This window comes from Streptomyces sp. NPDC101234, from assembly GCF_044767525.1.
GTDB lineage: Bacteria > Actinomycetota > Actinomycetes > Streptomycetales > Streptomycetaceae > Streptomyces > Streptomyces sasae.
In genome coordinates this window covers 1-54,750 of record NZ_JBIWOA010000006.1, presented here as the reverse complement: position 1 = coordinate 54,750, position 54,750 = coordinate 1, and the positions used below count along the sequence as shown (strand labels likewise).

The 54,750-nt window shown below is 71.3% G+C and carries 56 protein-coding genes and 1 tRNA gene (1 of these 57 only partly in view); 31 read left to right on the top strand and 26 right to left on the bottom strand.

Annotated elements, in window-relative coordinates:
* Positions 1-1,345 carry the 5' portion of an ABC transporter permease gene (locus ACIRR9_RS13010; protein ID WP_403750628.1) on the bottom strand. It extends 1,184 nt beyond the left edge of the window, so the window shows 1,345 of its 2,529 coding nt (coding positions 1-1,345); it begins with the start codon at positions 1,343-1,345; its stop codon lies off the left edge, out of view.
* On the bottom strand, positions 1,345-2,118 hold the full coding sequence (locus ACIRR9_RS13005) for an ABC transporter ATP-binding protein (RefSeq protein ID WP_365341116.1): 774 nt from the start codon (positions 2,116-2,118) through the stop codon (positions 1,345-1,347). The genes ACIRR9_RS13010 and ACIRR9_RS13005 overlap by 1 nt, the downstream gene beginning before the upstream one ends.
* Before the next feature lie 409 nt (positions 2,119-2,527).
* Here ACIRR9_RS13005 and ACIRR9_RS13000 point away from each other — a divergent pair.
* Positions 2,528-2,610: transfer RNA gene (locus ACIRR9_RS13000), tRNA-Leu, on the top strand.
* 40 nt (positions 2,611-2,650) lie between these two features.
* Here the strand turns inward: ACIRR9_RS13000 and ACIRR9_RS12995 are convergent.
* Together ACIRR9_RS12995 and ACIRR9_RS12990 are read right to left on the bottom strand one after the other, a co-directional pair.
* Positions 2,651-2,878, bottom strand: coding sequence for a hypothetical protein (locus ACIRR9_RS12995; protein WP_384559925.1), 228 nt, complete (start codon positions 2,876-2,878; stop codon positions 2,651-2,653).
* A 178-nt stretch (positions 2,879-3,056) separates the two neighbouring features.
* On the bottom strand, positions 3,057-3,455 hold the full coding sequence (locus tag ACIRR9_RS12990) for a transcriptional regulator (RefSeq protein ID WP_384559923.1): 399 nt from the start codon (positions 3,453-3,455) through the stop codon (positions 3,057-3,059).
* Positions 3,456-3,686: 231 nt separating this feature from the next.
* On the opposite strand from ACIRR9_RS12990, the gene ACIRR9_RS12985 reads away from it, so the two are divergent.
* The 6 genes from ACIRR9_RS12985 to ACIRR9_RS12960 all read left to right on the top strand — a co-directional run bounded on the left by ACIRR9_RS12985 (position 3,687) and on the right by ACIRR9_RS12960 (position 9,462).
* Positions 3,687-3,902, top strand: coding sequence for a hypothetical protein (locus ACIRR9_RS12985; protein WP_185149294.1), 216 nt, complete (start codon positions 3,687-3,689; stop codon positions 3,900-3,902).
* Positions 3,903-3,980: 78 nt separating this feature from the next.
* Positions 3,981-4,199, top strand: coding sequence for a hypothetical protein (locus ACIRR9_RS12980; RefSeq protein ID WP_365341110.1), 219 nt, complete (start codon positions 3,981-3,983; stop codon positions 4,197-4,199).
* Between the two features lie 89 nt (positions 4,200-4,288).
* A complete protein-coding gene (locus ACIRR9_RS12975; protein ID WP_403750624.1) occupies positions 4,289-6,196 on the top strand; it encodes a hypothetical protein in 1,908 nt (635 codons plus the stop codon).
* Between the two features lie 93 nt (positions 6,197-6,289).
* Complete coding sequence (locus tag ACIRR9_RS12970; protein WP_365341106.1) at positions 6,290-6,958, top strand: hypothetical protein; 669 nt, start codon at positions 6,290-6,292, stop codon at positions 6,956-6,958.
* A gap of 232 nt (positions 6,959-7,190) precedes the next feature.
* Positions 7,191-8,369: a 4-hydroxybenzoate 3-monooxygenase gene (locus tag ACIRR9_RS12965; protein WP_403750622.1), complete on the top strand. Its 1,179-nt coding sequence runs from the start codon at positions 7,191-7,193 to the stop codon at positions 8,367-8,369.
* Positions 8,370-8,604: 235 nt separating this feature from the next.
* Positions 8,605-9,462 (top strand): Bax inhibitor-1/YccA family protein, encoded by an 858-nt coding sequence (locus ACIRR9_RS12960; RefSeq protein ID WP_403750620.1) that lies wholly within the window; start codon positions 8,605-8,607, stop codon positions 9,460-9,462.
* 70 nt (positions 9,463-9,532) lie between these two features.
* On the opposite strand, the gene ACIRR9_RS12955 is transcribed toward ACIRR9_RS12960, so the two are convergent.
* Entirely contained in the window at positions 9,533-9,763 is a 231-nt protein-coding gene (locus ACIRR9_RS12955; protein ID WP_355716349.1) for a DUF4287 domain-containing protein, read from the bottom strand.
* 137 nt (positions 9,764-9,900) lie between these two features.
* On the opposite strand from ACIRR9_RS12955, the gene ACIRR9_RS12950 reads away from it, so the two are divergent.
* Positions 9,901-10,212, top strand: coding sequence for a hypothetical protein (locus tag ACIRR9_RS12950; protein ID WP_403750618.1), 312 nt, complete (start codon positions 9,901-9,903; stop codon positions 10,210-10,212).
* A gap of 135 nt (positions 10,213-10,347) precedes the next feature.
* On the opposite strand, the gene ACIRR9_RS12945 is transcribed toward ACIRR9_RS12950, so the two are convergent.
* The 3 genes from ACIRR9_RS12945 to ACIRR9_RS12935 all read right to left on the bottom strand — a co-directional run bounded on the left by ACIRR9_RS12945 (position 10,348) and on the right by ACIRR9_RS12935 (position 13,977).
* Positions 10,348-11,130 (bottom strand): hypothetical protein, encoded by a 783-nt coding sequence (locus tag ACIRR9_RS12945; RefSeq protein WP_384559910.1) that lies wholly within the window; start codon positions 11,128-11,130, stop codon positions 10,348-10,350.
* 294 nt (positions 11,131-11,424) lie between these two features.
* A complete protein-coding gene (locus ACIRR9_RS12940; RefSeq protein ID WP_403750616.1) occupies positions 11,425-12,645 on the bottom strand; it encodes an acetyl-CoA C-acetyltransferase in 1,221 nt (406 codons plus the stop codon).
* Positions 12,646-12,912: 267 nt separating this feature from the next.
* A complete protein-coding gene (locus tag ACIRR9_RS12935) occupies positions 12,913-13,977 on the bottom strand; it encodes an SGNH/GDSL hydrolase family protein (RefSeq protein WP_403750614.1) in 1,065 nt (354 codons plus the stop codon).
* 149 nt (positions 13,978-14,126) lie between these two features.
* On the opposite strand from ACIRR9_RS12935, the gene ACIRR9_RS12930 reads away from it, so the two are divergent.
* A complete protein-coding gene (locus ACIRR9_RS12930; RefSeq protein WP_384559904.1) occupies positions 14,127-15,518 on the top strand; it encodes a cystathionine beta-synthase in 1,392 nt (463 codons plus the stop codon).
* A 333-nt stretch (positions 15,519-15,851) separates the two neighbouring features.
* On the opposite strand, the gene ACIRR9_RS12925 is transcribed toward ACIRR9_RS12930, so the two are convergent.
* From ACIRR9_RS12925 to ACIRR9_RS12900, 6 genes are all read right to left on the bottom strand, one after another.
* A complete protein-coding gene (locus ACIRR9_RS12925; RefSeq protein WP_403750612.1) occupies positions 15,852-16,265 on the bottom strand; it encodes a hypothetical protein in 414 nt (137 codons plus the stop codon).
* Between the two features lie 72 nt (positions 16,266-16,337).
* Complete coding sequence (locus ACIRR9_RS12920; RefSeq protein WP_403750610.1) at positions 16,338-16,961, bottom strand: carbonic anhydrase; 624 nt, start codon at positions 16,959-16,961, stop codon at positions 16,338-16,340.
* A gap of 129 nt (positions 16,962-17,090) precedes the next feature.
* Complete coding sequence (locus tag ACIRR9_RS12915; RefSeq protein WP_403750608.1) at positions 17,091-18,020, bottom strand: ABC transporter substrate-binding protein; 930 nt, start codon at positions 18,018-18,020, stop codon at positions 17,091-17,093.
* An 11-nt stretch (positions 18,021-18,031) separates the two neighbouring features.
* Positions 18,032-18,694 (bottom strand): ABC transporter permease, encoded by a 663-nt coding sequence (locus ACIRR9_RS12910; protein WP_365341087.1) that lies wholly within the window; start codon positions 18,692-18,694, stop codon positions 18,032-18,034.
* 1 nt (position 18,695) lies between these two features.
* The gene (locus ACIRR9_RS12905) at positions 18,696-19,337 is read right to left on the bottom strand and encodes an ABC transporter permease (protein ID WP_365341085.1); all 642 of its coding nucleotides are present in this window, start codon (positions 19,335-19,337) and stop codon (positions 18,696-18,698) included.
* Complete coding sequence (locus ACIRR9_RS12900; RefSeq protein WP_403750606.1) at positions 19,334-20,371, bottom strand: ABC transporter ATP-binding protein; 1,038 nt, start codon at positions 20,369-20,371, stop codon at positions 19,334-19,336. The genes ACIRR9_RS12905 and ACIRR9_RS12900 overlap by 4 nt, the downstream gene beginning before the upstream one ends.
* Before the next feature lie 141 nt (positions 20,372-20,512).
* Here ACIRR9_RS12900 and ACIRR9_RS12895 point away from each other — a divergent pair, with 141 nt between their 5' ends.
* From ACIRR9_RS12895 to ACIRR9_RS12885, 3 genes are all read left to right on the top strand, one after another.
* The gene (locus tag ACIRR9_RS12895) at positions 20,513-22,021 is read left to right on the top strand and encodes an aromatic amino acid ammonia-lyase (protein WP_316769924.1); all 1,509 of its coding nucleotides are present in this window, start codon (positions 20,513-20,515) and stop codon (positions 22,019-22,021) included.
* A complete protein-coding gene (locus ACIRR9_RS12890) occupies positions 22,018-22,860 on the top strand; it encodes a MurR/RpiR family transcriptional regulator (RefSeq protein ID WP_123976469.1) in 843 nt (280 codons plus the stop codon). The genes ACIRR9_RS12895 and ACIRR9_RS12890 overlap by 4 nt, the downstream gene beginning before the upstream one ends.
* Before the next feature lie 82 nt (positions 22,861-22,942).
* Positions 22,943-23,545, top strand: a complete 603-nt coding sequence (locus ACIRR9_RS12885; protein ID WP_403750603.1) for a hypothetical protein — start codon at positions 22,943-22,945, stop codon at positions 23,543-23,545.
* A 31-nt stretch (positions 23,546-23,576) separates the two neighbouring features.
* Here the strand turns inward: ACIRR9_RS12885 and ACIRR9_RS12880 are convergent, their stop codons facing one another.
* The 5 genes from ACIRR9_RS12880 to ACIRR9_RS12860 all read right to left on the bottom strand — a co-directional run bounded on the left by ACIRR9_RS12880 (position 23,577) and on the right by ACIRR9_RS12860 (position 27,274).
* Positions 23,577-23,951 (bottom strand): hypothetical protein, encoded by a 375-nt coding sequence (locus ACIRR9_RS12880; protein WP_365341077.1) that lies wholly within the window; start codon positions 23,949-23,951, stop codon positions 23,577-23,579.
* 28 nt (positions 23,952-23,979) lie between these two features.
* The gene (locus ACIRR9_RS12875) at positions 23,980-24,483 is read right to left on the bottom strand and encodes a roadblock/LC7 domain-containing protein (protein WP_384559888.1); all 504 of its coding nucleotides are present in this window, start codon (positions 24,481-24,483) and stop codon (positions 23,980-23,982) included.
* A gap of 31 nt (positions 24,484-24,514) precedes the next feature.
* Entirely contained in the window at positions 24,515-25,306 is a 792-nt protein-coding gene (locus ACIRR9_RS12870) for a transcriptional regulator (RefSeq protein WP_403750601.1), read from the bottom strand.
* Positions 25,303-25,692 (bottom strand): hypothetical protein, encoded by a 390-nt coding sequence (locus ACIRR9_RS12865; protein WP_123976474.1) that lies wholly within the window; start codon positions 25,690-25,692, stop codon positions 25,303-25,305. The genes ACIRR9_RS12870 and ACIRR9_RS12865 overlap by 4 nt, the downstream gene beginning before the upstream one ends.
* 172 nt (positions 25,693-25,864) lie before the next feature.
* On the bottom strand, positions 25,865-27,274 hold the full coding sequence (locus tag ACIRR9_RS12860) for a diaminopimelate decarboxylase (RefSeq protein ID WP_403750599.1): 1,410 nt from the start codon (positions 27,272-27,274) through the stop codon (positions 25,865-25,867).
* A gap of 139 nt (positions 27,275-27,413) precedes the next feature.
* On the opposite strand from ACIRR9_RS12860, the gene hutU reads away from it, so the two are divergent.
* The 5 genes from hutU (at position 27,414) to ACIRR9_RS12835 (ending at position 33,869) form a co-directional block, all read left to right on the top strand.
* The gene (gene hutU, locus ACIRR9_RS12855) at positions 27,414-29,078 is read left to right on the top strand and encodes a urocanate hydratase (RefSeq protein WP_403750597.1); all 1,665 of its coding nucleotides are present in this window, start codon (positions 27,414-27,416) and stop codon (positions 29,076-29,078) included.
* Between the two features lie 263 nt (positions 29,079-29,341).
* Positions 29,342-30,544 carry an allantoate amidohydrolase gene (locus tag ACIRR9_RS12850; protein WP_403750595.1) on the top strand — a complete coding sequence of 401 codons (1,203 nt, stop codon included), beginning with the start codon at positions 29,342-29,344 and terminating at the stop codon, positions 30,542-30,544.
* Positions 30,535-31,881 (top strand): formimidoylglutamate deiminase, encoded by a 1,347-nt coding sequence (locus ACIRR9_RS12845; protein ID WP_403751168.1) that lies wholly within the window; start codon positions 30,535-30,537, stop codon positions 31,879-31,881. The genes ACIRR9_RS12850 and ACIRR9_RS12845 overlap by 10 nt, the downstream gene beginning before the upstream one ends.
* Positions 31,882-31,901: 20 nt before the next feature.
* Positions 31,902-33,077 carry an imidazolonepropionase gene (hutI, locus tag ACIRR9_RS12840; protein ID WP_403750593.1) on the top strand — a complete coding sequence of 392 codons (1,176 nt, stop codon included), beginning with the start codon at positions 31,902-31,904 and terminating at the stop codon, positions 33,075-33,077.
* Positions 33,078-33,497: 420 nt separating this feature from the next.
* Positions 33,498-33,869, top strand: a complete 372-nt coding sequence (locus ACIRR9_RS12835; RefSeq protein WP_403750592.1) for a hypothetical protein — start codon at positions 33,498-33,500, stop codon at positions 33,867-33,869.
* A gap of 22 nt (positions 33,870-33,891) precedes the next feature.
* On the opposite strand, the gene ACIRR9_RS12830 is transcribed toward ACIRR9_RS12835, so the two are convergent.
* Positions 33,892-35,379: a ricin-type beta-trefoil lectin domain protein gene (locus tag ACIRR9_RS12830; protein ID WP_403750590.1), complete on the bottom strand. Its 1,488-nt coding sequence runs from the start codon at positions 35,377-35,379 to the stop codon at positions 33,892-33,894.
* Between the two features lie 147 nt (positions 35,380-35,526).
* Positions 35,527-36,420 (bottom strand): RNA polymerase sigma factor SigF, encoded by an 894-nt coding sequence (locus ACIRR9_RS12825; protein WP_403750588.1) that lies wholly within the window; start codon positions 36,418-36,420, stop codon positions 35,527-35,529.
* A gap of 306 nt (positions 36,421-36,726) precedes the next feature.
* Between ACIRR9_RS12825 and ACIRR9_RS12820 the strand changes: the two genes are divergently transcribed.
* From ACIRR9_RS12820 to ACIRR9_RS12795, 6 genes are all read left to right on the top strand, one after another.
* A complete protein-coding gene (locus ACIRR9_RS12820; RefSeq protein WP_316769952.1) occupies positions 36,727-37,116 on the top strand; it encodes an STAS domain-containing protein in 390 nt (129 codons plus the stop codon).
* 181 nt (positions 37,117-37,297) lie between these two features.
* Positions 37,298-37,828 carry an ATP-binding protein gene (locus ACIRR9_RS12815; protein ID WP_403750586.1) on the top strand — a complete coding sequence of 177 codons (531 nt, stop codon included), beginning with the start codon at positions 37,298-37,300 and terminating at the stop codon, positions 37,826-37,828.
* 191 nt (positions 37,829-38,019) lie between these two features.
* Positions 38,020-38,712: an LPXTG cell wall anchor domain-containing protein gene (locus ACIRR9_RS12810; RefSeq protein ID WP_403750584.1), complete on the top strand. Its 693-nt coding sequence runs from the start codon at positions 38,020-38,022 to the stop codon at positions 38,710-38,712.
* Between the two features lie 29 nt (positions 38,713-38,741).
* A complete protein-coding gene (locus ACIRR9_RS12805) occupies positions 38,742-39,611 on the top strand; it encodes a hypothetical protein (protein ID WP_403750582.1) in 870 nt (289 codons plus the stop codon).
* 29 nt (positions 39,612-39,640) lie between these two features.
* On the top strand, positions 39,641-40,681 hold the full coding sequence (locus tag ACIRR9_RS12800; protein ID WP_403751166.1) for a hypothetical protein: 1,041 nt from the start codon (positions 39,641-39,643) through the stop codon (positions 40,679-40,681).
* A complete protein-coding gene (locus ACIRR9_RS12795) occupies positions 40,678-41,991 on the top strand; it encodes a hypothetical protein (RefSeq protein WP_403750580.1) in 1,314 nt (437 codons plus the stop codon). Before ACIRR9_RS12800 ends, ACIRR9_RS12795 begins: the two co-directional genes overlap by 4 nt.
* 109 nt (positions 41,992-42,100) lie before the next feature.
* Here the strand turns inward: ACIRR9_RS12795 and ACIRR9_RS12790 are convergent, their stop codons facing one another.
* On the bottom strand, positions 42,101-43,597 hold the full coding sequence (locus ACIRR9_RS12790; RefSeq protein ID WP_365341049.1) for an oligopeptide:H+ symporter: 1,497 nt from the start codon (positions 43,595-43,597) through the stop codon (positions 42,101-42,103).
* 492 nt (positions 43,598-44,089) lie between these two features.
* Between ACIRR9_RS12790 and ACIRR9_RS12785 the strand changes: the two genes are divergently transcribed.
* Both ACIRR9_RS12785 and ACIRR9_RS12780 read left to right on the top strand, forming a co-directional pair.
* Positions 44,090-44,767: a response regulator transcription factor gene (locus ACIRR9_RS12785; protein ID WP_058928367.1), complete on the top strand. Its 678-nt coding sequence runs from the start codon at positions 44,090-44,092 to the stop codon at positions 44,765-44,767.
* Between the two features lie 155 nt (positions 44,768-44,922).
* Positions 44,923-46,194, top strand: coding sequence for an ATP-binding protein (locus ACIRR9_RS12780; protein ID WP_403254580.1), 1,272 nt, complete (start codon positions 44,923-44,925; stop codon positions 46,192-46,194).
* A 52-nt stretch (positions 46,195-46,246) separates the two neighbouring features.
* On the opposite strand, the gene ACIRR9_RS12775 is transcribed toward ACIRR9_RS12780, so the two are convergent.
* Positions 46,247-46,750 carry a GtrA family protein gene (locus ACIRR9_RS12775; RefSeq protein WP_365341045.1) on the bottom strand — a complete coding sequence of 168 codons (504 nt, stop codon included), beginning with the start codon at positions 46,748-46,750 and terminating at the stop codon, positions 46,247-46,249.
* A 208-nt stretch (positions 46,751-46,958) separates the two neighbouring features.
* Between ACIRR9_RS12775 and ACIRR9_RS12770 the strand changes: the two genes are divergently transcribed.
* From ACIRR9_RS12770 to ACIRR9_RS12755, 4 genes are all read left to right on the top strand, one after another.
* Complete coding sequence (locus tag ACIRR9_RS12770) at positions 46,959-48,098, top strand: 5-(carboxyamino)imidazole ribonucleotide synthase (protein WP_403750577.1); 1,140 nt, start codon at positions 46,959-46,961, stop codon at positions 48,096-48,098.
* Between the two features lie 77 nt (positions 48,099-48,175).
* A complete protein-coding gene (purE, locus tag ACIRR9_RS12765; RefSeq protein WP_403751164.1) occupies positions 48,176-48,679 on the top strand; it encodes a 5-(carboxyamino)imidazole ribonucleotide mutase in 504 nt (167 codons plus the stop codon).
* 21 nt (positions 48,680-48,700) lie between these two features.
* A complete protein-coding gene (locus ACIRR9_RS12760) occupies positions 48,701-49,891 on the top strand; it encodes a dipeptidase (RefSeq protein WP_403750575.1) in 1,191 nt (396 codons plus the stop codon).
* Positions 49,892-50,053: 162 nt separating this feature from the next.
* Positions 50,054-51,151: a dipeptidase gene (locus tag ACIRR9_RS12755; protein ID WP_403750573.1), complete on the top strand. Its 1,098-nt coding sequence runs from the start codon at positions 50,054-50,056 to the stop codon at positions 51,149-51,151.
* A gap of 23 nt (positions 51,152-51,174) precedes the next feature.
* Here the strand turns inward: ACIRR9_RS12755 and ACIRR9_RS12750 are convergent, their stop codons facing one another.
* Together ACIRR9_RS12750 and ACIRR9_RS12745 are read right to left on the bottom strand one after the other, a co-directional pair.
* Entirely contained in the window at positions 51,175-51,564 is a 390-nt protein-coding gene (locus tag ACIRR9_RS12750; RefSeq protein WP_403750572.1) for a VOC family protein, read from the bottom strand.
* 14 nt (positions 51,565-51,578) lie between these two features.
* Positions 51,579-51,938, bottom strand: a complete 360-nt coding sequence (locus ACIRR9_RS12745; RefSeq protein WP_403750571.1) for a VOC family protein — start codon at positions 51,936-51,938, stop codon at positions 51,579-51,581.
* 114 nt (positions 51,939-52,052) lie between these two features.
* Between ACIRR9_RS12745 and ACIRR9_RS12740 the strand changes: the two genes are divergently transcribed.
* Positions 52,053-52,559, top strand: a complete 507-nt coding sequence (locus tag ACIRR9_RS12740; RefSeq protein ID WP_403750569.1) for a CGNR zinc finger domain-containing protein — start codon at positions 52,053-52,055, stop codon at positions 52,557-52,559.
* A 250-nt stretch (positions 52,560-52,809) separates the two neighbouring features.
* Here ACIRR9_RS12740 and ACIRR9_RS12735 read toward each other — a convergent pair whose 3' ends face one another.
* On the bottom strand, positions 52,810-54,153 hold the full coding sequence (locus ACIRR9_RS12735; RefSeq protein ID WP_403750567.1) for a UDP-glucose dehydrogenase family protein: 1,344 nt from the start codon (positions 54,151-54,153) through the stop codon (positions 52,810-52,812).
* A 177-nt stretch (positions 54,154-54,330) separates the two neighbouring features.
* Between ACIRR9_RS12735 and ACIRR9_RS12730 the strand changes: the two genes are divergently transcribed.
* The coding region (locus ACIRR9_RS12730; protein WP_403750565.1) for an acyl-CoA dehydrogenase family protein at positions 54,331-54,750 on the top strand (420 nt) is incomplete at its 3' end.

Below are 54,750 nucleotides of genomic sequence, written 5' to 3'. Positions count from 1 at the left end.
CGATGATGAGGAGGACCGCGCCCAGACCCATCGGGGCCTGGCCGTCGCTGCCGCTCATCGTCGTCGCCGCCAGGATCACCGCCACGCCCGCCGCCGAGAACAGGGCGCCGATCGTGTTGCGCAGCACCAGCGACTTGGTGGTCGGCGCCGAGTGCAGCGCGCTCATCGCGGCGACCGGCGGGATCTTCGCGGCCCGGCGGCCGGGCAGCCAGGCGGCCAGCATGGTGATGACCACGCCGACGGCGAGCGCGGCGGCGACCGTGCCGGGGGTGACGACCAGCGGACCGTCCGGGACGGACGCGCCGAACGAGCCCATCAGCGCGCGCAGTCCGGCGCCGATGCCGATACCGGCGGCCAGGCCGGTCACCCCGGCCACCGCGCCGACCACGAACGCCTCGATCAGCACCGAGCGGGTGACCTGGCGGCGGGAGGCGCCCACCGCCCGCAGCAGCGCCAGCTCCTTGGTGCGCTGGGCGACCAGCATGGTGAAGGTGTTGGCGATGATGAACGTACCGACGAACAGGGCGATGCCGGCGAAGACCAGCAGGCCCTGACGCAGGCCGCTCATGCCGTCGGCGATCTGCTTGGCCTGGTCGTCGGCGAGCTTCTTGCCGGTGGTGGTCTCGACGAGCTTCTGCGGAAGCGCCTGGTCCAGCTGGGACTTGAGGGCGGCCTGGCCGGTGCCGGACCTCGCGGTCACGTCGATCTCGTCGTACGCGCCCTTCTTGCCGAACAGCTGCTGCGCGGTCGCCGTGTCGAACAGGGCGAGGCTGCCGCCGGCCGTGACGTTGCCGTCGTCGGTGGTGAAGATGCCGGCGATGGTCGGGGTGAGGACCGGGCCGTTCACCGAGATGCGCACGGTGTCGCCGACCTTGTAGCCGGCCCGCTCGGCGGTCTTGGAGTCGATGAGCACCTGGTCGGCGCCGCTGGGCGCGTGGCCGCTGACGAGCGGGTAGCGGGCGTCCTTGGTGCCCCAGTAGTTGCCGCCCGCGGACTGCCAGCCGCCGCCGATCAGCTTGCCGTGCTTGTCGGCGATGGCGGTGAAGCCGGAGACGACCCCGGTGGCGGAGGCGGCCCCGGGGACCTTCCCGGCCTTGTCGAGCACGGCCTGGGTGAGGTCGGGCACCTTGCCGACCTGGTCGCCCTTGGAGTCCTGGTACTTGGCCTGTACGGCGACGTCGACGCCCTTGAAGCCCTTGGCGGAGCTGTTCTGGTAGGCGTCCGAGATGGTGTTGGTGAAGACCAGGGTGCCGGAGACGAACGCGACGCCGAGCATGACGGCGAGCACGGTCATCAGCAGCCGGGCCTTGTGCGCGAGTACGTTGCGCAGGGCGGTGCGGAACATCAGCTGGTGCGGCCCTTCGCGTCGAACTGCTTCATGAAGTCGAGGACCGTCTCGGCCGTCGGCCGGTACATCTCGTCGACGATCCGGCCGTCCGCGAGGAAGACCACGCGGTCCGCGTACGAGGCGGCCACCGGGTCGTGGGTGACCATGACGACGGTCTGGCCCAGCTCACGCACCGAGTTGCGCAGGAAGCCCAGCACCTCGGCGCCGGAGCGGGAGTCCAGGTTTCCGGTCGGCTCGTCGCCGAAGATGATCTCCGGCCGGGAGGCGAGCGCGCGGGCGACGGCGACGCGCTGCTGCTGGCCGCCGGAGAGCTGCGAGGGACGGTGGCTGAGCCGGTCCTTGAGGCCGACCATCTGGATCACGCTGTCCAGCCACTGGTTGTCCGGTTTCCGCCCCGCGATGTCCATCGGGAGGGTGATGTTCTCCAGTGCGGTCAGCGTCGGCAGCAGGTTGAACGCCTGGAAGATGAACCCGATCTTGTCCCGGCGGAGCTTGGTCAGCTGGCGGTCCTTCAGGGAGCCCAGCTCGGTGTCACCGATCCGCACGGAACCCGAGGAGAAGGTGTCGAGGCCGGCCACGCAGTGCATCAGCGTGGACTTGCCGGAGCCGGACGGCCCCATGATCGCGGTGAACTCGGCCTGCCGGAACTCGACGGTGACCCGGTCCAGGGCGACCACCTGGGTCTCGCCCTGGCCGTAGATCTTCGAGAGGTCCGTGGCGCGAGCGGCCACGGAGGTGGTCCGCCGGTCGGCGATGGGTGTGGTGGACACGGAAGAGGCTCCTGTCGGGACGGCGTTGTTCGTACGGCCGGACCATCGTCTCCGGCGCACCGGCCCGTGTAGTCAGCCGCAGTTCCCGTTCCGGAGGCCGACCAAGGGGGGACCGGAGGGGGCCGAGGTCATACCTGGGGATGACGGCGGACCCTGAGACTCCGATGGGAAGCGCTTGCTCCGAATCGTCGAGAACAGGTGGAGCCCCCTTGTTCGGACGGTGAAATTCCGTCATTCCGCGTACGCGCGCACCCACCGCGCGTAACGCTATTGGCAAGTGCGGATGGCTCGTTCCAGGGGCTGATGCTCCCTCAGACGTCAATAAAATAAGACAACATGGGGGACCCGTCCGCTGTTCGGGGGACGCCTCCCCGATAGGCTCGGGAACTCGTAGCGGAGCCCATGGCCTGCCCGGATGGTGGAATGCAGACACGGCGAGCTTAAACCTCGCTGCCCCTCGCGGGCGTACCGGTTCAAGTCCGGTTCCGGGCACTTCCCGCGCCTTCGCGCGCCTCCTCGGAGGCGCGTCGGCTCATCCCTCGTAGACCGTCAGGACGGCGCCGTCGACCTCGACGCGCCGGCCCGCGCGCATTCCGTTGCGGCGCAGGGCGCCCAGGCACTCCTCGAAGAGGATCAGTTCCTCGGCGTCCAGGATCGCGGCGGCCAGGTCCAGGAGTTCGGTGACCGAGGCGTCGGTGAGCACCTCGGGCAGTTCCCCGGACAGCAGGACGACGGACTCGCCGTCAGGGCCTCGGACCACTGCCGTTGCGGGTCCGCCGTGCACGAACAACACATCTTCCCCCTGAGAGCCCGTGGTCGAGCGGCTCTCGCGTTCCCGGGCAGGACGAGAGACTAGCCCTGGATCTTCCCGCTTTCGTGCGGAGTCGGATTCTTTTTCCGACTTGGCGGAAGAACGTCCGGGAGTGGACCGATGGCGGTCACTTCTCCCGGGAGGACCTGGGGGCGCGGTCCAGCAGGGACTCGACCAGTGCGGCGACATGCCGGCGGTCGTCGGACGACAGCTTCTGGACGCTCGCGATGAGCAGCGCGACCTCGGGGTCGGCGGCCGCGCCGTCCGGTTCCGCGTCCGGCGAGGTGTCGTACACGTGGATCCCGCAGGCCTCGGCGGCGGCGCGGCGCACCGCCTCCAGCGGGAGCTCCAGCCCCTTGGCCAGGCCTTCCAGGGTCGTCGTCTGGGGCATGCGGACCAGGCGCTCGGTGGTGGCGAGGTGGTGGACGGTGGAGCGGGGGACGGAGCCGCGGCGCGCCACGTCACCGTAGGACCAGCCCTTGCGGTCGAGGTGCTCGCGGATCAACTGCTGCAGTGCGTTGGCCACTGACCCGTCACTTCCTGCTCGCCGCCGGCGGAGTCCGCCATGTCGCGGCCGATTCTACGGTCGGGTCGGCGATCGGCCGAGAGGGTGATTTTCCGAAGGGGTTGCGCGAGGGGTCTCCGAGCCCGTAGTGTCCAATCTCGTTGGACAGCACGTCCGACCAGATTGGACAGAGTCCGGGGGGAACCTGACTCGTTCCGATCGGAAATGTCTATCCCTGAGGGGGAAAAGATCATGATGGACGCCCATGAGCTCGAGGCCGAGTCCGCGGAGCTGCTGCCGGGTCGTGAGGCCCTGGGCAAGCTGAAGTTCGGCTTCGGCAAGACGGTCAACGTCACCAAGCACGTCGCGAACATCAGCGCCCACAACGAGTCCGCCGCCCTGAACGACCACTCCTCGTGGTCGGTGGCCGACTCCGGCGCCGCCCAGACCATCAGCGTCACCCAGTAACACCGTCCCGGCGCACGGCGCCGGGACCCTCGCGACCGACCTCACTCTCACCGCACACGCAACGAAAGGACATCCGTCATGAGCATGGACATGAACGAGCTGGAGAACGAGTCCGCCGAGCTGCTCCCGGGCCGCGAGGCCCTGGGCAAGCTGAAGTTCAGCTTCGGCAAGACGGTCAACGTCACCAAGCACATCGCCAACATCGACGCGACCAACCAGTCCGCCGCGCTGAACGACCACTCGGCCTGGTCGTCCGCCGAGTCGGCCGCCGCGCAGACGATCAGCGTCACCCAGTAGTCCCCGCGAGCGCCACCGCCGTCGCCCCGGCGGTGGCGCTCTTGGGCATCGGGGGGGAACTTCATGGGGGATCCGGGGGGAGACCACATATGACGGTGCTCGGAGACGGGACCGCCGCGCTGTACGACACGGGCCCGGTGCCCGGACCCGGCGGCTGGCCGGTGACCTACGAGCAGGTGGCGACGGGCAACCTGCCGGTGGTGGAGGCGCCGTCGCCGGTCCCGAGACTCAGCGCGGGACTGCGGCTGCACGGCGAGTACCAGGGGTCGGGTTTCACCGAGCCCAAGTACATCGCCCGTCGGGGGGACGGGCAGGTCGTACAGCTGTCCAGGCTGCTGTACCTGGTGGCGTCGTCGGTCGACGGCGTCCGCGATGCCGAGGCCATCGCCCACCGGGTCAGCGCCCGCTTCGGCCGCGAGGTCAGCGGGGAGAACATCCGCTTCCTCGTCGAGAAGAAGCTGGAACCGCTGGGGGTGACGGTCCCGGAGGGCCAGGAGGACGACGAGGTCGACGCCCCGCGCTCCGACCTGCTGCTCGCCCTCAAGGGCCACCGGGTCATCTTCAACGAGCGGCGCACGATGAAGATCGCGCGTTCGCTGGCATGGCTGCACCGGCCGGCCGTGGTCGCGCTGGTGCTGGGCTCGGCCATAGCCATGGACGTCTGGCTGTTCGGGTTCTTCGGGGCGATCGAGCCCGTCCTGCAGGTACTCGACCAGCCGGTCCTGATCCTCGTCGTCTTCGTGCTCACCGTGGCCTCCCTCGTCTTCCACGAGTTCGGTCACGCCTCCGCGTGCAGATACGGAGGAGCCCGGCCCGGCTGTATCGGGTGCGGGCTCTTCCTCATCTGGCCCTCGATGTACACCGACGTCACCGACGTCTACCGGATCGGGCGGGGCGGCCGGCTCCGCACCGACCTGGGCGGCGTCTACTTCAACGTCGTCTTCATGCTGGCCATGGCGGGCGCCTACTTCGCCACCGGCGCGCAGTTCTTCCTGGCCACGGTCTACCTCGGGCACTTCGAGATCCTGGAACAGCTGATGCCGGCCGTACGGCTGGACGGCTACTACATCCTCGGCGACCTGGCCGGGGTCCCGGACCTGTACGGCAAGATCAAACCGATCCTGCTGAGCCTGGTGCCGGGGGCGAAGGGGGACACGGCCCGGCAGGAGGTCGCCGGGCTGAAGAAGTCGGCCCGCGCGATCGTCGCCACCTGGACGCTGACGATGGTCCCGCTGATCATCGGCGAGCTCGGCTACGCCATGTGGAACCTGCCCCGGATCCTCACCACGATGACCCGCTCGCTGACCGAGCAGCTCATGGGCACCGGTTCGGCGTTCATGGACGGGAAGATCGTCGAGGGCCTGGTCGGGACCATCGGCTCCGTGATGCTGCTGTGCCCGATGGCCGGTGTGGTCTATCTGTCCGTGAAGATCGGCGGGCGGATCTTCCGGGCCGCCAAGCGGTCGACGGACGGCCGGCCCGCGCTCCGGCTCGTGGTCTGCGCGCTCGCCCTGGCCGCGCTCACCGGGCTCAGCTACGCCTGGGTGTCCGGGGTGACCCCGAAGCCGCTGCCCAAGCAGCCGCCGATCGCACCGATCCTCCAGCCGGGGGTGCCGACCGAGGAACCGCCGACACGGCAGGCCTCGACCCCGGAGGGACCGACGGGCTCAGGCTCCCCGTCGGACACGGTGTCCGGTGTGCCGGCCGCCTCGCCCGGGGCGAGCGCCGGGCCCTCGGCCGAGTCGACGTCGCGCGGGGCGTCCGCCTCCGCGTCGCCGTCCGCCTCCGTGTCGGGCCGCCCCGGCCGGGAGGCCACGTCACCGGCGCCCACCGGCGGGGGAACGGTCACCGGCCCGACGGCCTCGTCGTCGGCGAGCGTCCCGGTGACCCCGACGCCCACACCGTCGGAGAGCGTGCCGGTGTCCACGACGCCCTCCAGCCCGTCCTCGCCGCCGGTCAGCGAGTCGCCGGCCAGCCCGGCACCGGCCACGTCCTGACGAGCGGCACCGGGCCGCCGCCGTACCAGCCGTACCGCGGCGGCCCATGGTCACCGAACCATCCATCGCAGCAGCACAGCACAGGAGCACTTCATGAGCATTCACCGAAAACCACGCACTCCGAGCCCGCTCACCCGACGGGCCCTCGGGCTCGGCCTGTTCGCCGCCGGGGTCGCCGGGGCGGCCGCGGTACCGGCACAGGCGGCCACCCTCGCGCCGCACGCCGCGTTCGCCTCCGACCACGTCTTCAGCCACGCGGACCGGGGTCACCACACCCAGACCAGTGACTCGTTCACGATCCGTCAGTTCGGCACGGTCAACGCCGCCACCGCGCGCAACCAGGCCAACGCGGTCGGGGCCGGCTGCTCGGCCGACGACCACTGCCGGTCGGTCGCGCTGTCCTTCCAGATCGTCACGATCGGCGGGGAGCACACGCACCTGAACGCGGTGAACCTCAGCGACGCCGCCAACAAGGAGTGCACGGGCTGCCAGACCCTGGCCGGCGCCTACCAGTTCGTGGTCTCGACGCCGACCGCGCTGAGCTTCGACAGCGCGACCCGCGGCAAGCTCGACGACATCCACCGCCGGCTCGACGCGCTGACCCGCTCCACCCTGCCCGCCGCCGAGCTGCGCTCGAAGGTCGACGGGCTGGCCGGCGAGGTCACCGCAGTCCTCCACGACGCGGTCGCGAACGCCCCCAAGGGCGACCCGAAGACCGACGTCACCCTGCACCGCCACCTGGACGGCTGGCCGGGCCACTGACCCCGAGCATCGTCGTCCCGTGATCCGGCCGCCCGGCCCACGACCGCCTCCGGCGGGCCGGGCGGCCGGTCACGTGCGCGCCGCGGACATCGGCGTGTCCTCGGGTGTGTCCATTGACATGGGGTACGACCGGACGGAGACTCGGAGGAAATCGGTGAAGTAAATTTCACCAGACGAACATCGGCTCGCGCGGACACCGGATCACGCGAACATCAGTGGAAGGGAACGACCGATGCGCACCACCGTCGGCATCATCGGAGCCGGACCCGCCGGGCTCCTCCTCGCGCGGCTGCTGCACAACGCGGGCATCGACTCGGTCGTCCTGGAGAGCCGCGACCGCAGCTACGTCGAACACCGCCAGCGCGCCGGGATCCTGGAGCAGGGCACGGTGGACGTGCTGCGGGCGGCCGGCGCCGGGGAGCGCATGGACCGCGAGGGCCTGCGCCACGACGGCATCGAACTGCGCTTCGCGAAGCAGCGCCACCGCGTGGACTTCCCCGGCCTGACCGGCGGCCGGTCCGTGATGGTCTACGCCCAGACCGAGGTCTGCAAGGACCTCATCGCCCTCCAGCTCAAGGAGGGCGGCCCGCTGTTCTTCGAGGCGGAGGCGCTGGAGGTCGAGGGCGCCGAGAGCGAGCGGCCACGCGTGCGGTTCCGGCACGAGGGCCGGGAGGACGTCCTGGAGTGCGAGTACGTCGTCGGCTGCGACGGCTTCTGGGGAGTGGCCCGCAAGGCGTTCCCCGCCGGACTCTCCCGGGTCTTCGAGCGGACGTACCCCTACGCCTGGCTGGGCATCCTCGCCGATGTCGCCCCCTCCCACGACGAACTGGTCTACGCCCGCCACGACCGCGGCTTCGCCCTGCTCTCCATGCGCTCCCCGTCCGTCTCCCGCCTCTACCTCCAGGTGCCGGCCGGCACCCACGCCGAGGCGTGGCGCGACGAGGAGATCTGGGACGAGCTGGAGCGGCGCTTCGAGACCGACGACGACTGGCGCCTGGAGCGCGGGCCGATCACCCAGAAGTCGGTCACACCCATGCGGTCCTACGTCCACGAGCCCATGCGGCACGGCCGGGTCTTCCTCGCCGGGGACGCCGCCCACATCGTGCCGCCGACCGGCGCCAAGGGGCTGAACCTCGCCGTCGGCGACGTCGTCACCCTCGCCCGCGCCCTCGCGCACGAGAAGGAGACCGGCTCGCCCGAGCTCCTGGAGACCTACTCGGCGACCTGTCTGCGCCGGATCTGGCAGGCCGAGCGCTTCTCGTACGACATGACGACCCTGCTGCACACCGGCCCCGAGGACACCCCCTTCGACGCCCGGCTGCAGCTGGCCCGGCTCGGCCGGATCGCCTCCTCCCGGGCGGCCGAGACCGACCTGGCGGAGGCCTACACCGGGTTCCCCCTGGATGCCTGAGGGCATCTGGGGGCACCTGAGGCCATCTGAGGACATCCGGGGGATCTCTGGCCGATTCCGGTCGTGTAGCGGCTTCGTCATGGAATGAAGCCCTCCGTGGCCGGGAATCAGGGGTCCGCGTAGCGTGTTGCGCAGCACGGTGAGGGAAAGATCCTCCTCAGGTACCAGGGTCAATCTTTTGCCAATCCATTACCCTTGACGCCAAGGCCACGCACGGTGGCCATGGAGGAGTGAAATGAGGAGCAGCAACCCGGTCTTCTCGCGACGGGGGTTCAGCCGCGACAACGGCTACGCGGGCTTCAACACCGCGCCGCAGGCCGGGTACGCACAGGGCAACCCGTACGCGCAGAACCCGTACGCGAACAACCCCTACGCCCAGCAGGACCTCCAGCAGGGCGCCCCGCCGCAGGCCCCGGTCTCCACCGGCCATATGACGATGGACGACGTCATCACGCGTTCCGCGATGACGCTCGGCACCGTCGCCGTCGGCGCGGTCCTCGCCTGGGCCCTGCTGCCGGTCTCCAGCACCAGCTTCGGCCTGGCCTTCGGCTCGGCGATCGTGGCGATGGTCCTGGCGCTGATCCAGAGCTTCAAGCGCACCCCGTCGCCCGCGCTGATCCTGGGATACGCCGCCTTCGAGGGCGTCTTCCTCGGCGTCATCAGCGAGATGTACAACACGCAGTGGAGCGGCGCCCCGTTCCAGGCGGTGCTCGGCACCATGGCGGTCTCGGGTGCGACCCTGCTGGTCTACAGGGCCGGCTGGATCCGCGTCACCGCCCGCTACGCCCGCATCGGCATGTCCATCGCCATCGCCTTCGTGGTGGTCATGGCGGTCAACCTGCTGCTGGTCGCGTTCGGCGTCGCCGAGAACGGCGGTCTGCGCAGCTTCGGTCCGCTCGGTGCGATCGTCGGCATCATCGCGATCCTGCTCGGCGCGTTCTTCCTGACCCTCGACTTCAAGCAGATCGAGGACGGCATCGCGTACGGCGCCCCGAAGAACGAGGCCTGGCTGGCCGCGTTCGGCCTCACCATGACGCTGGTGTGGATCTACGTCGAGATGCTGCGCCTGGTGGCGATTTTCAGCAGGGACTGACGACGGCAAGTGAGCTGAGAAGGGCCCCGGGTCACCGCCCCGGGGCCCTTCGTCGTCTGAATGTGCGCGCCTAGAGAAGTTTGCGCGCCGCCCTCCTCAGGTCGTACTCGTGGATCAACGCCTTCGCGTGGCCGTACGCGAGGTTGTGTTCGTGGCGGAGCCAGCTGACCTTCTCCTCGAAGCGGAAGAGGGACGGGCCTTCGTCGACGGTGCGCAACCAGTCGGACACTTCACGACCGGTGCAGTGGGGGATGCGGGCGAGCATGTTGCGATGGGTCTCCTCGGAGAAGACTTGGGACATCGGCGCCTCCGGTGCGCAAAGGGGGTTGTAGCCGGTCCTTCACGTCACCGTGCCTGAGTGTTGGCGTGTTGGCAACAGTCATGACAGGACAGCCGGGTCCTGCCGGGAGAGCCGACGGGAGGCGTTACGCTCGCGGCGTGGTTGATACGACGCCTCTTACCCGTGCAGTGGAGCATTTCGCCGACAAGTTGCGGGCGGCACCGCAGAGCCGGTTGCAGAGGGGGGCCGCCGCGGAGGCGCTGGCGCTGGCCAGGCAGTTGGCGAACTGGGCGCAGACCGTCGAGGAACCGGGCGGTGAGGCGCGCGAGATGCCGGACGCGGGGATGTTCGCGGTCGCCGACCAAATCGCGGTGGCCGGGAACGACTTGGCGGTGGTGCTGGAGAGCGATGCCGAGGTCGGCGACGCGGTGCGCCTGGTGGAGGAGGCGCAGAAGAGGGCGGGGGTGTGAGGCGGCGGTGCGTTGTCGGGTGCGGGTGTGTGGGGGTTGCTCGCGCAGTTCTCCGCGCCCCTTTGGAGGCGCGGAGAACTGCGCGACCAGCCACGACGGCGGCGCACCCGACAACGCACCGGAGCGCCCCCGAAATCAGAGTGACGCTATGACCCGGTCCGCCAGGATGTAGACGTTCTCCTCGCCGCACGCGAACGTCAGTGTGTACGCGCCCGAGATCCCCGACCCGCCCAGCAGATACGGCGTCTCACCGGCGTTCAGGGCGGCAGCCAGCCGCTCCGCCGTCTCCCGGTGCCCCGGCGTCATGCACAGGGTCGTGCCGTCGGCGAAGACATAGACGTCCAGCGTGCCCAGCGGCCCCGGACGGACGTCGGAGAGTTCGACCTGCGCCTCGGCCAGCTGCTCCAGCGTCGCGACCGTGCGCTCATGGTCGTTCACCACCGGCGACTGCACCGGCACGAAGTCCGGGTGGGAGGGGTGACGCCGGCGGGCCGCGGCCAGTTCCGGGGACTCCCCGGTGAACTCGTCGGCCTCCGCGGCCGCCTCGGCCACCGGCTCCAGGCCCACGAAGTCGCCCTGCCGGGGCAGGAACAGCTCACTGTCCGCCAGGCCCAGCAGCGAAGGCGTGTCGGAGGCGTCACGCGCCTCCTGTGCGGCCCAGAAGGCCCGCGCCTCGGCCAGCTCCCGCTCCCGCTCCTCGGCCAGCGCCTCGGCGACCGCGGCGCGTATCTCCTCGGCGGCGGCGTGGCTACGAGCCGCCGGCAGAAGGGCGCGCATCGTGGCGGCCTGGTTCTGGGCAAGCTGGGTATGCAGCTCGGCGACCTGACGGCGCAGCTTCAGAACGGTGCGCAGGACAGCGACGCCCACGGCGCCCGTGGCGGCCGTGGTGAGCAGCAAGGCGATCGGCATGGCGCTCACTGACGTACTCCCGGTTCAAAGTCGACCCCCGACTTCCTACATCAGCTTGAAGGGTGGACTATCAAGCTGTCAGTGCGTAACGTCACGAAACGGACAGGACTTTGGTCCTGAGGTTTGGCCCTGTAGCCGCGCTGACCTGGGGTGATATCTCCACAGAGGGAGATAGGTCACATCCTGGGGGAGATTGGATCACAAATCGGCCCGGTGTTCGGGGTTTTCTCGAACACCGGGCCGTGGTGTCACGGTGGGTCCCGTGACGGTCACTCAGGGGTCACTCGGGGGTCCTGCGGTACCTCAGCTCAGGCGCTCGATGACCATCGCCATGCCCTGGCCGCCGCCCACGCACATCGTCTCCAGACCGAACTGCTTGTCGTGGAACTGGAGGGAGTTGATGAGCGTGCCGGTGATGCGGGCGCCGGTCATGCCGAAGGGGTGGCCGACGGCGATGGCGCCGCCGTTGACGTTCAGCTTCTCCAGCGGGATGCCGAGGTCGCGGTAGGAGGGGATCACCTGGGCGGCGAACGCCTCGTTGATCTCGACCAGGTCGATGTCGTCGATGGTCAGGCCGGCGCGGCCGAGGGCCTGCTTCGACGCCTCCACCGGGCCGAGGCCCATGATCTCGGGGGAGAGGCCGGAGACGCCGGTGGACACGATGCGGGCGAGCGGGGTGAGGCCGAGCTCGCGGGCCTTGGTGTCGGACATGATGACCACGGCCGCGGCACCGTCGTTCAGCGGGCAGCAGTTGCCGGCCGTGACCATGCCGTCGGGGCGGAAGACCGGCTTCAGACCGGAGACGCCCTCCAGGGTGACGCCGGCGCGCGGGCCGTCGTCCTTGCTGACGACCGTGCCGTCGGGCAGGGTCACCGGGGTGATCTCGCGCTCCCAGAAGCCGTTCTTGATGGCTTCCTCGGCGAGGTTCTGGGAGCGGACGCCGAACTCGTCCATGTCCTGGCGGGTGACGCCCTTGATGCGGGCCAGGTTCTCGGCGGTCTGGCCCATCGCGATGTACGGGTCGGGGATCAGACCGTCCTCGCGCGGGTCGTGCCAGCCGGCACCCTCGGACGCGGCGGTGGCGGCGGTACGGGCCTCCGCCTCCGCGAAGAGCGGGTTGTGGGTGCCCGGGAGCTCGTCGGAGCTGCCCTTGGCGTAGCGGGAGACCATCTCGACACCGGCCGAGATGAAGACGTCGCCCTCGCCGGCCTTGATGGCGTGCAGCGCCATACGGCTGGTCTGCAGCGACGAGGAACAGTAACGGGTGATCGTGCAGCCGGGCAGGTGGTCCATGCCCATCTGCACGGCGACGATCCGGCCGAGGTTGTAACCCTGCTCGCCGCCGGGGAGACCGCAGCCGAGCATCAGGTCGTCGATGTCCCGCGGGTCCAGCTCGGGGACCTTGGCGAGGGCGGCCTGGATGATCGTCGCGGTGAGGTCGTCGGGGCGCAGGTCCTTCAGGGAGCCCTTGACGGCGCGGCCGATCGGGGAGCGGGCGGTCGAGACGATGACGGCTTCGGGCATCACGGCTCCAAAAGAAAGGGGCGGCGCGTAGCGCCTCGTTGAGGGGTGGCGGTCGGGTGACGGGCGGGCGTACGGACTGGCAGGGGTGCTTGGGAAGTTACCCGTACGTATGTCATCGGTCACGGGTGTCGGGGTGTGACACTGGCCGCACTTTCTAAGCGCTTGCTTGGGTCCTTCGTCGCGCACACCTGCCGGGCACCCCGCCGGACGTCACCCTGCCTCTCACGGTGACGGCGCCAGGGGCGCCGTCACCCGCGTGTTCCGCTCCTAGCCGTCCTGGTTCGTCGTCGTGGCCCTCGACCATGTCTCTTCGGCGACCGGGACGGCCGGCAGGTCGGGCGGTTCGACGCGCTGCCGCCGGCGGCGTTTCAGGAGGGCCCACGGTCCCCGGGGCCCGGTCGGCATCGCCGCCGTGACCTCCGTGCCGGGCTCGGCCGCGGCCTCCGCCGCGGCGCGGGCGACCGGCAGGAAGCCCTCGCGGCGGGTGACGTCGGGGCGCTCCTCCTCCGCCGGCCACAGGCCCAGGGCCGCGCAGACCGTCGGCAGCACCGCCATCGCGGCCGTGGCGTAGCCCTCCGCGGACGGGTGGTAGCTGTCGGGGCCGAACAGTTCGCGCGGGTTGGCCGCGAACTCGGGGCCCAGCAGGTCGCCCAGCGACACCGTGCGGCCGCCCTGCTCCACCGTGCCGATGGTCTGGGCCGCGGCCAGCTGCCGGGACGCCCGCCGGGCCAGCCAGCGCAACGGCTGCCGTACCGGTTCGATCGTGCCCAGGTCGGGGCAGGTGCCGACCACCACCTCCGCACCCGCCGTGCGCAGCCGCCGGACCGCCGCCGAGAGATGGCGCACCGAGCGGGTGGGGGGCATCCGGCGCGTGACGTCGTTCGCACCGATCATGATCACGCAGACGTCGGGGACCGGCGCGGTCGAGCCCAGGAGCAGGGCGACCTGCCGGTCCAGGTCGTCGGACTGGGCGCCGGGCCGGGCCACGTTGCGGAGTTCCACCGGGCGTTCCGCGACGGCCGCCAGGCCGGACGCCAGCAGTGCGCCCGGCGTCTGGGCGGCCCGGTGCACGCCCTGGCCCGCCGCCGTGGAGTCGCCGAGCACCGCCAGACGCAGCGGAGGCTCACCGGAGTCGGATCCGTCGCCGTAGCGGCCGTCGGCGGTCGGCACCCGTCCGCCGCTGTTGCCGTTGCCCACCGCCGTTCTGGCCATCCGCACCTCGGCCAGCACCACCCCCACCGCGGCCGCGCCGACCAGCCCGATCCCGCCCCCGCCGTACGCCGCACCGGCCGCGATCCGCCGGGCCACCCGTGCCCTCGACATGCTCGTCATGCGTCGCCGCCACCTCCTCGTTGCCGTCCATCCACTCCTTGCCCCGTACGGACCGTCCGCCAATCTCAACGGGGAGTGAACCTCGGACGTGCCCCGTAGGCTGGCGACACCACCAAGACCATTTCTTTTGCAGGCAACCGGAGACAACGGTGCGATTCCACGACTCGATGATCAGTCTCGTCGGCAACACCCCGCTGGTGAGACTCAACAGCGTCACCCAGGGCATCCAGGCCACCGTCCTCGCCAAGGTCGAGTACTTCAACCCGGGCGGGTCCGTGAAGGACCGCATCGCGCTGCGGATGATCGAGGCCGCCGAGAAGAGCGGGGAACTGCAGCCCGGCGGCACCATTGTCGAGCCGACCAGCGGGAACACCGGGGTGGGGCTGGCGATCGTGGCCCAGCAGAAGGGGTACAAGTGCATCTTCGTGTGCCCCGACAAGGTGAGCACCGACAAGATCAACGTGCTGCGTGCGTACGGCGCGGAGGTCGTGGTCTGCCCGACGGCCGTGGACCCGGAGCACCCGGACTCGTACTACAACGTCTCCGACCGGCTGGTGCGGGAGACCCCCGGCGCCTGGAAGCCGGACCAGTACTCCAACCCGAACAACCCCCTGTCGCACTATCACTCGACCGGCCCCGAGCTGTGGGAGCAGACGGCGGGGAAGATCACCCATTTCGTGGCGGGCGTCGGCACCGGCGGCACCATCTCCGGCACCGGCCGCTACCTGAAGGACGCCAGCGACGGCCGCGTCCAGGTGGTCGGCGCCGACCCGGAGGGCTCGGTGTACTCAGGCGGCTCCGGTCGGCCGTACCTGGTCGAGGGTGTCGGTGAGGACTTCTGGCCGACCGCCTACGACCGGACGGTCGCCGACGAGATCGTCGCCGTGTCGGACAAGGACTCGTTCCAGATGACCCGGCGCCTCGCGAAGGAGGAGGGCCTGCTGGTCGGCGGCTCCTGCGGGATGGCGGTCGTGGCCGCGCTGCGGGTGGCGGAGCGGCTCGGCCCGGACGACGTGGTCGTCGTACTCCTCCCGGACAGCGGCCGCGGCTACCTCAGCAAGATCTTCAACGACGAGTGGATGGCCGACTACGGCTTCCTGGAGGACGAGGGCCCGAGCGCCCGGGTCGCCGACGTCCTCAGCGACAAGGTCGCCGGGACCATCCCCTCCCTCGTCCACATGCACCCGGACGAAACCGTCGGACAGGCCATCGAGGTGCTGCGCGAGTACGGCGTCTCGCAGATGCCCGTCGTCAAGCCGGGCGCCGGCCACCCGGACGTGATGGCCGCCGAGGTCGTCGGCTCGGTCGTCGAACGCGAGCTGCTGGACGCGCTGTTCAGCAAGCGGGCCTCCCTGGAGGACCCGCTGGAGAAGCACATGTGCGCACCGCTGCCGCAGGTCGGCTCCGGCGAGCCGGTCGAGGACCTGATGAAGGTGCTGGGCGCGGCGGACGCGGCGATCGTCCTCGTCGAGGGCAAGCCGACGGGCGTGGTCAGCCGGCAGGACCTGCTGGCGTTTCTCGCCAAGGGCGGCAAGCAGTAGCGAACCTCCGGTGAACGGCCCGTGAATCCGCGGAACTTACTGTTTCCCTATCGAAGTGGTGGACTTCGCGGAAGTGGTACGAGCGCGTCACGTCCACGCAGCACACGCTTAACACGGGTCCGGCAGATTAGTGGGTGTCGGCAGGGCGGGAGCGGCTCCCCGCCCCAGCCGGCACCGAACGTCCAAGGACCTCCGGAGCGGCTCCCGGACCTCCATGGACGCCCGGACGTGCGACCCGGCCCTGACCCGGTCCATGTCCCTCGCGGGGACCGCCGTCGTCCCGCCCCCCGGTAACGGGGGTGCGGCGGTCCCCGCGCATTACTTTTTCCGGGCTCAGTCCTCGCGGCCGCGGCCCGCGCCGCGGAACAGATCGGGGTTGAGGCGGACCGCCTGGGCCGCGTTGACGCCGACGATGCCGATCCAGGTGGCGATCAGGCCCGTCATGCCCCCGAAGGCGCCGCCGATCGACGACAGCGGGACCGCCATCACCAGCGAGGCGATCCCGAAGCCGAACCGCTCGCCCCAGGAGTCGCCGCCCTTCGCCCTGCGCGCACCCCGGGCCGCCTGCATCTGCTGCTCGGCCATGCCCCGGCGCAGCCGGCGCTCCACCGCTCCGTCGATGCGCTGGTCCAGCTTCTCCAGGAAGGAGTCGGCCAGCTCCGACTCGTACTCCGGCCCGAGTTCCCTGCGGGCGTGCAGGGTGGCGGAGAGGTCCTTCTTCAGGTCGGTGTCATGCGCGTCCGTCATGGCGTCCACGGTAGGGACCCAGGACCACCTCCGCACTGGGGCAATCCCCCGCATCCGCCTGGGGGTCCGCCCTCAGGGCAGCAGCGACACCAGCCCGCTGTCCGGGTCGAACCGCGCCGCGACCACCGACGCCTCCGCGAACGCCGAGTCCGCCCGGATCGCGTCCCGCACCCACACGGTATGGGCCCGCATGGTGTGGGCGGCCCAGTCCCCGGGCAGCGCCCTGGTCCGGCGGGCGGCCGGGGCGATCTCGTCGGCGAGGAGCTCCAGATGGCCCGGGACGGGCGCGCCGGTGCTCAGCCGGCCGAGCGTGGCGGCGACGGCCCCGCAGGGCTCGTGACCGAGCACCACGACCAGCGGGACGCGCAGTTCCGCCACGCCGTACTGGATCGAGCCGAGCACCGCCTCGTCCAGCACCTGCCCGGCCGTCCTCATGCACAGCAGGTCGCCGAGCCCCTGGTCGAAGACCAGCTCGGGGACGGCCTGGGAGTCGACACAGGCGAGGACGACGGCGAACGGGCGCTGCCGGGCGGCCCGGGTGCGGCACGGGCGGCCGGTGGCGTAGCGCCGGTTGCCCGCGAGCAGTTCGTCGAGCGCCGCGCTCGCCGAGGAGGGGGCGACGGCCGCCGAGGAGAAGGCGACGGCCGGCGCGCCGACGGCGGTGGCCGCCGGAAAGGCCGTGGGGTTGGAGGCCATGACGCTTCCTCAGGTGCTGGTGCCGGTAGAACCATCACTGTACGCGGCGGAAACGTTACGGTGCGTATTGGTTTAACGACCCTTGGCCGGATCATCGCCCGCGCGATACCCGGTCGGGCACCCGGCCGGTCAGGCCAGCCCGTGCTGCTCGGCGTACGCGTTCGCCACGTCCTCCGGGTCCTTCTTGTCGTTGTCCACCAGGCTGTTGAGCTGGGTGAGCTGCTCGGTGGTGAGGACGTTGCCGAGCTTGGCGAGGGCCTTGCGGACCGTGTCGTCGGCCTTGCGGTCGGCGATGAGGGGGACGATGTGCTGGCTGGGGATCAGGTTCTTCGGGTCGGCCAGCACCACCCAGCCGTTGGCCGCGATGTCGGTGTCGGTGGTGAAGAGGTTCGCCACGTCCACATCGCCCTTCTTCAACGCGCCCTTGACCAGCGGCCCGTCCGAGTCCAGCGACTTGAACTCCTTGAACTGGACGCCGTACACCTCCTGCAGCCCGACCGCGCCCACCCGCCGCTTCTTCACCTCGGGCGCGGCGCCGATGACCAGCTTGCCGTTCTGCGCGGCCAGGTCGGCGAGCGAGGTCAGGCCGTACTTCTGGGCGGTCGCCCGGGTGACGACGAAGCAGTCGGAGTCGGCCGCCTGCCCGTACGGCAGCACCTGGAGGCCGCTGGGCAGCGCGACCGTGAGCGCGTTCTGCATGGTGCCGGGCTCGGACGAGTTGTCCTTCGGGGCCAGGTAGTTGAGGAGGGCGCCCTGGTACTCGGGCAGCAGGTCGATGTCGCCGGCCTTGAGCGCGGGGATCACGATCTCCCGGGTGCCGAGGTTCGGGCGGACCTTCACCTTGACGCCGGCCTGCTTGAGGGCGGCGGCGTAGAGGTATCCGAGCACCTGGTTCTCGGTGAAGTTGGCGGTGCCGATGGTGATCCCGCCCTTGCTGGAGCCGCCGCCGGCGGTCGAACCGCTGCTCTCGTTCAGGGAGGTGATACCGCTGGAGCAGGCGGCGAGGGCGGGCACGGATCCGGCGGCGAGCAGGCCACCGAGGAGGGTACGACGGTTCATCTGCGGGATCCCTAGGCAGTGCGGTGGCGGAAGAGGAGGCGCTGGAGGGTGCTGAGCAGCAGATCGAGTACGACGGCCACGACCGCGACCAGCACCGCGCCGCCGAGCACCTGGACGAGGTCGCGCTGGGCGAGTCCGTCGAAGACGTAGCGGCCGAGGCCGCCGAAGGAGACGTACGCGGCGATGGTGGCGGTGGCGACGACCTGGATGAGCGCGAGGCGCAGGCCCGTCATGATCAGGGGGAGCGCCAGCGGCAACTCGACCTGGAGGAGGACCTGGTGGCCGCGCATGCCCTGGCCGCGTGCCGCGTCGCGGACGTCCGGGTCCACGGCCGTCATCCCGGCGTAGGTGTTGGTGACGATCGCCGGGACCGCGAGGGCGACCAGCGCCACGTACACCGGCAGCATCGAGAGCCCGCCCGCCAGGAAGACCAGGACCACCAGGCCGACGGTCGGCAGCGCGCGCCCGAAGGACGCCAGGTTGATGGCGAGGAAGGCGCCCTTGCCGGTGTGGCCGATCAGCAGTCCGATCGGCAGGCCGATCGCGGCGGCGATCAGGGTGGCGAGCAGCGAGTACTGGAGGTGCTCGGCGAGCCGGTGGGCGATGCCGTCCTGGCCGGCCCACTGGGAGCCGCTGGTCAGCCAGGTGCCGAGGTTCTTGATGAGTTCGAACATCTCAGGCTCGCCTCCTGCGCCACGGGGTGAGGACGTACTGGAGGGCCACCAGAGCTGCGTCCGCGACCACGGCGAGCAGGATCGTGAGGACCACGCCCACGATCACCGGGGTCGGGAAGTCGCGCTGGAAGCCGTCGGTGAAGAGCTGGCCGAGGCCGCCGTCGCCGATGTAGGTGGCGACGCTCACCAGCGAGATGGACATGACCGTGGCGATGCGGACGCCCGCGAAGATCACGGGCAGGGCGAGCGGGAACTCGACGGTGAGGAGGGTGCGCAGCGGGCGCGTCCCCATCGCCTTCGCCGCCTCCTTGGTCTTCGCCGGGACCGAGTCCAGGCCCTCGACGGTGTTCCGGAGCAGCACGACCAGGGTGTAGACGGTCAGGCCGATGACGGTGGTGGTCCGGGTCAGGCCGCTGACCGGGAGCAGCAGCACGAAGATCGCGATCGAGGGGATCGTGAAGAGCACGTTCGAGAGGCCGAGCAGGAAGCCGCGCAGCGGGCGGACCCGGTGGGCGAGCACCGCGAGCGGCAGCGAGATCAGCAGACCGAGGAAGACGGCGGTCATCGCGGCCTGGAGGTGGGAGAGGGTGAGGCTGGTGAGGTCGTCGGTGTGGTCGCCTATCCAGGACCAGTCGATGGTCATGCGGCCACCACCCGGGCCTCGGAGTGCGCCTGGCCGGCGTGGGCGTGGATGTCGTCGCGGGACGAGACGCCGGTGAGGGCGCCGGTCGCGTCGACCCGGGCTATCAGGCCGGTGGGGGAGGCGATCGACTCGTTGAGGGCCGAGAGCAGCGAGTCGCCGTCGGCCAGCGGCCGTACGGGGAGTTCGGCGTCCTTCGAGGCCCAGTGCAGCGGCCTGCGTTCGGCGTCGAGGACCAGGGTCCAGGCGTCGCCCTCGGGGGCCGGGCCCTGCGGGACCTCGGCGAGGGTCTTCAGCGAGAGCAGCTTCAGGCCGCGCTCGGCGCCGAGGAAGTCGGCCACGAAGTCGTCGGCCGGGCGGGCCAGGAGTTCGGCGGGCGGCGCGCACTGGACCAGGTACCCGCCGGTGCGGAAGACGGCGATCCGGTCGCCGAGCCGGACCGCCTCGTCGATGTCGTGCGTGACGAAGACGATGGTCTTGCTCAACTCCTTCTGGAGCCGGAGCAGTTCGTCCTGGAGCTGGGCCCGGACCACCGGGTCGACCGCGCCGAACGGCTCGTCCATCAGCAGCACGGGCGGGTCGGCGGCCAGTGCGCGGGCCACGCCGACGCGCTGCTGCTGGCCGCCGGAGAGCTGGTGCGGGTAGCGCTTGCCGGCGTCGGCGGCGAGGCCGACGGTCTCCAGGAGTTCGGCGGCGCGGGCGCGGGCCTTCTTCCGGTTCCAGCCGAGCAACAGCGGGACGGTGGCGATGTTGTCGAGGACCGTGCGGTGCGGGAAGAGGCCGGCCTGCTGGATGACGTAGCCGATGGAGCGGCGCAGTTCGGCGGCGTCCTGCTCGGTGACGTCCTTGCCGTTCACCCTGATCGTGCCGGAGGTCGGCTCGATCATCCGGTTGATCATCCGCAGGGTGGTGGTCTTGCCGCATCCGGAGGAGCCGACCAGGACGGTGACCCCGCCCTCCGGCATCTCCAGGGAGAGATCGTGGACTGCTGTCGTGCCGTTGGGGAAGCGCTTGTGGACCGTGTCGAACTGGATCATGAGATGTCCCTTGCCCGGCTGTATAACGTCATGCAGAGTTCTTGGTGTGTGAATAGCTTGTCAACGGTCTGACGTTAATCCGAGGTAACGGATGACCGGTAGGCAAGATCAAGTGTCCGAATTGATGGGAGTATGGGCGTGATGTCGTCTCGTATCGTGGACGCTCCCGGAGCTACACATTCCGGCCTGGTGGTCCTCGACGGCATCGGAACGGGCGTTGAGGACGTCGTCCGCCTCGCCGACGGCACCGCACGGCCGGTCCCCGGCACGGACGCGATGCGCCGCGCGGAGGAGTCCTGGAACGCCGCCCGGCAGATCGCGGCGACCGGCCGCGTCTACGGCCGTTCCACCGGCGTCGGCGCCAACCGCAACGAGGACGTGCCCACCGAGGCCGCCGCCGGACACGGGCTGCGGCTGCTGCGCAGTCACGCCGGCGCGATCGGCGAGGAGCTGCCCGCCCGGCAGGTGCGGGCGATGCTCGCGGTGCGCGCGAACCAGCTGCTGGCGGGCGGCGCGGGGCTCAGGCCCAGTGTCGTCACGGCCCTGTGCGAGGCGCTGGAGTCGGGCGCGTATCCGGTCGTCAACGAGTTCGGCTCGGTCGGCACCGGGGACATCGCCGCGCTGGCCCAGGTGGGGCTGGCGCTGGCGGGGGAGCACCCCTGGCGGGGCGCCGGCGCACCGGAATCCCAGCCCCTGGACAACAACGACGCCCTCGCCCTGATCAGCAGCAACGCCCTCACCCTCGGCCAGTCCGCGCTCGCCCTGCACGAGTTGCGCGGCCTGATCGAGGCCACCCAGGTCGTCGCCGCGCTCTCGCTGCTCGCCGTCGACGGCTCCCACGAGGCCTACGCCGCTCCCGTGCACGCGGCCCGCCCGCACCGGGGGAGCGTCGAGGTCGCCCGCCGGATGCGGGAGCTGATCGGCGCCGCGGACCGGCCGACCCCGCCGCTGGGCCGGATCCAGGACCCGTACGGTTTCCGCTGCCTGCCCCAGATCCACGGCCCGGCCCATGACGCGGCCGACGCCCTGGAAGGCGTGCTGGCGATCGAGATCAACGCGGCCGCCGAGAACCCCCTCATCTCGCCCGAGGACCTCGCCGCCTACCACCATGGCGGCTTCTACCAGGCCCAACTCGCCCTCGCCCTGGACCACTTCAGACTCGCCGTCACCCAGGTCGCGCGGCTGTCCACATCCCGTCTGTCCACCCTCAACGAGCCCGCCTACACGCGGCTGCGCCCCTTCCTCGCCGACCAGGAGCCCGCCTCCTCCGGCGTGATGATCCTGGAGTACGCCGCCGGAGCCGCCCTCGGCGATCTGCGCGCCTTCTCCGCGCCCGCCTCCCTGGGGCACGCTGTACTCTCCCGAGGCGTCGAGGAGCAGGCCAGTTTCGCCTCGCTCGCCGCCCGTCAAACGCTGCGCGCCTGCCGTGCGTACCGTCTGGTGGTCGGCTGCGAACTCGTCGCCGCCGTACGGGCGCTGCGCCAGCGCGAACTGAGGCCCGAACCCGGGCTCGGGGCGGGCAGGGCGCTGGAGCTCGCCGAGGCGGTGCTGGAGGCGGACCCGGCCGACCGGCCGCTCACGGACGACGTCATGGCGGCGGCCGAACTGCTCGACCGGTTCACGGACATCTGGAGGGGGAGCACGTCATGAGCGTGACCGACAGCCCTGCGACTCGCTTGCAGGCGCTCTTCGAGGGACACCGGCTCACGCCGACCCAGCGGCGCATCGCGCACAGCATGGTGCGGCGCGCCGCCGACGTGCCGTTCCTGTCCAGCGTGGAGCTGGCCGAACTGGCCGGGGTCAGCCAGCCCTCCGTCACCCGGTTCGCGGTCGCCCTCGGCTTCGACGGCTACCCGGCGCTGCGCAAGCACCTGCGCGAGGTCGTGCCCCCGGAGCAGGCGCCCGGCTCCGGGTCGTACAACGAGTACCAGCAGGCCGTCGAGGCCGAGATCGAGAACCTCCGGCACCTCGCCGAGGTGCTCGCCGACCCCCGCCCGGTGCAGCAGGCGGGGCGGCTGCTGGCCGCCTCCCGGCCGCTGCCGGTGCTCGGGCTGCGCGCCGCCGCCTCCCAGGCGTACGGCTTCGCCTACTTCGCGGCCAAGGTCCACCCGGACGTCCGGCTGCTCAACGAGGGCGGCACGATGATCCACGACCGGATCGACGCGGCCGTCCTCGCCGGCGCCTCCGCGCTGCTCTGCTTCGCGCTGCCCCGGCACCCCCGCGAGGTCGTGGACACCCTCGGCTATGCCAAGGAGGCCGGGCTGACCGTCGTGACCGTCGCCGACTCCGCGTTCGCGCCCGTGGCCAAGGTCTCCGACCTGCTGCTGCCGGCCGCCGTCGGCACCGGACTGGCCTTCGACACGGCCTGCGCGCCGATGCTGCTGGGCCGGGTGCTCCTGGAAGCGATGTGCGACGACCTGCCGGACGCGCAGGCCCGCCTGGAGGAGTTCGACGCACGGGCGGCGGTGCGGGGTCTTTTCGTCGAGTAGGCGGCTTTAAGGCTCGTCTCACGTTCGCTGGTTACCGTCCCGCCCTACGGACTGGGGCGAGACCGGCGAGGAGGCTGCGGACATGGCGCGTGGGGCAGGGGAAGGGCGTGGGGTGCAGGGGCTGGCCCGGGTGGCCGTCGTCGTACGGGCCGGGGCCGCACCCCTGTGGTGGGCCGGGGTGTTCGCGGCGGGCGTCGGGGTGCTGCCCCCGGGGATCACCGGGCGGCGGATCGGCGTCCTGGCCGGCGCCGCGCTGTTCGTCATCGGCGCCGCCGTCGTGGCGCTCACCCGTCGCAAGCGGTACACCGCGCTGCTGCGCGGTGCCGCCCGGGCCGGCAAGCACGACGTCCTCCAGGACCGGGCGGTGACCGTGCGGAACTGGCGCCGGGGCCACCGCTGGTGGCTGCTGCTGGCCTTCGCCGCCGCGCTCGGCAGCTCCTTCGCGGTGCCCGCGGCCGGCGGCATGCTGCTCGCCGGGACCGGAACCGGGCTGCGGCTGAAGGCGGCCTGGCTGGGCCGCCGGGAGCGGGCCGGGGAGCAGCTGATGTGGCTGCGCGTCGACTGGCTCGACGGGCGCGGCGGCGGCCCGGCCGGCAAGACCGTCAAGGCGTACCGCGGCACCGGCGTCGCGGCGGGCGACGCGGCCCCGGGCGGAGCCCGCCGCCGCACCGCGGCACTGGTCTGAGGCCTGGTCCGAGGCCTGGTCCGAGGTCCGGTCAGACCTCCAGCTCCTCCTCGATCTTCTTCAGCTGGTGCCGGGCCATCGCCAGGTTGGCGCGGGACTGGTCGAGCACCAGGTAGAGGAAGAGGCCGTTGCCGCCCCGGCCCTTGAGCAGCCGGATCAGGTGGTACTGGGCGGAGAGCGTGATCAGGATGTCCTCGATCTCGCCCTTGAGGCCGAGGTGCTCCATGGTGCGCATCTTGGCGCGGATCACGTCGGTGTTGCCGGCGGCGGCCACGTTCAGGTCGAAGGTCTTGCTGCCCCCCATCGTGCCCAGCGCCATGCCGCTGGTGTAGTCGACGAGCGCCACGCCGGTGGCTCCCTCGATGGAGGTGAGGCACTCTTTCAGCGCGGTTTCGGTGTTGGCCATGGTGGTCTTTCCTCTCGGACTTCCGTTTTCAACTGTCGGTTGCGGTGCGCGCGTCGGTGGTGGTGCTGGTGCGTGGCGTGCGCGTGGTTCTGGTTCGTGGGGTGGCGGCGGCGCGGGCGGGCCGCAGGGCCCGGGCGGCGGCCTCGGCCTTGTCGACCAGCTCCCCGATCCGGACGGCCGCCCTACGGCCCTCCAGGTGCAGCCGGCCGACGTTCACCCGGTCCTCGGTGAGCAGGGTGAGCACCGCGCTGCGGCCCGCGGCGTAGGTGGCGACATAGCCGTCCTCGCCGCGCACCAGCAGCTCCCTGAGCTCGCCCTTCCCGGTGGCGTCCGAGACCCGGACGGCTACGCCGAGCTCGGCCGCGGTGAGCGCGGCCAGGCCCTCCGGGTCGACCCCGGGGAGGTCATGGGCGATGACGAGGCCGTCCACGCCGGCCGCGAGGGCACCGGTGAGCTGGGGCATCCGGCTGCGTAACCGGCGCAGCTCGTCGAGGACGGCCTCTCTGTCGGAGCTGCCGGGTTCTGCCGCCATCAGCTGTCTCCTCTCGGCGGGGCGGTGCCGTTCAAAGGGCCTCCAGCGCATCCCTGAGCCTCTTCAGCAGCGCGATGTCGGGGTCGGTGACCTGGGGGAGCACGGGCGGGGCGGCCACGGTGCTCGCCGGGGCGAGAAGCCCGGCCGCCGCCAGCCGCCGGACGTCCACCAGCGTGTGGAAGGCCGGCCGGCCCAGTTCCCGGGCGATCTCCGGGGCCGTGCGGACACCGTCCACCCGGTCCAGGACCGCCCGCTGCCGGGGCGTGAGCGGCGGCGGTGCGAGGGGGTCGGCGCGGATCAGCGGGGCGCCGTCCGTCGCCGGATCGGGCCAGAGCCGGTCCAGCAGCTCACGGCGGCGCAGGGTCTCGCGTTCCATGGCGGCGACGGGGACGGAGTGCAGCGGAGCGGGGGTGGGCGGGTCGCCGTAGCGGAAGCGGCCCGGTGTACTGCTGGGCGACAGCGCGAAGTACGCGGCGTCGTAGAGCGCGTTCAGCCCGCACAGTTCCAGGGCGCCTCTGGGCAGCAGACCGGCGGCGAGCAGCCGGTGGGCGGCGGCCGGTATGTCGTCGGTCCACGGCCAGGCCGCCGCGTCGAGCGTGCCGTGGGCCGTGAGGAGCACGTCGAGGCCGGGGGCGAGCGGGCTCTCGGCGTGCACCACGCGGCCCTCGGCCAGATGCAGGCTGCCGTACTCGCGGACCAGGACTCCGGTGGCCCGCTCCGCGGCGAGGCGTATCAGCATCGGCGAGAGCGCGCCGGCCGTCCGGTCGCGCAGGGCCGCCCGGTCCCGGACCGGCAACGGCGGAGGCGTTTCGACCACGGTCATCCCAGCACCAGCCGCTCGGCCATGTCGCCGAGCCGGATCCGGGCGAGGGCGAGATTGCCGTCCTCGCGAGCCAGCCACAGATGCAGGAACACCGTGGCGTCGAAGGACGTGACCACGAACCGCAGCAGGTGGTAGCTGTCCCGGTTGCTGACGATCAGGTCCTCCACCGGAGGACTCACATCGATGTCGTCCCCCGTGCTGAAGGCCCCGTGCTCGGCGGCCAGCCGGGCCAGCTCGGCGGCCTCCGCCGCGGTGGTCTCGTGGTCACCGCCGGGCGCCTCCCCGACCGTGCCCAGGGCCAGCCCGCTCGTCCAGTCCACCAACGCGGCGCCCCTGGCACCGGGCAGGCGCATCGCTTCCAGCAAACACTCGTCGATTCCGGGCACCGTGGCTCCCCTCCCGCCGCCTGGGACTCCGGTTGAGTGACGCAGACACTACGCAACGTGTGCGGGGAGGGGAGAGTCGTTTGGCATTTTCCGGTGGAACGTGCCTTCGGCAGGCTAGTGTTGGTCAACTGGGCTGCTTTTCGCACCAGTTGATCCCTCTGTCACGGGTGTCTCAACGGCTCGTGGATGCATGCAGGGTGGTGAGCGCGTCGGCGCGCGCCCCGCCGGATTCGGCCACGATCTCCGCGACCGTCTGCGGCTCCCGTGCGACGGCGAACGCCACGCCTCCGTCGCCGTCCGGTGCGAAGCCGTAAACCCCGGGCCGGGCAAGGGAGTTGTAGGAGTAGTGACTGCCGAAGTAGTACGCGCCGGTGTCCAGTGCGGCCGCGAGGTCCCCCTGCTCCAGCGGTGGCAGCGCACGCCCCTCGGCGAGCAGATCGCCCGAGAAACAGGCCGGCCCCGCCACGTCCTGCACCACCGCCGCCCCCTCCTTCGGCCGCCCCTTCGCGTCGTACGCGGCGATCCGCACCGGCCACGCCTCCGGCACGTACACCGTCCGCGGCGCCACCTGCACGCCCGCGTGCGTCACCGCGATCCGCCGCCCGCCGGAACTCTTCGCGTACTCCACCCGGGCCACCACCGTGCCGTGCCGGGCCAGCAGCGACCGCCCGAACTCCGTCACCAGCCCGTACCGCCCGTCGAACAGCCCCGGCACGGCCTCCGCCAGCAGCCGCGCGTACTGCGCGTACGTCGGCTCCGTCCGCTCCGACCCGAAGTTGACCGAAAGCCCGCCGCCGATGTCGAGAGTGTCGACCTGCCGCCGCCCGATCCGCGCGTTGACCTCCTCGGCCAGCGCGTACGTCTCCGCCACGCCCCGCGCCAGCAGCGACAGCGGGATGCCCTGCGACCCGATGTGCGCGTGCAGCCGCGTCAGCCACGGCCGCTCCGTGAACGCCTGCACGACCCACTCCCGCGCCCCCTCGTCCCGCAGCCCCACCCCGAACTTCGAGGTCGCCGTCGCGGTGGAGGTGGCCCCGATCGACCCGGCGCCGAGCTGCGGGTTCACCCGGATGCCGAGCGGCGAGCGGCCGGGACCGCCGTCCCGCACCAGGGCGTCGATGCGGCCCAGCTCCTGCGGGCTGTCCGCGTTCAGGGCGACGCCCAGCGCCAGCGCCTCGCGCAGCTCCGTCGCCGTCTTCGCGGGCGCGTCGAACACCGTCCGCGTCACCGGTACCCCGGCCGCCCGTGCCAGCGCCAGCTCGCCCGCGCTCGCCACCTCGGCGCCGATCCCCTCCCCGGCCAGCAGCCGCACCACCGGCACCAGCGGGTTCGCCTTCACCGCGAAGGCGTGCAGGATCTCCTGCCCCGGCGCCGCCACCGCCGCGAACGCCCGGCGGAGCGCCGCCGCCGAGGCGCGGATGCCGGCCACGTCCAGCAGGCCCACGATCGGCGCGTCCGGCCCCAGCAGCCCCTGCTCCACCGCCGCCCGCACGGCGGCGTCCCGCCGCACGACCCGCTCGACGTCGTCCCCGCACCCGTCCCTGTCGCCGTCCCTGTCACTGTCCACGACGTCCCCCGACATGTCGTCGTCCACACCTTTAAGGCCCATAAGTCCAGCCAAACATCCGGGGGGCGCCCATGCTGGCCGACCGATGTATTGACTAGTTCTATTCAGGGGGTCAGGATGTGAATAACCGCAAGAACATCCGAGGAGGCAGACCATGTCAGGACCCCGCCCCGTACGAGCGCCGCGCGGTACGGAACTGAGCGCCCTGGGATGGCAGCAGGAAGCCGCCCTGCGGATGCTGCAGAACAACCTCGACCCCGAGGTCGCCGAGCACCCCGACAAGCTCGTCGTCTACGGCGGCACCGGCAAGGCCGCCCGCGACTGGCGCTCCTTCGACGCGATGGTCCGCACGCTGCGCACCCTCAAGCAGGACGAGACCATGCTGGTCCAGTCCGGCCGCCCGGTCGGCGTGATGCAGACCCACGAGTGGGCCCCGCGCGTCCTCATCGCCAACTCCAACCTCGTCGGCGACTGGGCCAACTGGGAGGAGTTCCGCCGCCTGGAGACCCTCGGCCTGACCATGTACGGCCAGATGACCGCCGGCTCCTGGATCTACATCGGCACCCAGGGCATCCTCCAGGGCACCTACGAGACGTTCGCCGCGGTCGCCGCGAAGAAGTTCAACGGCACCCTGGCCGGCACGATCACCCTCACCGCCGGCCTCGGCGGCATGGGCGGCGCCCAGCCTCTCGCGGTCACCATGAACGACGGCGTCGCGATCTGCATCGACTGCGACCCCCGTGCGATCGAGCGCCGTATCGAGCACCGCTACCTGGACGTGAAGGCCGACTCGCTGGAGCACGCGCTGCAGCTGGCCGTCGAGGCGCGTGACGCCCGCCGTCCGCTCTCCATCGGTCTGCTGGGCAACGCGGCGGAGCTGTTGCCCCGCATGCTCGCCGAGTCCGCCCCGATCGACATCGTCACGGACCAGACCTCCGCCCACGACCCGCTGTCCTACCTGCCGGTGGGCGTGGCCTTCGAGGACATGGCGGACGCCGCGGCCAAGGACCCGGCCGGGTTCACCACCCGGGCGCGTGAGTCGATGGCGAAGCACGTCGAGGCCATGGTCGGCTTCATGGACGCGGGCGCCGAGGTCTTCGACTACGGCAACTCGATCCGCGGCGAGGCCCAGCTGGCGGGCTACGAGCGGGCGTTCGCGTTCCCCGGCTTCGTCCCCGCCTACATCCGCCCCCTGTTCTGCGAGGGCAAGGGCCCCTTCCGCTGGGCCGCCCTGTCCGGCGACCCGGCCGACATCGCCAAGACGGACAAGGCGATCCTCGACCTGTTCCCGGAGAACGAGTCCCTCGCCCGCTGGATCAAGCTGGCCGGTGAGCGGGTCCACTTCCAGGGGCTGCCGGCGCGTATCTGCTGGCTCGGCTACGGCGAGCGGGACAAGGCCGGCGAGCGGTTCAACGACATGGTGGCCAGCGGTGAGCTGGCGGCGCCGCTGGCGATCGGCCGTGACCACCTCGACTGCGGCTCGGTGGCCTCCCCGTACCGGGAGACCGAGGCCATGCTCGACGGCTCCGACGCGATCGCCGACTGGCCACTGCTGAACGCGATGGTCAACGTGGCCTCGGGGGCGTCCTGGGTCTCCATCCACCACGGCGGCGGGGTCGGCATGGGCCGCTCCATCCACGCCGGCCAGGTCACGGTCGCCGACGGCACGAAGCTGGCCGGCGAGAAGATCCGCCGGGTCCTCACCAACGACCCCGGCATGGGCGTCATCCGGCACGTGGACGCCGGCTACGACATCGCGGAGACGGTCGCGGACGAGCGGGGCGTGCGGGTGCCCATGCGGGAAGGCGAGTCGGCGTGACGAAGGGCGGGGACTCTTCGGTGGGGGCGGAGCTCTCGTCGCCGGGTGCGGGTGCGGGTGCGGGTGCGGGTGCGGGTGCGGGTGCGGCTGTGCCCACCCGCCCCCACTCTCAACTTCGATCGAGCGGGGGGACCCCCATCGCCCTGCGGAACGACCGCCCACAGCCTGTACGGGGCGACGAGGGGCAGCCGGCCCGGGGTGACGGGCGGCAGGCCGGGCGGGGTGATCGCCCGCAGCCCGCCGGCGGTTCCTCCTTCCAGGAGATGTGGCGCGAACTGGCTCCCATCGGCCGCCACCCCGATTCCCACGGCTACCGGCGGTTCGCCTGGACCGGGGCCGATGCCGACTGCCGGGCCTGGTTCAAGGAGCAGGCCGAGGCGCGCGGGCTCGTCCACGAGGTCGACCGGAACGGCAACCAGTGGGCCTGGCTCGGCGATCCGGACGCCGGGGACGCCGTCGTCACCGGGTCGCATCTGGACTCCGTGCCGGACGGCGGTGCCTTCGACGGGCCTCTCGGTGTCGTGTCCTCCTTCGCCGCGCTCGATGAACTCCGCGCGAGGGGGGCGGAGTTCACCAGGCCCCTCGCCATCGCCAACTTCGGCGACGAGGAGGGCGCCCGGTTCGGGCTCGCCTGTGTCGGGTCGCGCCTGACAGCCGGGCACCTGACCGTCGAGCAGGCGCACCGGCTGACCGACGGTGACGGGGTCAGCCTTCCGCGGGCCATGGAGGCCGCCGGGTACGACCCCGACGCCATCGGCGCCGACCCCGAGCGGCTCGCCCGCATCGGCGCCTTCGTCGAGCTGCATGTCGAGCAGGGGCGGTCGCTGGACCTGTCCGGCGACCGGGTCGGCATCGCCAGTGCCATCTGGCCGCACGGGCGCTGGCGGTTCGACTTCCGGGGCGAGGCCAACCACGCCGGCACCACCAGGATCGCCGACCGGCGCGACCCCATGCTGTCGTACGCCGAGACCGTGCTCGCCGCCCGCCGCGAGGCCGAACTCGCCGGTGCCGTCGCCACCTTCGGCAAGATCGCCGTCGAGCCGAACGGCGTCAACGCCATCCCCTCCCTGGTGCGCGGCTGGCTCGACTCCCGCGCCGCCGACCAGGCCACCCTCGACACCGTCGTCGGCGGTATCGAGAAGGCGGCCCGGGAGTACGCGGAGGCGCACGGCATCGACCTCGACGTCGTCCGGGAGTCCTTCACCCCGGTCGTCGAGTTCGACCACGCCCTGCGGGACGAGCTGGGCCGCATCCTCGGCCGGGACACCGGGCTCACCGTGCCCGTCCTGGGTACCGGTGCGGGACACGACGCCGGGATCCTCTCCGGGAGCATCCCGACCGCCATGCTGTTCGTGCGCAACCCCACGGGCGTCTCGCACTCCCCGGCCGAGTTCGCGGCCGAGGACGACTGCCTGGCCGGGGTGGGCGCGCTCGCCGACGTACTGGAAGGGCTGGCCTGCGAGTGACGACACGGACGACGTACTGGATGGAGTACGCCTGGCTGGACACGTACGTCGAGCCGGGCGTCGCCGTCGATGTGGCGAACGGCCGGATCACCGCCGTCCGCACGGAGACCCCCACCCCGCCGCCGGGCGCCGAGATCCTGAGCGGTCTCACCCTCCCCGGCCTGGCCAACGCCCACTCGCACGCCTTCCACCGCGCCCTGCGCGGCACCGTCCAGGTGGGCTCCGGGACCTTCTGGACCTGGCGCGAGCTGATGTACTCCTTCGCCGACCGGCTCACCCCGGACACCTACCTCGCGCTCGCCCGCGCGGTGTACGCCGAGATGGCGCTGGCGGGCGTCACCTGCGTCGGTGAGTTCCACTACGTCCACCACGCCCCCGGAGGCACCCCGTACGCCGACCCGAACGCCATGGGCGAGGCACTGATCGCGGCCGCCGCCGAGGCCGGGATCCGGATCACCCTCCTCGACACCGCCTACCTCTCCTCCGGCTTCGGCGAGCCGCCCAACGCCCACCAGCAGCGCTTCTCCGACGGCAGTGCGGAGGCCTGGGCCGAACGCTGTTCAGTTCTCAAGGAACGGGATCACGCACGGATCGGAGCGGCGATCCACTCCGTACGGGCCGTGCCCGCCAGGCAGTTGGCGACCGTGGCGCAATGGGCGCAGGAGCGCCGGGCCCCGCTGCACGTCCACCTGTCCGAGCAGACGGCGGAGAACGACGCCTGCCTGGCCGCCCACGGCTGCACGCCCACCCGGCTGCTCGCCGACCACGGCGTCCTCGGCCCGCGCACCACCGGCGTCCACAACACCCACCTCACCGACGAGGACATCGCGCTGCTCGGTGACAGCGGCACCGGCACCTGCATGTGCCCGACGACCGAGCGCGACCTGGCCGACGGCATCGGACCGGCCGTCGCCCTCCAGCGCGCGGGCTCCCCGCTCTCCCTCGGCTCCGACAGCCACGCCGTCATCGACCTGCTCGAAGAGGCGCGCGCGATGGAGCTGAACGAGCGGCTGCGCACCCGTGCCCGGGGCCACTGGACGGCCGCCGCCCTGCTGCGCGCCGCCTCCGCCGACGGTCACGCCGCCCTCGGCTGGGACGACGCGGGCATCATCGAGCCCGGGATGCTCGCCGACCTGACGACGATCGCGCTCGACTCGGTCAGAACGGCGGGGCCACTGCCGCGACTCGGCGCCGAGTCGGCCGTATTCGCCGCGACCGCGGCGGACGTACGGCACACGGTCGTCGCGGGCCGTCATGTCGTACGCGACGGCGCGCACACCCTCGTACCGGACGTGCCGTCTGCGCTGGCGGACGCGATCGAAGCCCTCCGAGCCTGACGTTCACCCACGAGGACACCATGAGCAGCAGCACCGTCATCACCAACATCGCCACGCTGGTCACCAACGACCCCTCCCTCGGTGACAACTCCCCTCTCGGTCTGATCCAGGACGCGGCCGTCGTCATCGACGGCGACCGCGTCGCGTGGACCGGTGAATCCAGCAAAGCACCCGCCACTGACAACCGGGTCGACGCGGGCGGCCGGGCGGTGCTGCCCGGCTTCGTGGACTCCCACTCCCACCTGGTCTTCGCGGGCGACCGCACCCAGGAGTTCAACGCCCGCATGTCCGGCCGCTCCTACACGGCCGGCGGCATCCGGACGACCGTCGCGGCCACCCGCGCCGCGACGGACGAGGAGCTGGAGCGGAACCTCACCCGTTACCTCACCGAGGCGCTCCACCAGGGCACCACGACCTTCGAGACCAAGTCGGGCTACGGCCTGACGGTCGAGGACGAGGCCCGCGCTCTGCGCATCGCCGCCGCCCACACCGACGAGGTCACCTACCTGGGCGCCCACATCGTCTCCCCGGACTACGCCGACGACCCGGCCGCGTACGTGGCCCTGGTCACCGGCGAGATGCTGGACGCCTGCGCCCCCCACGCCCGCTGGATCGACGTGTTCTGCGAGAAGGGCGCCTTCGACGGCGACCAGGCCCGCGCGATCCTCACGGCGGGCCGGGCGAAGGGCCTCACCCCGCGCATCCACGCCAACCAGCTCTCCTACGGCCCCGGAGTCCAGCTCGCCGTCGAACTGGACGCGGCGAGCGCCGACCACTGCACCCACCTGACGGACGCCGACGTCGACGCGCTGGCGAGCGGCGACACGGTCGCCACCCTCCTCCCGGGCGCCGAGTTCTCCACCCGGGCCGAGTGGCCGGACGCCCGCCGCCTCCTCGACGCGGGCGTGACCGTCGCCCTCTCCACGGACTGCAACCCCGGCTCGTCCTTCACGTCCTCCGTCCCCTTCTGCGTCGCGCTGGCGGTACGGGACATGCGCATGACCCCGGACGAGGCGGTGTGGTCGGCGACGGCGGGCGGCGCGGCGGCACTGAGGAGGCACGACATCGGTCGCCTCAGCCCCGGCGCGTACGCCGACCTGATCCTTCTCGACGCCCCGAGCCACGTCCACCTGGCCTACCGGCCGGGGGTGCCACTGGTCAGCGGGGTGTGGCGGAGGGGTGTGCGGGTGACGTGACCGGATCGCGGGTCAGCCCTGGCTCTTCCGCCACGCAGCGAGTGCGGATCGGGCCAGGTCGCGTTCCTTCCCGCGCTCCGGCCGAGGCGTACAGGTTTTTGAGCGCAGCCTCGTCGTCGGGTGGGACCAGGGCCAGAACCTGAGCAACCTCGTCCAGATTGCGGTCGGATTCGAGCAGGGCGGCCAGAACGCTTGTCGGTCCGCTGGGACGGAACCGGAACTCGACTTGGGCGACATTCCGGCTGTCCGGCCAGAGGGTGTGCAGCCTGGCGATGTCCCGAGAGGTCATCACCTTGCACGCTTCGGCGGCGAGGAGCTCCGCTCGTACGGCGGCCCATTGAGAGCCGGCACCGAGGGCGACGTGAGGGGAGCGCAGGAGTGGCGTGCGGCGATCGCCGATGGGCGATCGGGGGAACGTAGGTGATCTTTCTCGACCACACCGCTGTACTCGCTCTCTGCCAGGGGCACCGACTGCTCTCCGGGCTGGCCGTCGTGGAGGTCGACGACCCGGCTCGGCGCGCGCACGTACCCGCGTTGTGCCTTGTCGCAGCCGGTCTGGAACGGCCCGGAGTGGCTGCCCATGTCGGAGCGCTGCCCGGACTGGAGTTCCTTCCTCTGGACTTCGCCGGTGCGGCCGCGGTGGAGCAGGTTGTGTCCGCCGGGCTGGAGTGGTCTTTCGGGCATGCGGTGTACGCGGCTTCCGCCGATCCCCCCGAGGGGCAGGTCCCGACGGCCGTGCCGGACGCCTACGACGGCACCGGGGTGTGGGTGGTGGACATCGGTAAGCCCTGAGTGGCCGAAGGGGGTGGGCAGATCAGCCCGCCCCCGCCCGCCACCGCTGGGCCGTGCTGTCGTCGACCCGGTCCAGGGAAAGTTGGTCGTCGCCGTTCGGGGTGAGGGCTGTTTCGAGGGCGATGGCCGGGCGGATCTCGCCGTCGGGGGTCACGGTGAAGCGGAGGTTGATGCCGTGGTCGCCGTCGACCGAAGAGCACTGCCAGATGCCGACGCCGTTGTCGACCGAACCCCGGCTGTCCAGGCAGAAGTCGGGGTCCTCGGCGGACTGCAGGACACCCCGGGACTCGTCGACGCGCCAGCGCTGGGTGGCGGAGCCGGAGCAGGGGGCCGTGACGACGTCGGTGCCGTTGCCGAAGTCGGCGTCGAGGACGTCCAGGCAGCGGGCGGTGGCGGCGTTCACGACCTGGGCGTAGGCGGTGCCCGGGGGCTTCGGGACGGGGGACGGGGTCGGGGACGGCACCGGGCTGTGTGACGTCCTGCCGGGCGTGGGAGTGGGCGTGGGCGATACGGGGGTCGGCTCGGGAGAGACGGTCGTCGTCGCCGTCACGGTCACCTGGGGGTTCGGGGGCGGTGGTGTCGCGGCCGTCTCGGTCCGGCCGTGCGCGTCCGGGCGGGTCAGGAGATAGAGGAGCAGCGGTATCAGGGCCGCGCCCAGGGCGGTGGAGGTCAGGAGGAGACGGCGGGACGGGGTCCGGCGCCGGTGCGGCGGGCGGGGGTCGGCGGGCGGTGCCGTCGGGACCTCGTGTCGTACGTACGCGGTACCGGCCCAGGGCAGCAGCCCCTCCGCCAGTGCCTCGCGCGGGGTGTCCCGGAGCGCGGTGAGGTCCTCGAACGCCGCCGTGCAGTGCGGGCAGTGCGCCATGTGCGCGTGCAGGTCGGCGCTGTGACGGGGGCTCCCGGGGCGTACCGACTCCTCGATCAGACGGCGGAAGTCCGCGCAGCGGGGGTCGTCGGAGGCGGCCAGCCGGGTGCGGAGGCAGGCCTGGGCCAGGGAGTGCAGGGCGGGCGGCGTGCCGTGGCGGACGTCCTCGGGGGTCAGGCCGAGGTGGGCGACGGTCAGGGCGCGGGGTTCCCGGTCCACGACGTCGTACCAGATGAGGCCCTGGGCGCGGGACGGCAGGGACTGGAACGCCGGCAGCAGGGGCGGGGTCGGGCCGTCGGGGCCGCCGGCGGAGTTCAGGACCAGGAGGAGGGTGGGGTCCAGGGTGGCGGAGCGCTCGTCGCGCGACCAGTCGGCGGCCAGGCGGGCGGTCAGCAGGAGCAGGTGGTGGCGGAGCGGGACGACCGGTTCGGCGCCGTGCGCTATGTCGCGGGCCGCGGTGGTGAAGGCCTCCGCGGCGAGCCGGCGGGCCGCCGCGTCGCCGGTCGTGCAGAGGCGGGCGTAGGCGAGCACCGCGGGGTGGTGGCGGGTGCGGAGTTCCTGGAGCGCGGGGTACGCGGTGGCGCTGGGGGTGCGCAGGAGTTCGGTCAGGCGTGCGTCCGAGGGTGAATTGTCGTCCTGCACCATCGTGCACCCCTTGTCGCCGGGCGTCCTTGCTGACGTACCGGCCAGTTTGGGGTGTGGCTGGGGGCGCGCGCGGAGCTTTGGCCAAAGACGCGGCGGGCCGGGGCGCGGGCACCTCCGTCGCCCCGGCGGCATGACCGCCGGCCCGGCTCACTCCTCCAGGGTCAGCGCCTTGCGCAGGTGCACCAGCGTGCGGGACAGCAGACGGGACACATGCATCTGGGAGATGCCCAGTTCGTCGCCGATCTCCGACTGGGTCATGCCCGCGACGAAGCGGAGGGAGAGGATCTGGCGGTCCCTGGGCGGGAGTCCGGCGATCAGCGGCTTCAGGGACTCGACGTACTCGATGCCTTCGAGGCCATGGTCCTCGTAGCCGATGCGGTTCGCGAGGGCGCCCTCGGACTCGTCCTCGTCCGGCTGTGCGTCCAGGGAGGAGGCCGTGTAGGCGTTGGAGGCCGCCATGCCCTCGACCACCTCGTCGTTCGAGAGGCCCAGGCGTTCCGCGAGCTCCGCGACCGTGGGGGCGCGGTCCAGCTTCTGTGCCAGTTCGTCGCCCGCCTTGGCGAGGTCGAGGCGGAGCTCCTGCAGGCGACGCGGGACGCGTACCGACCACGACGTGTCGCGGAAGAACCGCTTGATCTCGCCGATGATCGTCGGCATCGCGAAGGTGGGGAACTCGACACCGCGGGCCAGCTCGAAGCGGTCGATCGCCTTGATCAGGCCGATCGTGCCCACCTGGATGATGTCCTCCATCGGCTCGCTGCGGGAGCGGAAGCGGGAGGCGGCGAACTTGACCAGTGCGAGGTTCAGCTCGACGAGGGTGTTGCGGACGTACGAGTAGTCGTGCGTGCCTTCCTCCAGCGACTCCAGCCGCTTGAAGAGGGTCTTGGACAGGGCTCGCGCGTCGACCGCGTCGACCTCGTCGTACGGGGGGATCTCGGGGAGTCCGAGTCCCGCGGTGAGTCCCTCGATGGCATCCAGTTGTTCCGGTGGGGGTGTCGACGTCGCGGTCCGGGGATGCGGGGCGTCGAGCCGGGGTGACATGGTGTCCTCCATCGTTCTCGGCTATCAGGCTGCCGAAGCCATACGTGCACTGCGGTGTGCGGCGCCTCCAAAGCCGGCCGTGTCGGTTGTGTGTCCTACTAGCCCTACCGGCTCGACGGAGCCCATCGCAAGTCCGTTCTATTAGGGTTTGTCCGTTTATGGGCGGTTGTTCGGGTGTCGGAGTACGTGCAGAAGGCGTAATGTTCGAGGGCGTCGCCAAGGCGTTCGGCGGGCATCCACGGACGCCGCCGGGCATCGGCCCGGACGGTGTCGAACAGCGGTCACGACCTCGGGAGAGAGACGGCAATGGACCACGGGACGGTCGGCAGCGCACAGTCGGGCCGGCTGCTGGTGGAGGTGCGGAAAGTGGGCTCCAGCGCCGTCGTGATTCCGGCGGGTGAGCTCGATCACCACACCGCCGATCTGCTGCGCGAGCCGCTCGACGATCTCCTCGACAAAGGGTTCTCACGCCTGGTCGTCGACTGTTCACGCCTTGAGTTCTGTGACTCCACCGGGTTGAACGTGCTGCTCGGCGCCCGGCTGCGCGCCGAGGCCGCCGGAGGCGGGGTGCATCTCGCCGGGATGCTGCCCGTCGTCGCCCGGGTGTTCGAGATCACGGGGGCCGAAGCGGTCTTCACCGTCCATGACTCCGTCGAGGCGGCCCTGGCCGACGAGGCCGGCGGCGACGAGAGCTGAACCCCGGTCCGGCGTCCGGAACCGGGGGGTGTTCCCGCGGATCGGTCGGGCAGGAGAGATTCTGGATCCGGCGGTGACCGACCGGGCCACTTTTGAGTGGATCATGCCGACGGGTCCGTACGAAACTGCAGCAACACGAACTTTTGACTCGTGAAACGGTGAACGGTGAGGTGAAGCGCTGATGAGCACCACCCGGCCTTACCCGCCGGGCGACCGCGGCCCGGAGTCCAGCGGTGCCTCCGGGGCGTCCGAGGGGGCGTTCGAGGGGACGGTGCCCGACGCGCCGTCCGCCTCGTCGGGGGGTCGTCAGGTCCGCAGAGTGCGTCTCGACGGCGCGAGCGGGGTCGTACCGCTCGCCCGCGACTTCGCCCGCCAGGCGCTGTACGACTGGGGCTGGCTGCCGGCCGCGACCGCCGACCGCAGGGCCGCCGCCGAGGATGTGCTGCTCGTGGTCTCCGAGCTCGTCACCAACGCGTGTCTGCATGCCGAGGGGCCGGACGAGCTGCTCCTGGCCTGCGACCGCAAGGTGATCAGGGTCGAGGTGTCCGACCGGGGGACCGGGCAGCCGGCCCCGCGGACCCCGCACCGGGCGGGGCGGCCGGGCGGGCACGGGATGTTCATCGTGCAGCGGCTGTGTCTGGACTGGGGGGTCGTACGGACGCCGGGGGCGGCCGGTAAGACCGTATGGGCCGAGTTGGGGGCACCTGCGTAAGCAGGCTTGTGCGTCGGCCGCGGGCCGGTGGGGCTGGTCGCGCCCACGCGGCGGTAGCCGCACATCGATACAGCCCCGCGCCCCTTACGGGGCGCTCACACTTCCGCCACGCCCTTTCTCTTCCCTCCTCATGTGCCCCGGCGTACCTTGACGGCCCATCTGATGTACCGTCAGGAACGAGGTGGACCGTCGTGTCGTACCCCAAACGAACCGCCGCGCTCGCGTCCGCCGCCGCGCTGGCCGGAACGGCGGTGCTGCTCGCTGCCCCCGCGGCGCACGCCACCGTCGTCGACGTCGACTACGCCTGCAAGACGCCGATCGGCAACAAGAGCGCGGTCTCCCCGATCGACATCAAGGGCGTCAAGAGCGGCAGCGGCTACAAGATCACGATGTCCTGGCAGAAGGGCGTCTCCTCCAGCCCCGTCGAACTCGGCAAGGGCGCGATGAGCCCGAGCGCCACCGTCAAGCTCGGCGGCGCCGACAGCGGGACCGTGAGCGTCACCGGCGCCGCCAACCAGGCCGCGATCCCCGCCAACACCCCCATCAAGATCAATGACCTGAGCGGTACCTACACGCCGAAGAAGACCGGCAAGGTGACCTTCACGCCGGGCACGCTCACCATCAAGGCGCTCGGTACGACGACGACCTGCAACCCCACCAACAATCCCGGCCCCGCCCTCACCCTGGACGTGACGGCCGCGAGCGGCGGCTCGTCCGACAGTTCGTCGTCCAGCAGCACCAGCGCCGACTCCGCGGGCACCCTCCCGAAGACCGGCCCCGAGGACTCGTTCGTCGCCCTCGGCACCCTCGGCGGCACCGTGCTGCTCGCGGGCGCGGCCGGCGTCCTCTGGCTGACCCGGCGGAACCAGACCGTACGCCGCTGACCCTCCGGGCCCGACCGCGGGAGCCGCCCATGCCGTCCGCCCAGTCAGCCGCCCAGGTGCTGGGACTGTCCCTGCTGTCCTTGCTGACCCTGCTCGCCGCCGCTCCCCGAGCCGTGGCCGCCGAGGGCTGGTCCCTCGCGCCCGCGGGCGGCGGCCGCCCCTCCTTCTACGCCGAGGGCGCTCCGGGCGCGGTCCTCCAGGACACCGTGTCGGTGACCAACCCGGGCGGACATCCGGTCACGGTACGGCTGTCCGGCACGGGCACGGGCATGGGCGTCCCCGTCACCTTCGCCGAGCGGAGCGTGCGCGTCCCCGCCCGCACCCGCGCCGACATCCCCTTCACGGTGACCGTCCCGGCAGGCGCCGCGCCCGGTGACCACGCCGGCGCGCTCGTCGCCGAGGACGGCACCGGCCGCACCGCCACCGTCCGGATCCGGCTGCGCGCCGACGGCCCCGCCCTCTCCGCGCTGACCGTCGAACACCTCGCCGTGCACGGCGACCGCATCACGTACGAGCTGGTCAACCGCGGTACGACCGTCCTCGTACCCAGGCTCGCGGTACACGCCGACGGGGTCTTCGGCCGAGTCCTCCTGGACCGGGCCCCGCGCACCCTCCCCGTCCGCCTCGCCCCGGGCACCCGCACCCGGCTCAGCGAGCCCTGGCCCGGTCACCCCGCCCTGGACGCGGCCGACGTCCGGCTCACGGCGACGGCGGCGGGCGGCGCACGGGACACGGCGAGCGCGCAGGCCCGGTTCGTGCCCTGGGGCGCGGCGGCGGGCGCCATGGGCGCACTGACGGCGGGGGCCGCCGTGACGGTCGTACGACTGCGCAGGCGGCGCGGCGACAAGGCGGCCGAACCCCTTTCCACGGAGGTCGAGTTGACGGGAGCGGCGAGGTGAGGGCGAAGGTGTGCCTGGTGCTGGCGGCGATGTGTGCGCTGCTCCTGGCGGCGCCCCTGGCGGCAGCGGCCGGCGGGCCGACCGTCGAGGTCTCCAAGGCCCAGGCCGGCACCGGCAGTTCGATCACCGTCAGCGGCACCGGCTGGCGGCCGCACACCCTGCTGATGATGCTGGTCTGCGGCCAGGCCACCCCGTCCCGGGGCGTGATCGGCGGCACCAACTCCTGCGCCAACGCCGACGGACGGGCCGTCACCACCGACGCGAACGGCCACTTCGGCAAGCAACTCCCGGTCGCCGAACCGCCGGTGCCCTGCCCGTGCGTGGTGCACGTGGCCACCGTGACCGGCGCGACGGCCGACGCGGACGCCGCCTTCCAGGTCGCCGGGCACCCCGTGAAGGCACTGCCCGCCGAGTCCACCGGCGGCCGCCTCGCCATGCTCACCGACACCAGCCTCGACGGTTCCTCGGGTCTGCTCACCTGGTTCGGCGCACCCCCGTCCCGCACCCTCGTCTTCACCATCGGCAACGCGGGGTCGAACACCCTCAAGGACCCTGTCTTCCAAGTCGGCACCGCGCACGGCGTGTTCGCCCCGGAGTGGGACGAGCAGCAGTGGCACGGCACCCTCGCACCCGGAAAGAAGGCGCAGGTCAAGCTCCCCGTGGAGCTCTCGGCGGGCGCGCACGGCGACTACTCCGTCTCCCTCAGGTACGACGGCAAGGTCCTCGCCGAGCAGCCCTGGGGCGTCGGCCGGCCCTGGGGCGTGACCCTGTTCTGGATCCTGCTCGGCGTGGTCGTACCGGCCGCCGTCTTCCGTATCGGCATGGCCGCGGTGGACCGGGTACGGCCGCCCCGCGCGGGCGGCATCCGCCACCGGGGAATCCACCGGCCGCTCCGCCCGACCCTCCGGATCCCCCGCTTGCGCGCGCCCGAACCGGAGCCCGCCACCCCCTCGACCCTGCCGTGGTTCACCCCGGACACCGATCCGGGTACGACGGCCGGCCAGCCCTCCGCACCGCACGACGACAGCCCGGCGAGTCCTACGACTCCCACCACGAAGGGACCCACATGATCATGCGAAGGAGAGTGACACCGGTCGGAGCGGGTGCGGCGGCGGCCGCGCTGGTCCTCGGCGGGGCGGGCCTCCTGCTCGGCGCGGCCGCCGGGACCGCCCAGGCGGCCGAGGTGTCGTTCGCCACCCACTGCGTACCGCCCGCCGGGGTCGCCGACCCGATCGACGGGACCACCAAGGTCGACATCACCGCGCCCGCCACGGCGAAGGTCGGCGACACCGTCGACATCACCTGGAAGTTCGTGCAGGCCGCGTCCAAGAACCCGGACATCATCGACCTGCCCGCGAACACGGTCCAGCCGTCCGGCACGCTCAAGGCGGCCGGCGCCCAGACCGCCGACATCGCCATGCAGGGGCCGCGCAAGAACCCGGCGATCCCTAAGGGCGGCGACATGGTGCTGTCCGACATGACCGGCACGCTGAAACTGACGTCGCCCGGCGAGGTGACGCTCACGCCGGATGCGTACACGGTCAACGCGTACTCGACGGACACCGTGTGCACGCCGACGGGGACGGTGCCGAAGGCGGCGACGATCGAGGTGACCGGAACCGGGTCGAGCGACTCGGCGAGCCCGTCGGACAGCACCTCGGCCTCGGCCTCGGCGTCCCCCTCCGACTCGGCCTCGGCGTCCCCCTCCGACTCGGCCTCGGCGTCGGCCTCCGCGTCCACGTCGGCCTCCGCGTCCGCCTCCGACGGCACCGGCAGCGGCCAGAGCGACTTCACGGGCAAGGAGGTCAAGATCCCCTACTCCTGCAAGACGCCCCTCGGTCCCAAGAGCGCGACCTCGCCGGTGCAGATCAACGCCAAGAAGGACGGTGGCAGCTTCGACCTCACCGTGAAGTTCAACGGGTCGGTGATGGACAGCCCGGCCCCCATCCCGGCGGACTCGGTGAAGCCCTCGATGGAGGTCGTCCTGGGTGGCGCCGACAAGGGCACGGTCCATGTGGAGGGCCCGACCAACTCCTCGGCCATCAAGACCGGCGACCCGATAACGATCCCCGACCTGACGGGCACGTACAAGCCGGGGGCGAGCGGTACGTCGACGCTGTCGCCGGGCGTCCTGACGGTGAAGGCGCTGGGTACGACGACGACTTGCACGCCGACGAAGACAGCGGTCTCCCTGACGCTGGACACGACGGAGCAGACGAGCGGGGCATCGGGCAGCACCACATCGGGAAGCAGCGGTGGCCTGGCGGAGACGGGCGACAACAGCAATGGCGCACTGAAGGCGCTCGGACTGGTGGCGGGCACTGCGATCCTCTTGGGTGGCGCCGTGTTCACCTTCATGCCTCGGAAGAGGACCAGGTAATTCCTTAGGGGCGCGAGGAACTGCGCGACCAGCCCCCACGAACCGTCAGCCGGAGAACGACGAGGGCCACCCCATCCAAAAGATGCGGTGGCCCTCTGTCGGAAGACGATCAGTGAACGTCGCCCATGAGCTCCCGGACCTTCTTCCGGTACATCCACACGGCCACACCGGCGAGCACCGCCAGCACCGCCTGGAACGCCACGATCCCCGTCTTGTTCAGGTCGACGCCCGCGATGGACAGCAGACCGGTCGTCGCGTCGCCCGCGGTGACCGCCAGGAACCACACACCCATCATCTGGGACGCGTACTTGGCGGGAGCCATCTTGGTGGTGACCGACAGGCCCACCGGAGACAGCATCAGCTCACCCACGGTCTGCACGAAGTAGATCCCGACCAGCCACATCGCCGCGGCCTTGTGACCACCGTCGGCGATCGACAGCGGCGCGAGGAACAGGAAGAACGACGCACCGATCAGCACCAGACCACCGGCGAACTTCACGGCCGTGCTCGGCTCCTTGCCCCGCCGGGCCATCGCCAGCCACGCCCAGGCGAAGACCGGCGCGAACGCCATGATCATGACCGGGTTGACGGACTGGTACCAGGAGACCGGGAAGTTCCAGCCGAAGATCGTGTTCTTCGCGGAGGCGTCGGCGAACAGGGAGACGGTCGAACCGCCCTGGTCGTAGATCATCCAGAAGACGGCGGCGGCGACGAAGAACCAGATGTACGCGCTCATCTTGGACTGCTCGGCGCGGTCCAGGTCCTTGTCCCGCTTGATACGGGCGATGACGATGACCGGGATCAGCAGACCCGCGATCGTGATCGGGACCAGCAGCCAGTTCAGCGTGTAGTGGCCGGAGACACCCACGACGATGTAGAAGACCGCGGCGACGGCGGCCCAGAAGCCGGCCTTCGTCAGCGTCGCCTTCTTCTCCGCGGCGGACAGCGGCGTGGGGACGATGTCCGAGCGCGAGCTCAGGTGACGCGTGCCGAGCAGGAACTGCGCGAGGCCCAGCGCCATGCCGACCGCAGCCAGCGCGAAGCCGATGTGCCAGTTGTAGTTCTCGCCGACCGTACCGATGACCAGCGGCGCGGCGAACGCACCCAGGTTGATGCCGATGTAGAAGAGCGTGAAGCCACCGTCACGGCGCGGGTCGTCCGGACCGTCGTACAGGTGACCGACCATCGTGGAGATGTTGGCCTTCAGCAGGCCTGAACCTATGGCGACCAGACCGAGACCGGCGAAGAACGTGCCGGAGCTGGGCAGCGCCAGCGTCAGGTGACCGATCATGATGATCGTGCCCGCGACGGCGACCGTCTTGCGGGGGCCGAGGACGCGGTCGGCGAACCAGCCGCCCGGCAGGGCGAGCAGGTACACCAGCGACAGGTACACGGAGTAGATCGCCGTCGCCGTGGCCGCGCTCATGTGCAGGCCGCCGGGAGCGACCAGGTACAGCGGGAGCAGGGCCTTCATGCCGTAGTAGGAGAAACGCTCCCACATCTCGGTCATGAAGAGGGTGGCCAGTCCGCGGGGGTGGCCGAAGAAGGTCTTCTCGGAACCGGGGGTGCCCGGTCGGACCGAGTCCTTCGTCAGGCTGGACGCCATGGTCGTTCCTTGCTGGTCGGGACGCGAGGTGGGGCTTTGCGCGCCCGTGGGGGGAGCGGCCGGCACCGGCGGGTCGGACCGCCCACCCCACGCCCAGGGGGAGTCCGCCCCGGGTCGCGGAGCGGCGGACGGCGACCACCGGGATCCACGCCCCGTGACGCTGAGTCGCGTCCGGAGCCCGGCCAGAGGTCATTCCTTTCAAGGCCGGCCCAGGCCGGCCCGCACACAAAAGAGACCTTCAGCGTCAGGATGCGCACCAAAGGTCACTGGGTGTACTACAGGCGTTCACATCACTGTACGTCAGGACAGTGCCGGATATGGAAGGACTTGAGACACGGATCACAGGTGTCTGTGGAACCTCGCACCCGGTTTCGAAGGTCCCTCCTACAATCGCACCTTTCGCTCATAGGTTCGTACCACTGTGCCCCAAGGTAAGAATCCCTGGTGCCGATCACACTCCTGTACTGCGCGTGAGCGGACTACCATCACCTCATGACCCGTGTACTGCTCGCCGAGGACGACGCGTCCATCTCGGAGCCGCTGGCCCGCGCACTGCGCCGGGAAGGTTACGAGGTCGAGGTGCGCGAGGACGGACCCACCGCGCTCGACGCCGGAATGCAGGGCGGCGTCGACCTGGTCGTGCTGGACCTCGGGCTCCCCGGCATGGACGGCCTGGAGGTCGCGCGCCGGCTGCGTGCCGAGGGCCACACCGTGCCGATCCTCATCCTGACCGCGCGGGCCGACGAGGTGGACACCGTCGTCGGCCTCGACGCCGGTGCCGACGACTACGTCACCAAGCCGTTCCGCCTCGCCGAACTGCTCGCCCGGGTGCGGGCGCTGCTCCGTCGCGGCGCCGCGGAGCCCGCGCAGCCGCCGGCCACGCATGGTGTGCGGATCGACGTCGAGTCGCACCGGGCGTGGATGGGCGACGAGGAACTCCAGCTCACCGCGAAGGAGTTCGATCTGCTGCGGGTGCTGGTGCGGGACGCGGGGCGGGTCGTCACACGGGACCAGTTGATGCGGGAGGTCTGGGACACGACCTGGTGGTCGTCGACCAAGACGCTCGACATGCACATCTCGTGGCTGCGGAAGAAGCTCGGTGACGATGCCGCGAACCCCCGGTACATCGCTACCGTGCGTGGTGTCGGGTTCCGTTTCGAAAAGAGCTAGGTCGGCTACGTGCGTCGCGCCGTGGGTGGCTGATGAGATTTGCGCGACCGGCCGTCGCGACGGGCTGGTCGCGCAGTTCCTCCCCCAGCCTTCGGCCGGGGGTACCCCCAGCGCCCCTTTGGGGGCGCTGAAGTCGCCGTTTCCCGGAGAGTGCTGTGCGTCGTCGTCTGATCCAGTCCACCCTCGCCGTCGTACTCGTCGTCATCGCCGTCTTCGGTGTGTCCCTCGTCATCGTCGAGTCGCGGACCATCAGCAACAGCGCCCAGGAGCGCGTCGACTCCGAAGCACTCCGGCTCGCCAGCATCGTCGACAGCCGGATTCTCGGGGACGAGGACGTCACCGCCGAGATACTGCGCAGCCAGGTCGGCAAGGAGCAGTACGCCGTCATCCGGATCCCGGGCAAGCCGCCGATCGAGCTCGGGGTGAAGCCCGAGGGCGACGTCATCCACTACACGGCCGACGGTGAGGAAGGCGAGACGGTCACCGTCCAGGAGCCGCGCTCCACGGTGACCCGGGAGGTCGGCCGTACGCTGCTGATCATCGGGGCCGTCGCCCTGCTCGCCGTGATCGCCGCCGTCCTGCTGGCCATCCGGCAGGCCAACCGGCTCGCCTCCCCGCTCACCGACCTCGCGGAGACGGCGGAGCGGCTGGGCTCGGGCGACCCGCGGCCCCGGCACAAGCGGTACAGCGTCCCGGAGCTGGACCGGGTCGCCGACGTCCTGGACTCCTCCGCCGAACGCATCGCACGGATGCTCACCGCCGAACGGCGACTGGCCGCCGACGCCTCCCATCAGCTGCGTACGCCGCTGACCGCGCTGTCCATGCGCCTTGAGGAGATCACCCTCACCGACGACCCGGACATCGTGAAGGAGGAGGCGAACGTGGCGTTGACGCAGGTGGAGCGGTTGACGGATGTGGTGGAACGGCTGCTGACGAACTCCCGCGACCCGCGCACCGGCTCCGCCGTCTCCTTCGACCTGGACGAGGTCATCCAGCAGCAGCTCGCCGAGTGGCGGCCCGCCTACCGCAGCTCGGGCCGGGCGATCGTCAGCTCCGGCAAGCGGCATCTGCGGGCGGTGGGCACGCCGGGCGCGGTCGCGCAGGTGCTGGCCGCGCTGATCGAGAACTCGCTGATGCACGGCGGTGGCACGGTCGCCCTGCGGACCCGGGTCACCGGCAACCAGGCCGTGGTCGAGGTGACGGACGAGGGGGCCGGGGTGCCGGCCGATCTCGGCAACCGCATCTTCGAGCGGACCATCAGCGGCCGTAACTCCACCGGGATCGGGCTGGCCGTCGCCCGTGACCTCGCGGAGGCCGACGGCGGACGTCTGGAACTGCTCCAGGCCCAGCCGCCGGTGTTCGGTCTGTTCCTGTCCCGGACCCCGCCGGCGCACAAGCCGGACGACGACCGGCCGATGGTCCGCTGAGCGCGTAGCCGCACATCACATACAGCCCCCCGCGCCCCTCGGGCGCGGGGAACTAACGAACGCGCTGTCTGGGCGTCTCGGTGTCGGCGGCCTTCTCCAGGATGGCCTCCGCGTCCGCGACCGTCTCACGCGCCGGCAGCGCCTGGAAAACCCAGGTCCGGTACGACCAGAAGCGGAACAGCGTCGCCACGCCGATGCCGACGAACTTGAAGACGTTGCTCTGCAGCGGGCTGTCCCAGCCGAAGCCGTAGGTCGCCGCGTACAGCAGACCGTTCTCGATCACCAGGCCGACCGCGCTGAACAGCAGGAACAGGGTGAGTTCCTTGGTGCGGCCGTGCTTGTCACGGTCCCGGTACGTCCAGTAGCGGAAGCCGAGGTAGTTGAAGACAATGGCGACGACGGTCGCTATGACACTCGCCCGCACCACCTGCAGCCCGGTGGCATGCCGGAGCAGGTTGAAGACGCCGAGATTGACGAGAATCCCGGCACCGCCGACGGCGCCGAACTTGGCGACCTCGCGTACGAGCCGTTGCAGCCCCGAGGAACGATGTTCCATGGTCGTGCGGGCTCCCGTCAGTAGGTTCAGGCCAACTCCGCCATGCTAACGGCCCAGAATGTCCCCCGCCTGTGGATGGCGACACAGGACGGAAACGGCTTGGAAAGAGCACCGGAAAAGCGGGGCAAGAGGCGGCGAAGCGGCCGGTAAGAGCCCTGGTCGCGGGCGTGGAAACCGGCCACCCTGGCGCGGCCGATACCCTAGGGGCGTGACGTTCCCGGTAGTCGGCATGGTCGGCGGTGGTCAGCTCGCGCGTATGACGCACGAGGCGGGCATCCCGCTGGGCATCAGGTTCAAGCTCCTCAGTGACACCCCTCAGGATTCCGCGGCCCAGGTGGTGAGCGATGTCGTCGTCGGCGACTATCGCGACCTGGAGACGCTGCGTGAGTTCGCGCGCGGCTGCGATGTGATCACCTTCGATCACGAGCATGTCCCCACCGAGCATCTGCGGGCCCTGGAGGCGGACGGCATCCCCGTGCGCCCCGGCCCCGACGCACTGGTGCACGCCCAGGACAAGGGCGTGATGCGGGCGAAGCTCGACGCGATCGGCGTCCCGTGCCCCCGGCACCGGATCGTGGCCGACCCGGAGGACGTGGTCCGGTTCGCGGCCGAGGGCGACGGCTTCCCCGTCGTCCTGAAGACCGTGCGCGGCGGCTACGACGGCAAGGGCGTGTGGGTCGTCGAGACCGCCGAGGAGGCCAGCGACCCCTTCCGGGCCGGCGTGCCCGTCCTCGCCGAGGAGAAGGTCGACTACGTCCGCGAGCTCGCCGCCAACGTCGTACGCTCCCCGCACGGCCAGGCCGTCGCCTACCCGGTGGTCGAGTCCCAGCAGGTCAACGGCGTCTGTGACACCGTCATCGCGCCCGCCCCCGACCTGGACGAGTCCCTCGCCCTGCAGGCCGAGGAGATGGCCCTGCGGATCGCCAAGGAACTGGGCGTCGTCGGCCACCTCGCCGTCGAGCTCTTCCAGACCCGCGACGGCCGCATCCTCGTCAACGAACTGGCGATGCGCCCGCACAACTCCGGCCACTGGACCCAGGACGGCGCGATCACCTCGCAGTTCGCCAACCACGTCCGCGCGGTCCTCGACCTCCCGCTCGGCGACCCGCGCCCGCGCGCCAAGTGGACGGTCATGGTCAACGTCCTGGGCGGCGACTACCCGGACATGTACTCCGCGTACCTGCACTGCATGGCCCGCGACCCCAAACTGAAGATCCACATGTACGGCAAGGACGTGAAGCCCGGCCGCAAGGTCGGCCACGTCAACACCTACGGCGACGACCTGGACGACGTTCTCGAGCGCGCACGTCACGCTGCCGGCTACCTGAGAGGCACGATCACCGAATGAGCCCCGCCCACCCGTCGCCCGACCACCACCCCTCAACGAGCGCTGACGCGCGCCCCATTCCTTTGGTGGGCATCGTCATGGGTTCGGACTCCGACTGGCCCGTGATGGAGGCCGCCGCCAAGGCCCTGGACGAGTTCGAGATCGAGTACGAGGTCGACGTCGTCTCCGCGCACCGCATGCCGCGCGAGATGGTGACGTACGGCGAGCAGGCCGCCGAGCGCGGACTGAAGGTGATCATCGCGGGTGCCGGGGGAGCGGCCCACCTCCCGGGCATGCTCGCCTCGGTCACGCCCCTCCCGGTCATCGGCGTCCCGGTCCCGCTGAAGTACCTCGACGGCATGGACTCCCTCCTCTCCATCGTGCAGATGCCGGCCGGTGTCCCGGTTGCCACCGTCTCCGTCGCCGGCGCCCGCAACGCGGGTCTGCTGGCAGCCCGTATCCTCGCCGCGCACGACGAGGACCTGCTGCAGAAGATGCGCGACTTCCAGCAGGACCTCAACGACCAGGCGACCGAGAAGGGCAAGCGGCTGCGGGCCAAGGTCGAGGGGTCGGGGTCGAACGGCTTCGGCTTCGGCAAGTAGGACTCCGGGAAGCAATACGCAATGACCTCATCCGACGAAGCCCGGTCCCTGCTGCGCGAGTTCCCGGTCGTCGACGGCCACAACGACCTGCCGTACGCACTGCGCGAGCAGGTCCGCTACGACCTCGACGCCCGGGACATCGCCACCCACCAGAACGCGCATCTGCACACCGACATCCCGCGGCTGCGCGAGGGCGGGGTCGGTGCGCAGTACTGGTCGGTGTACGTCCGCTCGGACCTGCCGGGCGCGGTCCCGGCGACCCTCGAACAGATCGACTGCGTACGGCAGCTGATCGCCCGCTACCCCGCCGACCTGCGGGCCGCGCTGACCGCCGCGGACATGGAGGCGGCCCGTGCGGAAGGCCGTATCGCCTCCCTCATGGGGGCGGAGGGCGGCCACTCGATCGACAACTCGCTGGGCACCCTGCGCGGCCTGTACGAGCTGGGTGTGCGCTACCTGACGCTCACCCACAACGACAACAACGACTGGGCGGACTCGGCGACGGACAAGCCGAACGTCGGCGGCCTCTCCGCCTTCGGCCGCGAGGTCGTACGGGAGATGAACCGCCTGGGCATGCTGGTGGACCTGTCCCATGTCGCGGCCACGACCATGCGCGCGGCCCTGGACACGACCACCGCCCCGGTGATCTTCTCGCACTCCTCCTCCCGGGCCGTCTGCGACCACCCCCGCAACATCCCGGACGACGTCCTCGAACGCCTCCCCGCCAACGGCGGCATGGCGATGGTGACGTTCGTACCGAAGTTCGTGCTCCAGGCGGCGGTCGACTGGACGGCGGCGGCCGACGACAACATGCGGGCGAACGGCTTCCACCATCTCGACACCACCGAGGAGGCGATGAAGGTCCACCGGGCCTTCGAGGAGACCCACCCCCGCCCGATCGCCACGGCCGCCACGGTCGCCGACCACCTCGACCACATGCGCGAGGTCGTCGGCATCGACCACCTCGGCATCGGCGGCGACTACGACGGCACGGCCTTCACCCCCGACGGCCTGAACGACGTCTCCGGCTACCCGAACCTGATCGCCGAACTCCTGGACCGCGGCTGGTCCCGCCCCGACCTGGCCAAGCTGACCTGGCAGAACGCGGTACGGGTGCTGGGCGCGGCGGAGGACGTGGCCCGCGACCTCCAGGAAAAGAGGGGGCCGTCCAACGCGACGATCGAGTCGCTGGACGGCGTCGACGGGGACTGAATCACCCGGGTCCAGGTGAGCGAGGGCGTTCGGGCCGCACGGCCCCGCGTCGAGGGGCCGTACCCCCGAACGCCCCGTCCACCAGGAACCCTCCCGGGCGGGCGTGCGACGGTGGGCTAAGCCCCTTCACGACGTAGCTCACGACGACGTACGGAGCCCGCCATGGCCGACCTCCAGGACGACATCCCCACGACGACCGAGGTCGGCGAGGACGACTGCCTCCCGGACGACCCGTTCCCGACGGAGTCCGGCACCGAGATCCTGGAACGGGCCCACGCCCTGCTGGCCGCGTATCCGGTCGCGGACGGCTACAGCGGACTGCCCCGGGCGCTCGCGCCGCTCCCCTGGTACGACCTGGAACTGGGCGAGACGGCCGTGGACACGGACGTGCCCCGGCTGCGCGAGGGCCATGTGGGCGCGCTGTTCTGGTCGCTGCAGGTCCCGGAGGGGGAGCGGGCCGACCGGGCCGTGGGCGCCACGCTGGAGCAGCTGGACCTGGCCCGCACGGTGGTCGAGCGACACCCCGAGGGTCTGCGGCTGGTGCGCACCGCCGGGCAGGTCATCGACGCCCGCCACTGCGGCCGGGTCGCCGTGGTGCTCGGACCGGCCTCCGTCGCCGCCCTCGGCGACTCCCTCGGCATCCTGCGTGTCCTGCACTCCCTGGGCGTGCGCGTGCTCAGCCTCGTCGGTGCCTCCTGGGCGGGGGAGGAGGGGCTGACCCGGTTCGGCGAGGAGGTGATCCGCGAGATGAACCGCCTCGGTGTGCTCGCGGACCTGACCGGAGCCCCGGAGGCCGCCCTCGCCCGGGTGCTGGCCCTCTCCAAGACGCCGGTCCTGTGCACCCGCTCCGCGGCCGCGGCGGTACGTCCGCACCCCGCCAACCTCTCCGACGAACTGCTCGCCCGGCTCGGCGGGCAGAAGGGCCTGTGCATGGTGCCGCTGATCGCCGAGCAGACCGGGTCGACCGCCCGGGACGTCGCCGACCACCTCGACCACGTGCGTACCGTCGCGGGACCGGAGTGCGTCGCCCTGTCCGGCACCTACGACTCCGGCGCCGCCCACCCCCGCGACCTCGCCGACACCTCCCGCTACCCCCACCTGATCGCCGAACTGCTCAGGCGTGGCTGGTCGGACACCGAACTGTCCCTGCTGACCTGGGGAAACGTCCAGCGGGCGCTACGCAGCGCCGACTTCACCGCACGGGCGGCCCAGCGCCGCAGAGAGCCGAGCCCGCCCCGGCCGGCCGACGCGGACGTCTGACCGGCCGAGGCCCGGTCGGACGGTCAGTCGATCCGGCAGATGCAGAACGGATGCCCGGCCGGGTCGGCGAACACCCTGAAGTCCTCCGCCACGGGGTCCTCCTCCCGCCGCAGCAGCCGTGCCCCGAGCGCCAGCACCTTCTTCTCCGCCGCGTCGACGTCGTCCCAGGTCGGCCCCGCGTCGAGGTCGAGATGGAACTGCTGGGAGTTGTGGTCGGCCCGCGGCCACTCGGGCGGTGTGTACCCCTGCGCCAGCTGAAAGCCCAGCCGCAGCCCGTCCGGCAGCCTCAGTACGACCCAGTCGTCCTCCTCGGCCACCAGGTCACCGCCGACGACGGCCGCGTAGAAGGCGGCCAGCGCGTGCGGGTCGGGACAGTCGATCACCACGTTGCGCAAGCGGGCGACGGATGCCATGAGTCCTCCCTCTCTCAGCAGGCGCAGAGACAGAACGGGTGCCCCGCCGGGTCGGCGTACACACGGAAGCCGCGCGACCGGTCCGCCGCGTCCAGCGGCTTCGCGCCCAGCTCCAGCACCCCCTTCTCGGCCGCGTCCAGGTCCGCCACGATCAGGTCCAGATGGAACTGCTGGGAGTCGTCGGGCGCGGGCCACTTCGGCGCCACGAAACCGGGCGCCTTCTGGAACGCCAGCGCCTGCCCGCCGGGCACCGCCAGGTCCACCCAGTCGCCGTCCCCCTCGACGCTGCCGCCCAGCACCCCGGCGTAGAAACCGGCGAGCGCGGACGGATCGGGACAGTCCAGGACGACGACACCGAGCTTGGCGAGAGCCATGACTTCCTCCTCGAAGCCGGAGTTACCCTTAAAGGCGGGTAACCAGTAACGGTCACCGCATGCTCCCGCAGCGGTGGTGACGTCGCAACCGAATTCGGGAGGTAACTTGCGGGAATGAGTGAGAGATCGCCCGCGCCGGGCGGCCTGGCCCTGGTCGAGGCCCTGGTGAACACGCTGGACCTGGAGTCGGGCGCCGACACGCTCGACACGCCGGACGGCAGGGCGCGCCTCGGCATCACGGAGGAAGGGCTCCCGCCCGCCCGCGCCCTGCGCGAGTCCTTGCGTGCCACACTCCTGGCCCACGCCGGCCACCCCCCGCACCGCGAGGTCACCCCGCTGGGCGAGCTGCTGGCCGACGCCCCTCTCCTCGTCACCGTCGACCCGGCCGACGGCGCCGCGGCCCTGGCCTCCGCAGACCCGGCCCCCCTGCTCTCCCGGATCGCCGTCGCCGTCGCCTCCGCCCTGGTGGAGGGCACGTGGGCGCGCCTGAAGGCCTGCGAGTCCGACACCTGCCACTGGGCGTACTACGACCGCAGCCCGGCGGGACGCGGCCGCTGGTGCTCGATGCAGGTGTGCGGGGCACGCGCGAAAATGCGCCGTTACCGCTCCAAGGACCGGTAACACACAGCCAGTTCATCACTCACACACGTGCCGCGTGGTGCAGAATGCAACAAGACACCGGTTCGGCCGACTGAGCCTCGGCCGAACCGGTGTCGTCTTCCTGTCCTGGGTGGGCGCGGCGGGGTCTTGTTCCGGGCAGATCGGGTGCGATGCAGCGCCCCGCACCGAAGCGCCCCGTCAGGGGCGCGGGGCTGTATCTATGTGCGGCTACCGCGGCGTGGGCGCGACCAGCCCCCACGCATCCGCAGTCTTACGCGGTGGGTCGTCCCATGGCGCGATACGTCCACCCGGCCCGCCGCCAGACCTCCGGCTCCAGAGCATTACGCCCGTCGAGGATCACCTTCTCCGCGGCCACCTCTCCCAGCACCGCCGGATCCAGCTCCCGGAACTCCCGCCACTCCGTCAGATGCAGCACCACGTGCGCCCCCCGCACGGCCTCCAGCGCAGCCTCCGCATAGCCCAGCGTCGGGAACAGCCGCCGCGCGTTGTCCATCCCCTTCGGGTCGTACACCGTGACCTGCCCGCCCTGCAGATGGATCTGCCCGGCGACATTCAGCGCCGGCGAGTCCCGCACGTCGTCCGAGTCCGGCTTGAACGTCGCGCCGAGCACCGCGACCCGCTTCCCGAGGAAGGACCCCCCGCCCAGCGCCTCCCGGGCCATCTCGACCATCTGACCCCGGCGCCGCATGTTGATGGAGTCGATCTCGCGCAGGAAGGTCAGCGCCTGGTCGGCACCGAGCTCACCGGCCCGCGCCATGAACGCGCGGATGTCCTTCGGCAGACAGCCGCCGCCGAAGCCGATCCCGGGCCGCAGGTACTTCTTCCCGATCCGGTCGTCGTACCCGATCGCCTCCGCCAGCTTCACCACGTCACCGCCCGCGGCCTCGCACACCTCCGCCATCGCGTTGATGAACGAGATCTTCGTGGCGAGGAAGGAGTTCGCCGCGGTCTTCACCAGCTCGGCGGTCGGGAAGTCGGTCACCACGAACGGCGTGCCGTCGCCCAGCGGCGTCGCGTACACCTCGCGCAGCAGCTTCTCGGCGCGCTCGCTGCGTACGCCGACCACGACCCGGTCGGGGTGCAGCGTGTCCTGGACGGCGAAGCCCTCGCGCAGGAACTCCGGGTTCCAGGCCAGCTCGGCATCGGCCCCGGCGGGCGCGTGCTCCGCGAGGTACGCGGCCAGCCGCTCCGCCGAGCCGACCGGCACCGTCGACTTGCCGACGACCAGCGCGGGCCCGGTGAGATGCGGGGCCAGCGACGCGATCGCGGAGTCGACGTACGACATGTCGCAGGCGTACTCGCCGTGCTTCTGCGGGGTGTTCACACAGACGAAGTGGACATCGCCGAAGGCGCCGGCCTCGGCCCAGTCGGTGGTGAAGCGCAGCCGTCCGCTGGAGCCCTCGAAGCCGGCCACGTGCCGGCGCAGCAGCTCGTCGAGCCCCGGCTCGTACATCGGGGTCTCGCCGCGCTCCAGCATCGCGATCTTCTCGGGTACGACGTCCAGACCGAGCACCTCGAAGCCCAGCTCGGCCATGGCCGCTGCATGGGTGGCGCCGAGATAGCCGGTGCCGATCACGGTGATCTTGAGGCTCATGGATGCTCCAGCTCGGGGACGTGGGTGCGGGCTGCGGCCCGAGCATAACCGGGCCGTGTTCCGGGCAACTTTCCCGCTGTCGCCAAGCTCACGTGACCTATCCGTGGGCCGCGTTCTAAACTTTGAGTTACTTAACAGTAATTAGCGTCAGCACCACTGCGTCTGGAGTGAGAGACCTTGGCCGGATCGGCTGACTTCGACCTGTACCGCCCGTCCGAGGAGCACGACATGCTCCGTGACGTCGTCCGCGCGCTGGTCGAGGCGAAGATCGCCCCGTACGCCGCCGCGGTCGACGAGGAGGCCCGCTTCCCGCAGGAGGCGCTCGACGCCCTGGTTGCCAACGACCTGCACGCGGTGCACGTGCCCGAGGAGTACGGCGGTGCCGGCGCCGACGCGCTCGCCACGGTCATCGTGATCGAGGAGGTCGCCCGTGCGTGCGTCTCCTCCTCCCTCATCCCGGCCGTGAACAAGCTGGGTTCGCTCCCGGTGATCCTGTCCGGCGGCGAGGACCTGAAGAAGAAGTACCTGACGCCGCTGGCCAAGGGCGACGGCATGTTCTCGTACTGCCTCTCCGAGCCGGACGCGGGCTCCGACGCG

What these genes read in the sequence shown, in the direction of transcription:
- ACIRR9_RS12895 (WP_316769924.1), top strand. Translation starts at nt 20,513, where the DNA reads ATGTCGTCTCGTATCGTGGACGCTCCCGGAGCTACACATTCCGGCCTG.
- ACIRR9_RS12860 (WP_403750599.1), bottom strand. Translation starts at nt 27,274, where the DNA reads ATGTCGGGGGACGTCGTGGACAGTGACAGGGACGGCGACAGGGACGGG.
- ACIRR9_RS12850 (WP_403750595.1), top strand. Translation starts at nt 29,342, where the DNA reads ATGTGGCGCGAACTGGCTCCCATCGGCCGCCACCCCGATTCCCACGGC.
- ACIRR9_RS12980 (WP_365341110.1), top strand. Translation starts at nt 3,981, where the DNA reads ATGAGCATGGACATGAACGAGCTGGAGAACGAGTCCGCCGAGCTGCTC.
- ACIRR9_RS12830 (WP_403750590.1), bottom strand. Translation starts at nt 35,379, where the DNA reads ATGGTGCAGGACGACAATTCACCCTCGGACGCACGCCTGACCGAACTC.
- ACIRR9_RS12925 (WP_403750612.1), bottom strand. Translation starts at nt 16,265, where the DNA reads ATGACGGACGCGCATGACACCGACCTGAAGAAGGACCTCTCCGCCACC.
- ACIRR9_RS12880 (WP_365341077.1), bottom strand. Translation starts at nt 23,951, where the DNA reads ATGGCCAACACCGAAACCGCGCTGAAAGAGTGCCTCACCTCCATCGAG.
- ACIRR9_RS12920 (WP_403750610.1), bottom strand. Translation starts at nt 16,961, where the DNA reads ATGGCCTCCAACCCCACGGCCTTTCCGGCGGCCACCGCCGTCGGCGCG.
- ACIRR9_RS12955 (WP_355716349.1), bottom strand. Translation starts at nt 9,763, where the DNA reads ATGTCCCAAGTCTTCTCCGAGGAGACCCATCGCAACATGCTCGCCCGC.
- ACIRR9_RS12905 (WP_365341085.1), bottom strand. Translation starts at nt 19,337, where the DNA reads ATGACCATCGACTGGTCCTGGATAGGCGACCACACCGACGACCTCACC.
- ACIRR9_RS12795 (WP_403750580.1), top strand. Translation starts at nt 40,678, where the DNA reads ATGATCATGCGAAGGAGAGTGACACCGGTCGGAGCGGGTGCGGCGGCG.
- ACIRR9_RS12985 (WP_185149294.1), top strand. Translation starts at nt 3,687, where the DNA reads ATGATGGACGCCCATGAGCTCGAGGCCGAGTCCGCGGAGCTGCTGCCG.
- purE (WP_403751164.1), top strand. Translation starts at nt 48,176, where the DNA reads ATGGGTTCGGACTCCGACTGGCCCGTGATGGAGGCCGCCGCCAAGGCC.
- ACIRR9_RS12760 (WP_403750575.1), top strand. Translation starts at nt 48,701, where the DNA reads ATGACCTCATCCGACGAAGCCCGGTCCCTGCTGCGCGAGTTCCCGGTC.
- ACIRR9_RS12790 (WP_365341049.1), bottom strand. Translation starts at nt 43,597, where the DNA reads ATGGCGTCCAGCCTGACGAAGGACTCGGTCCGACCGGGCACCCCCGGT.
- ACIRR9_RS12785 (WP_058928367.1), top strand. Translation starts at nt 44,090, where the DNA reads ATGACCCGTGTACTGCTCGCCGAGGACGACGCGTCCATCTCGGAGCCG.
- ACIRR9_RS12815 (WP_403750586.1), top strand. Translation starts at nt 37,298, where the DNA reads ATGAGCACCACCCGGCCTTACCCGCCGGGCGACCGCGGCCCGGAGTCC.
- hutI (WP_403750593.1), top strand. Translation starts at nt 31,902, where the DNA reads ATGAGCAGCAGCACCGTCATCACCAACATCGCCACGCTGGTCACCAAC.
- ACIRR9_RS12745 (WP_403750571.1), bottom strand. Translation starts at nt 51,938, where the DNA reads ATGGCTCTCGCCAAGCTCGGTGTCGTCGTCCTGGACTGTCCCGATCCG.
- ACIRR9_RS12875 (WP_384559888.1), bottom strand. Translation starts at nt 24,483, where the DNA reads ATGGCGGCAGAACCCGGCAGCTCCGACAGAGAGGCCGTCCTCGACGAG.
- ACIRR9_RS12870 (WP_403750601.1), bottom strand. Translation starts at nt 25,306, where the DNA reads ATGACCGTGGTCGAAACGCCTCCGCCGTTGCCGGTCCGGGACCGGGCG.
- ACIRR9_RS12805 (WP_403750582.1), top strand. Translation starts at nt 38,742, where the DNA reads ATGCCGTCCGCCCAGTCAGCCGCCCAGGTGCTGGGACTGTCCCTGCTG.
- ACIRR9_RS12975 (WP_403750624.1), top strand. Translation starts at nt 4,289, where the DNA reads ATGACGGTGCTCGGAGACGGGACCGCCGCGCTGTACGACACGGGCCCG.
- ACIRR9_RS12935 (WP_403750614.1), bottom strand. Translation starts at nt 13,977, where the DNA reads ATGACGAGCATGTCGAGGGCACGGGTGGCCCGGCGGATCGCGGCCGGT.
- ACIRR9_RS12940 (WP_403750616.1), bottom strand. Translation starts at nt 12,645, where the DNA reads ATGCCCGAAGCCGTCATCGTCTCGACCGCCCGCTCCCCGATCGGCCGC.
- ACIRR9_RS12735 (WP_403750567.1), bottom strand. Translation starts at nt 54,153, where the DNA reads ATGAGCCTCAAGATCACCGTGATCGGCACCGGCTATCTCGGCGCCACC.
- ACIRR9_RS12740 (WP_403750569.1), top strand. Translation starts at nt 52,053, where the DNA reads ATGAGTGAGAGATCGCCCGCGCCGGGCGGCCTGGCCCTGGTCGAGGCC.
- ACIRR9_RS12750 (WP_403750572.1), bottom strand. Translation starts at nt 51,564, where the DNA reads ATGGCATCCGTCGCCCGCTTGCGCAACGTGGTGATCGACTGTCCCGAC.
- ACIRR9_RS12960 (WP_403750620.1), top strand. Translation starts at nt 8,605, where the DNA reads ATGAGGAGCAGCAACCCGGTCTTCTCGCGACGGGGGTTCAGCCGCGAC.
- ACIRR9_RS12970 (WP_365341106.1), top strand. Translation starts at nt 6,290, where the DNA reads ATGAGCATTCACCGAAAACCACGCACTCCGAGCCCGCTCACCCGACGG.
- ACIRR9_RS12910 (WP_365341087.1), bottom strand. Translation starts at nt 18,694, where the DNA reads ATGTTCGAACTCATCAAGAACCTCGGCACCTGGCTGACCAGCGGCTCC.
- ACIRR9_RS12900 (WP_403750606.1), bottom strand. Translation starts at nt 20,371, where the DNA reads ATGATCCAGTTCGACACGGTCCACAAGCGCTTCCCCAACGGCACGACA.
- ACIRR9_RS12915 (WP_403750608.1), bottom strand. Translation starts at nt 18,020, where the DNA reads ATGAACCGTCGTACCCTCCTCGGTGGCCTGCTCGCCGCCGGATCCGTG.
- ACIRR9_RS12820 (WP_316769952.1), top strand. Translation starts at nt 36,727, where the DNA reads ATGGACCACGGGACGGTCGGCAGCGCACAGTCGGGCCGGCTGCTGGTG.
- hutU (WP_403750597.1), top strand. Translation starts at nt 27,414, where the DNA reads ATGTCAGGACCCCGCCCCGTACGAGCGCCGCGCGGTACGGAACTGAGC.
- ACIRR9_RS12890 (WP_123976469.1), top strand. Translation starts at nt 22,018, where the DNA reads ATGAGCGTGACCGACAGCCCTGCGACTCGCTTGCAGGCGCTCTTCGAG.
- ACIRR9_RS12965 (WP_403750622.1), top strand. Translation starts at nt 7,191, where the DNA reads ATGCGCACCACCGTCGGCATCATCGGAGCCGGACCCGCCGGGCTCCTC.
- ACIRR9_RS12885 (WP_403750603.1), top strand. Translation starts at nt 22,943, where the DNA reads ATGGCGCGTGGGGCAGGGGAAGGGCGTGGGGTGCAGGGGCTGGCCCGG.
- ACIRR9_RS12800 (WP_403751166.1), top strand. Translation starts at nt 39,641, where the DNA reads ATGTGTGCGCTGCTCCTGGCGGCGCCCCTGGCGGCAGCGGCCGGCGGG.
- ACIRR9_RS12775 (WP_365341045.1), bottom strand. Translation starts at nt 46,750, where the DNA reads ATGGAACATCGTTCCTCGGGGCTGCAACGGCTCGTACGCGAGGTCGCC.
- ACIRR9_RS12825 (WP_403750588.1), bottom strand. Translation starts at nt 36,420, where the DNA reads ATGTCACCCCGGCTCGACGCCCCGCATCCCCGGACCGCGACGTCGACA.
- ACIRR9_RS12755 (WP_403750573.1), top strand. Translation starts at nt 50,054, where the DNA reads ATGGCCGACCTCCAGGACGACATCCCCACGACGACCGAGGTCGGCGAG.